We start from the raw sequence: 57,671 nt of genomic DNA on the forward strand, positions 1-57,671 counted from the left end.
CACCGAACCGGAAATCACCCCGACCGCCCTGACCGCATAGCTTGTTGCCGGATCAGCGAGTGGCCGTCGGTTACACCACGCCACCGGACGTGACCGTTCAGACCGCTCATTGAGTACTTAATGATACCTTTCGAATCGGTACTTGACATCATTGATTGACGTCAACGGCACCGTACGCCAGAGGATCAGGATGACCGTAGGCGGCCCGCAGTATGCTAGCGGTAGACGTGTTCTGCCACGGTGCTGGCATCGGCACGCGCCGCGCGTCCGAAGACACCCTGTTCCTTGGACAGCGAACTGAGCATCACCTCAAGCTCACCCACGAAGTTCATGGTGCGATCCTTCCACGGCCCGTCTGACTGGAACCGTGCAAGATCCGTGCCAGAACGAGCGGTCACCCACGGTCAGCAGCAGGGCGATCCGCACGATGCAGCAGGGGTTGTGCAGGCGATCTGCCCTGGTCAGCGACTCAGGAGCGTGGATCTCGCCGGTGATTCCCAAGCTCAAAGCGCGAGTTCGATTCTCGTCACCCGCTCCACAGGAAAAGGCCCAGGCCAGGGAATGAATCCCTAGCCCGGGCCTTTCTGCTGTCCAGACCTTTTCAGGCGTCGCGCATCAGATCCGCACCAGATGACCCGGTGCCCGGCCGCGGTCGCTCCTGTCTTCGCCTCGCTCCGGCGGCGGCCCGCTCCGCGCCGCAGGCGGGAGGGTGAGGGATCGGCCGGCCGTGGCTGGGGCGGCCGGTTCTACGGCTTTACGCACCTCTCCGGACCGGGACCCGACATCGAGCAGGACCAGGGGGCCGATCGGGCTAGAGGCGGGCAGGCAGGAGCCAGCCCGATTCGCGATCAGCGCACGACCCCCTGGCCATGCCCGACCCCAGACCGGACAGGACACCGCCCAAAGCCATTCCACTGGCCGGGCGCACGTCGCCCCGTCGCGCATTTACCGCCATTCGGCCATGCAGTCGTGGCCGTCGCTTTGTGCGCTAAATTCGACAATATCTACCTCCTTGGGAAGTTCGGGAATGTTCATTCCTGGGACCGGTCCATTAGCGGAAACGAAGATGCTCCAATCGTCACGAATCAAGTGCACGTACTCGCTAGTGCTATTCTCGGCATCGCGCCAGGAATTCTGCTTCAGTTGGTTGCTCATCTCTCTCATGACCCGTCCAGTCTCCTTCGGGTCGAGGAATGCGCCTTGCCGAATCCCGCAATGAGTGACCAGGTCGATCGTGCCCTTTACATCTTCAGTGAAGCGAAACCTTTTTGACACTCGGGCGGCGTCCAGCGCTGCTGCCATATCAACTGATGCCGCTCGGTAACGCTTGTCTCGTTCCGCCTTTGCGAGATCAACGCTAGGCGATGCAGCCGGTTTGGCCGAGGCCTGCGAGTGCATGGAATTTCCGACTGTCGGCGCGGTTTGACATCCAGCGGCCGGGATGACTGCTGTGCATACCAGAGCAGCTGCCATAAGGGATGTTCGCATAGTTTAAGCCTCGATCTGCACGCTTGAGGAAGATGGCACGTCGATCAGGTTAAGCCCAGCATTGAGTGCTACCTAAGGCGGGGCCGCCTACGGGCCGTTCGAGGGGAACCAAGAGGAGATGGCGCGCCAGATCTCTGGCACAGCGACCGAGCCAAGGAAAGCGGCGTGGTGAGTGTCTAGCCGCGTGACAACGCTGACACACAAGGGCGGACGAGCACGGGTTGTCGCCGCGGGCAAGAGAGATGCAAGCCCAGGGTGGAGCGCCCATCCAAGTTGCTTCGGGACGAAGAGGCCTCGTGCCCGTTGCGTGCCCGTTCCGGCGGGACGTGGCGGGTACTCACGGGGAACAGCGGCGCCGACCGCGCTTCGGCCCAGGTCAGAGAGTCGCCAGGTCAACCGCGATCCGCATACGCCGTCTTCCAAACTGGTGCGCATGACGTTGCTCGGACCGCCGACTATAGGCTGCGCTGGTAGAGCGCGATCACTCGAGGAACGTCATGGAGCTATCACCGTCGCCCCTTAACCGTCTGGGGAACAGCAGCCTCGGAGTCCTTCCGGCGGTTGCTGGCATTGCCTACGCGGCGCAAGCCGACCGCGGGGTGCTGCGGCTCGCGGCCAGTCTGGCCGTGATCGGGTTCGGCATACTCGCAGTGCGGGGATATCGACTCAGCGTCACGTACGAGTACTCGCAGATGATGATCCGTGGGTACCTGCGCACGCGGGTAATCGACCGAGAGCGCATCTCTGAGATCACGGACTTCCCCGCGGTGAGGTGGACGGCCCGCAACGGACGTAAGCGATGGACCCCTTTGACAGCCCTCATGACGAGCCCTGGCGAATTCTCGGCAACCCGTCTTCACAAGGAACGCGCCATCAGGAGGCTGCGACAGTGGGCACGTCGAGGACGCGGCTAACGAGAGCGTGGTGACCGGGACCGTGCCAGATCCGTGCCAGAACGAGCGGTCAACCGCGGTCAACAGCAGGGCAACACCGCATGATGCGCCAGGCGTTGAGCAAGCCATCTACCCTGGTCGGCGGCTCGGTAGCGCAGATCCGGCCGGTGATTCCCAAGCTCAGAGCGCGAGTTCGATTCTCGTCACCCGCTCCACAGGAAAAGGCCCAGGCCGGGGAATGAATTCCCAGCCCGGGCCTTTCGCTTTTCCGGGCGCTTTTCCCGTGCCGCGTCCCCCACGTGCCCCTCAGGCGGTGGCCCCCTTCCCGGCGGCTCTCTCGCCGCCGACCGCCGTGCCCTCTCCGAGCCGGGTGCGGATCTCCGCATCGGTCCCGTCGGCGATCCGGCGGCCCCGCTCCCGGCGCCGGGCCGCCGACGGCCGGCAGAGGTGGCGCAGGGGTGCTGGACGGGTCGATCCCCGATGGGCAGGCAGGCACTGAGGCTCCGGGCGGACAGGCCGCTCCTGGCCGGCAACCCGTCGACCAGGAGCTTCACCTCGTCCCGGACACCGACCCCGCACCGGCCGGCCGCCCGGTCGGCCGAGTCGGGGACTGCTCGGTGCGCGGCGCGCGCACGGCAGTCGGACGCGGGGACCGGGGACGGGGTACGTCCTGGTCGGGACGGTCGGCTCCGGGGCCTTGGGCAGCCGCTGCGGCGCGAGCCCCGAGGGTCGCGGCCCCGGTGCCGGGCTTCACCGGGCAGGTCCCCGGACCGCCCGACCCGCCGGGAGCGCACCCGGGGCCGGGGCCGTGGCCGCGCGGGCCGAAGCAGCTCCGGGCCGGAGCTGCTTCGGCGGTCCTGTGCCGACTAGACGCGGTCCTGGAAGACGCAGTTCCACACGTACGTGCCCGCGACGCTGCCGTCGGCGCGCACCGCCTCCAGCGTGTAGAAGTACGCGGCCCCCCGCGCGGCCGTGGTGTCCGTGTAGGAGCGGGCCTCCGCCGGCAGCAGTCCGGCGTGCAGCGGCTCGTAGGCGTTCGCAGCCGCGTTCCACCGGCTGACCCGGTAGCCGACGACGGTGCCGCACTCGGCCTCGTTGCTGCACCCCCAGCCGATGTACGGCCCAACCGACTCGGGTCCGCCGACCAAGGTGCCGTAGGCCGTGCCGCCGAGGTCCCAGTCCCGGGTGACCGTCACGGACGGCCGGACGTCCAGCTCGGTGGCCTCGACGACCGTGACCCCCGGACCGGTCGGGGGCAGCGCGTTGTCCCAGCGGTCCCTGGCGACGACCGCGTACAGGTGCGTCCCGCCGTCCGGCAGGTCGCCGCAGAGGACGGCGAGCGGGTCGCTCGTGCCCTCGTAGCAGGAGGTGGAGCTGAGCCACGTGACCGTGCCGTCGGCCTGCCGGACGCCGTTCCACACCACGTAGCGCTCGATGTCGTCCTCGCTCGAGGCCGCCCAGCTCACCAGTATGCCGTCGGCGCGCGGAGTGGCCCTCACGCCGGCGACCGGGCCGGGTGCGACGCGGTCGCCGGTGCGGACGACGAGCGGGGCGGACAGCGCCGACTCGTTGCCGGCCGGGTCCACCGCCGCGACCGCGTACGTCACGTACGTGCCCGCGGGCATGTCCAGGTCGCGGCAGGTGCCGCCGGTGGTGCTCTCGTCGCTCGGCTCGGCGCAGGTCACGCGGGTGAGTGCGGCCGGGTCGAGGGTCCTGCCGGGCGAGCGGTAGACGTGGTAGGACCCCTTGTAGGAGAAGTCCTCCTCGAAGCCGTCGGGCTGACTCCAGTACACCTCGGTGGAGCCGACGCGGACGACGGAGCCGAGGGAGGTCGGGGACTTCGGCGGCGTCCGGTCGACGCCGTCGCCGGTGACGGCGGCGTACGCCGACGGGTTGCCGAGCGCGTCGAGGGCGCGGACCCGGTAGTAGCGGGGGGTGTTCACCGGCGCCTCGGTGCGGTACGACGTCGTGGCCGTCGTGCCCAGCAGCTCGAACGGGCCGCCGGCCGCGGGGGCGGCGTACACCTCGTACGTTGCGGCGTCAGCGGCCCCGTGCCAGGCCAGGGTGGCCCACCAGGCGTCACCGGTGACCGTGAGACCGGTCGGTGCCGCCGGCGGCGTGCGGTCCACGCTGGTGACGGTGGTGTCGGTGCTGCCGTAGGACTCGTTGCCGGCCTTGTCGACGGCGCGGACCTCGTAGAGGTAGCGCCGGCCGGTGGCGGGCGGGGTGTCGGTGGACGAGGTGCCGCTCAGGAGGGCGGTGCCGCTGACGCGGGTCCAGGTGGCGCCGGCGCGGGTCCAGGTGCCGCTGACGTCCAGCCGCCGGTAGAGGCGGTAGCCGGCGAGGTCCATCTCCTTGTTGCGCGACCAGCGGAGGGTGGCGGCGCGGGTGGTGGTGCTGTAGGTGGCGGAGGTGCCGGTGGGGGCGAGGGGCCTGACGTTGTCGACGGTCGCGGAGGTGCGGGGGGTGTAGGAGAACGCGACGTCGGCGGCACCGGTCCACGCGGCGAAGTCGACGCGGAGGGTGTGGATGCCGGACGGAACGGTGACGTAGGCCGTCGTGTGCCGGGTGGTGGGGACGTCGTGCCACAGGTCGATCCTGCGGACGCCGTCGAGGTAGACGCGGATGCCGTCCTGGGCGGCGGCGGACAGCGCGAACGGGCCGCCGGAGCCGAAGTCGCGGCTCATGGTCCAGCGGACGGAGAAGTTGTCCTTCGGCAGGGTGACGCCGGCGGGGTCGCCGGTGCCGTAGTTCTCGTTGATCGCGGTGTCGCAGGTGGTGAGCCCGGGGGTGCCGCTGAAGGTGGTGTTGGCGTAGTACTGGGCCTTCCACGTCGGGGAGGCGCAGGTGACGGCCGCGGAGGCCGGGGCGGCGGTGAGCAGGCCGGCGGCGGCCGCGCCGACGGCAGCGGCGGCCACGAGTCTCAGCCGGGTGTGAGTGAGCACAGGTGAACGGCCCTTTCAGGCCAGCACGGCGGTGCGCCGGGCAAGACGGTCGGAAGGTCGAGCGGAGCCGAGCGGAGCGGAGCCGAGCGGAGCGGGGCGGGGCGGGGCGGAAGAACACCCGGGCAGCACCGAAGATCCGCTGAAGCGCGGACTTTACCGCGCCTTGACCCGCGCTGCCCAGTCCCTTCCGGCCGAGGTGGGCACGGTGATGCCTGCCGGGCGGACCGGGTTCCGGGGCCGGGCCCTCGGCCGTCGCGACGAGGGCCGTCCTGCTCGTCGCGTACGGCTCCGGGTGCGGGAGGACCGCGCGTCCGGCCGCACTTCTGCCGACGGCGACGACGGGCCGCCGTGCGGCCGGTGCTGCGCCGCGGGCGGGCCCGGAGCTGTGAGGGCACCCGGCCGGCGTCCCGCCGCGGTGCCGTTCCTTTCGTACGGACCGGCCCGGGGCGGAGGACCGCAGCCCCTGAGGACGGGAATTCGCCCGCGCTCCGGCATGTGCTTTCCGGAATGGGGGGCGAGAGGCCGGGGAATTCCCGGCCGGCACCGGTCGCACCGGAGGAAAGGGGGCCCGACGGACTCGGAGGACGGCGCCGATGGGCATGCGTTAGCGTGAGTTCCGGCCCGGATGCGCTTTCCAAGGGTCCATGACAAGGAATGGCGGGCGTGTGGACGGTGTGCGGAAGAGCCGCATGCGCCTGCTGCTGCAGGCTGCCGAGGCGTTCGTCGGCGCCGCCGGCGTGGCGGACGTCCGCCGCCGCGTACGCGACCTCGTCCTGAACGACCTGAAGCCCGTCTACGTGGGACTGACCCTCCTGGAGCACCGCGGCAACGGGCACCGTCCGGGGCCGGCGGCCCGCCGGATCCTGGACCCGGAGATCGACGTCCTGATGGAGACGCGCTACCGCACGTACACCGTCATGGACGAGTGGCCCACCGCCCGGGCCCTGAGAGAGCGCCGCATCGTCACCGTGACCAGCCGTGAGGAGCTCGCGGAGTCCTACGGCGAGCAGGCGCTGGACGTCTGGGACACCCTGGGGTTCGCGTCCCTGGCCGCGATTCCGCTGGAAGGGACGCAGGGGGCGATCGGCGCGCTGATCATCGCCTGGGGCGAGGTGCACGAGCTCGACCCCGACGAACGCGCCGTCCTGAAGGCCGTCGCCCAGTACACGGCCCTGGCCACCGAGCGGGCGCTCCGTCTCGACGACCGCACCAGCGTGGCCCACGGCCTGCAGAAGGCCCTGCTGACGTCCGTCCCCGACGTCCCCGGCCTCGACCTGGCCGCGCTCTACCAGCCGGCCGCCGCCTTCGACCTGGTCGGAGGGGACTGGTACGACGCCTACCGGCTGCCGGTGGAAACACCGGACGGGCCGCCGCGGCTCGCCGTCACGGTCGGCGACATCACGGGTCACAACACCAGGGCCGCGGCCATCATGGGACAGGCCCGGAGCATGCTGCGCCAGGCCGACATCGACCACCTCCACCGGGGGCCCGCCCACGCCGTCACCGCGCTGGAACGGGCGTGCAACGTCCTCTCCCTGCCCGCCACGGGCACCCTGGTCCACGCCCACCTGACCCGGGCCGACGAGGGCTGGGAGCTGCGCTGGAGCAACGCCGGCCACCCGCCGCCGCTCCTCGCCGTGCCCGGTCGCGCCGTGGAGGTCCTGCACCCGCACGACCGCCTGCTCCTGCCCGACCTGCCGTGCGGGCAGCGGACCGAGCACCGTACGGCACTCCCGCCCGGTGCGACGCTCCTGCTGTACACCGACGGCCTGGTGGAACGCCGCTCGCGCGCGCTGGACTCCTCCATCGAGGCGACCGGGCGGCTGCTGCAGCGGCACGTGGCGGCCGGTGCGCCTCTGCACGACGTCCTGCGCGACCTGCACCGGCGGATCGCCGCGGACCCCAACGAGGACGACGTCGCCCTGCTGGCCGTCCGGGTCCGGCACGGGGCTGCGCCGTGAGCGTCCCGGAACGCCGGACGGTGGGCGGTGGGCGGACGGCCGACCGCGGTCACCGGCCGGGGAGGGCGGCGACACCCGGGGCGGCGGGCGGCGGGGAGGCGGACGGCCCCTATGCTGCGGGGATGGCCGAACCCATCGAACTGGTGATCTTCGACTGCGACGGGGTGCTGGTCGACAGCGAACGCATCGCCCTGCGGGTCCAGGTCTCCCTGGGGGCGGAACTGGGTTGGCCGCTCACCGAGGACGACGTCGTCAGCCGCTTCATCGGACGCTCCAGCGCCTCCATACGCGAGCAGGTCGCCGCCCGGCTCGGGCAGGAGACGGCCGCGCTCTGGTGGGAGCGGTTCGAGGAACTGCACCGGGAGGCGGTGGACACCGCCCTCTCCCCCGTCGACGGCCTGCCCGAGGCCCTTGACGCGATCACCCTGCCGACCTGCGTCGCCTCGAGCGGCTCCCACGCGAAGATGCGCCACACCCTGGGGCGGACCGGGCTCTACGAACGCTTCGCGGGACGCATCCACAGCGCCACCGAGGTCGCCCGCGGCAAACCGGCGCCGGACCTGTTCCTGCATGCGGCCCGGCGGATGGGCGTGACCCCCTCGGCATGCGCCGTGGTGGAGGACAGCGAGCCCGGCGTGCAGGCCGCCCGTGCGGCCGGGATGCGGGCCTTCGGCTACGCCGGCGGGCTCATCCCCGCCGAGCGGCTCCAGGGTCCGGGCACCGTCGTCTTCCACGACATGCGCGCACTTCCCGCCCTCCTCGCCGGCCGGTGACCCCCGCCGGCCGGCGCACGGACACAGGCCGGCGGGCGCCCCGGGCCGTCCCGACGGCGGCTCCGGGCGAGGACCCGGCCGCGCCGACGGGCGGCCCCGGAACGGCCGGGGACGCGCGCGGACAGGAGTGAGGGCCCCGCGCCGACAAGGCCTGGTTTCACGTGGAACATCGCTGCGGAGAGGTGCGCCTTCGGGCCTGCGCGAACCGCTCCCCGCATCCGAGGCGGCGGCCGGAGGCCGGGCTCCGGGCCGGCGGACGGGCTCCGGACCGGCGGACGGGACCGCGGAGGGTCGGCGGGCCGCCGATCAGCCGTGGCGGCCGCGGCGGCTGCTGCGGGGCCGGCGGCAGCAGGTCCGCCGCGGACGGGCGGACGACGGCGCGGTTACCTGCCCCGGGCACCTGCCCCGGGGCCCGGGGCGTCGGCGGCCGGGACGGCGGTCCGGGCGAGTGGCGCGGCGGCCCTTCACGGCCCGGCCGTGACGGATTGCCCTGCCGACCGAACGGCGGGCACGCGCGCACGCACGTCAGGGCCGGGCGCCCGCCCGTCCCCGGCTGAGGTCCGGGGACGGGCGGGCGGGCGGACGGAGCGGGGTCTCGGCCGGTCAGCCCGCGAGGGGGGAACCAAACCACATGGCGCCCGCGGGGCCGCCGTAGAGGGTGGAACCGGTGCCGGTCAGGCCCTTGGCGGTGGCGGGGAGGCGCCACACCATGCCGGCGCCGCCGTTCTCACCGACGGTCCCGAAGCCGGTGTCGGGACCGTACTGCAGGCCGGAGGCGGAGACGACGAGGTCGGCACGGCCGTCGCGGTTGGTGTCGGTGAGGAGCAGGGAGGTGCCGAAGCCGTCCTCCTTCTCGGAGTGGCCCGGGACACCGGGGCTGTCCTGGGTGAGCATCTGGGCGCCGGTGGCGACCAGGCCGTGGGACGAGCCGCGCAGCAGGGTGACGGAGCCGGTGTCCTGGACCGAGGCGAGCTCCTCGCCCCAGGCGCCGATCGCGAGGTCCGGGTAGTGGTCGCCGTCCACGTCGCCGATGGAGAGGGCGTCGCCCCAGTTGTCGCCGGGCTCGTCGGTGCCCGGCACGCCCGCGGTGTCCTGGGTGATGCGCTGGTTCGCCCGGCCGCCCCCGAGGCCGGCGGCCGAGCCGTAGACCACGGTGACCACGGAGTCGACGGCGCTGTCGCTGCCCAGGGCGACGTCGGCGTAGCCGTCGTGGTTGAGGTCGCCCGCCGCGACGGCGCCGTGCTGCCGCGCCCACGGCCAGGTGCGCTTGAGCACGAAGCCGTCGGCGGTCCCCTTGAGGTACCGGGTGTAGTACTGCGTGTCCGAGTCGGACTCGTAGGGGACCTGCTCGGACATGAGGAGGTCGACACGTCCGTCGCCGTCGAAGTCGGCGACCGCCATGTCCCCGGGGTGGGCGTTCACCGACTGCCGGGTGATCCTCCCCGTGCCGCCGGTGCGGGTGAAGGGGCCGCGGACGACGGTCACACCGCCGTTCTCGTTCACGAGCAGGTCGGTGCGGCCGTCGCGGTCGACGTCGGCGGCGGACAGCTGGCGGGCCTCGGCGCAGACGGGCAGGCCGGTGCCGCCCTGGAGGCCCTTGGGCCCTCCCCACAGCACGGTCAGCGAGCCCCTCTTCGCCAGGTCGGCCGTGAACCGCTCCCCCGGCGCCGCGACCACCAGGTCGCTGTAGCCGTCGCGGTCGAGGTCCGCTGCGACCAGCGCGGCGCCGAACCGGTCGTCGGCCTCGTTGGCGCCCGGCACGCCGGGGCTGTTCTGGTCGATGACGACCCGTCGCGCGGCGTCGATGCCCTGCGCGGACCCGTAGAGCACGGTGACCCGGCCCGCACCGCCGCCGGAGGCGACCGCGACGTCGCGGTGGCCGTCGCCGTCGAAGTCCCCGGAGAGGCCGGATCCGGCGGCCGACGCGGAGGGCGCGACGGCGGCCAGCATGCCGGCGGCCAGGGCCACGGCGACGGATGCGGCCGCCAGGAGACGGGGTTGTCTGCGCATACGGTGTTCTCCCCGGGAGTGGTGTCTGCGGAGTGGTGCCGGGGCGGCGGCACACCCCCGTAGGACTCGTGGGCGGCACGAACAGTTGCACGGGCGCACGCGATCTTCACCAGGGGTGCGCCGGGGGTTTGTCGGCGCTTCACCCCTCCCCGGTGGGGGTGGCCGGTGCGAGCGGCCCGGCGGCGGTGCGGACGGCGGACGGCGGACGGTGCGGACGGTGCGGACGGCGGACGGACGGCCCGGCGTGGGCGGCGGCCTGCCCGGCACGGACCCCTCCGGCGGCGGCCGCCCCGCGGAGGCGGACGTGCTTGCCGGGCGTGCCGGGGCAGGATGGGACGCATGCGGATCGAGCTGGCGACCGAGGCGGGTTCGGCGGCGCGTGCCAACGAGGACTTCGTCCTGGCCGCGCCGGGGGCGTTCGTGGTGCTCGACGGGGTGACCCCCGGCCCGCGGGACCCGGGGTGCACGCACGGGGTGGTCTGGTACGTGCGCAGCCTGGGCGTGCGGCTGCTGGCCGCGGCCACCGGCGTCCCGGACCGTCCGCTGGCCGACTGCCTGGCGGACGCGGTCGCGGGCACGGCGGCGGCCCACGGCGGCGGCTGCGACCTGTCCGCGCCGGGGACGCCGCAGGCCACGGTGGCGGTGGGGCGGCTCGTGGGCGGCCGGTTCGAGTACCTGGTGCTCGCCGACTGCACGGTGGTGCTGGAGACCGGCGGCGGCCCGGTGGCCGTCACCGACGACCGGGTGGAGCGGGCGGCCCGCGGCCTGCGGCTGGCGGCGGCCGCGCTGCCGGAGGGGTCCGCCGAGCGGGCCGCCGCCCGCGAGCGGTACGCGGCCGCCGTGGAGGGGCTGCGCAACCGGCCCGGCGGGTTCTGGACGGCGGCGGCGGACCCGGCGGTGGCGGGCGAGGCGCTGACCGGGTCGGTCCCGGCGTCCGGGCTGCGGGCCGTGGCGGCGATGAGCGACGGCGCGAGCCGGTTCGTGGACCTGCTGGGGCTGGGCGACTGGTCGGACGTGATGCCGCTGCTGGCCTCGCACGGTCCCGCGGAGCTGCTGTCCCGGGTGCGGCGGGCCGAGGCGGGTGACCCGGAGCGGCGGCGCTGGCGGCGGGGCAAGGTCAGCGACGACGCGACGGTCGTGCACGCGGTGCCGGGGGCGTCGCCGGGGTCCCGGCACCGCGGCGCCCTCGCATGACGGTTCGTCAGCGGGGCCCCGTACCGGCCGTCGGAGTCCTGGACTAGGCTGCCGCGCGGATCCCCGGCAGGCCGGGGGACACGGGGAACGGGGAGACGGGCATGAGTGACAGCGTCTGGGAGGACGTCGCCAGGGCCGGCAGGGCGGTCGTGATGGCACCGGTGGAGATCGCCCACCTGGCACTGGAGGAGATGTTCGGCAGCGACGACGAGCTGCGCACGATCGCCGCCGAGCTGCGTGCGCTGGGGCGGGAGGTCGAGGAGCTGCGGCGGCGGATCGACGCGTCCGTCGGCCGGATCTCCTGGCACGGCAGGGCGGCCGACGCCTTCACCGAGCACGCCCGGGGGCGCATCCGCGACCTGGCCGCCGCGGCGGACGGCCTGGAGGCGCTGGGCGCCTCGGTCGGCCGCCTCGCGGACGCGGTCTGACACCGCGGCACACACGCCGTGGCACACCCCGCGGCACACACCCCGCGGCGGGACCTGACCGCAGGCACCTCGCCCGCAGGTGCGCCTCTGCAGCACCGCAGGCACGTTCCGGCACCACCGGCAGCACATCCCAGGGGGACGGGAGCACATGGCCGACGACCGCTTCGGCGTCCAGTTGCACGAACTCGCCGCGCTGCGGCAGGAATGGCACTCCGCGAGTGAGCGGATGGCCGGGCTCTCCGAGCGGCTCGACGCCGTCCGGACCGCCGTCACCCGGGCCGCGGCGGTCGACCTCGCCGCCGGCGCCCTGGGGGGCGTGGCGGGCATCGCCACGGCGTACCGGGTGCTGGAGGACGTCCGGGAGATCGAGAAGCGGGCGGAGGCGCTGGCCCGCACCCAGAAGCAGCTGACGGAGGAGCTGGCCGCCGACGCCGCCAAGCTCAGGGCCGTCGCGGACGAGTACGCCGCCGCGGACCGGCGGATCCACGAGGAGATGCGCAAAAAGCACCGCGGGGAGCACCACGTCCCCGCCCCGCCGAGGACCGGGACCGACCACGCGGGCGGGAGCGGCTCGGGCGGCGGCCACGCCGGGGGAGGCGCGGCCGGCGGCTCCGGGGCGGGTTCCGGCTCCGGGTCGTTCGACGGCCAGGGCGACGGGAAGTGGCGGACCGTCGGCAGCTGGGACGCCTGGTCCCCCGGGCGGCACCACACCACCAGGGGGGCGGGCGTCATCACCGGGCCGGACCTGTCCGGCCTGCCGGACGCGCGCCGGCAGGTCCTGGAGCGCGCCCTGGAGCGGATCAACCACCGCATCGGGTACAGCCAGTCCGCGACCACCAACGGGTACCGCGACGACTGCTCCGGCTTCGTCTCGGCCGCCTGGGGCCTGGAGCCGCCGGGCCTCAACACCTACGGGCTGATGGGCAGCGGCTGCGCGCACCCCATATCCAAGGACGAGCTGCGGCCCGGCGACGCACTGATCGCCGGCGACCACACCGTCCTCTTCGGCGGCTGGGCCGACGCCGCGCACACGAAGTACATCGCCCTGGAGGACAACGGCTCGCAGGGCACGGTCTCGCACGTCATCCCCTATCCGTACTTCTCGGGTGACGCCGCCCACGAGCGGGCCATCGGCCACCCGTACGTGCCCTACCGCCGCAACGGCCTCTAGGACCGGGACCGCCGGCGTCCGGACCCGCGTCCGGACCCCGGCCCCCGGTCTCCCGGACCCCAGCCCCTCGGACCCCAGCCCCTCGGACAGGAGCCCTCCGCCATGCCCCGCCCCCGCCTGCTCGCCGCGGCCGCCCTCGCCGCGGCGCTGGCCGCGCTCACCTCCTGCAAGCCCGGCACCACCGGCACGGACGCCTCCTCGGCCGCCCCGGCGCCCGCCGCGACCGCCCCGGGCGCCGCCTCCACGCCGGAGGCGTCCCGCAGCGCGGGCGCACCGGCCGCCGACCCGGCGGCCTCCGACCCGGCGACGGCCGACCCCGCAGCGGGCGGCTCGTCCTCGGCCCCGGCCGACCTGCCGCTGGACCCCGAGCCCTCCGCCGACTGCGAGGCGCCGAAGCTCCCGGCGGGGCACCGGATGGTGCAGGTCGTCGGCGCACCGGCCGCCGGGGTGCTGCGGGCCCGGACCGCCCGGTTCGCGTGCGACCCCAACGGCGGGGGCTTCGCGGGTGCGGGTCCCGCCGCCTCCTACCGCCTGGCGCCGGGCGCCGCGGTCGACCTCGCCGTCGGCGCCACGGGCCGCCGGCGGGTGACGTTGTCCGCCCTGGAGCGGCACGTCGGCGACTGCCTGCGGCACGTCCGGCCGGCCGCGCCCCTGTCCTGCTCGGGGGACGTCTACGAGCTCGCCCTGTCCCCCGCCGGCGCCGTCACCGCCGTCCGGGAGGTCTGGCACCCCTGATCCGGCCGCCCGGACGTGCGTCCCCGGCAGCCGCGGGGCGCGGCCGCCGGGGACGCACGTCCGGGTGAGGGTGCGCGGAAACCCGTCGGCGGCGGGGCGTGCGGCGCCACACTGGTCGGGTGCAGGTGGAGATGGCGGGGGAACCGCAGCACCCGGGTCGGGAGAGCGAGGACTTCGCGGCGGCCACGCCGGAGGCGCTGGTCCTGCTGGACGGGTCGGGTCCGCCGGCGGGGACGGAGTCCGGCTGCCGGCACGGGACGGCGTGGTACGTGCGGCGGCTGGGGGTGCACCTGCTGGCCCGGCTGACCGACCGGGCGGACCGCACCGCCGCGCAGTGCCTGGCCGACGCGATCGCCGAGACGGCCGCGCTGCACGGCGCCCGCTGCGACCTGGCGCACCCGGACACGCCCGCGGCGACGGTGGTGGCGGTGCGCCGCAGCGGCACGGCACTGGAGTACGCCGTGCTGGGCGACTCGCTGCTGGTCCTCCACCCGCGGGCGGGCGAGCCCCGGGTCGTCGGGGACGACCAGCCGTTCCCGGCGGGCGAGCTGCTGCGGCGGCAGGTGCGGGAGGAGGCGCCGGGGAGCCCGGAGCGGGCGGCGGCGCTCACGCGGTACGCCCTCGCGGTGCGGGCGGCCCGCAACAGCGGCCACGGCCCGTGGATCGCGGCCGCGCTGCCGCGGGCGGCGGAGCACGCCCGGACCGGCACGGTGCCGCTGGCGGGGCTGCGCGGCCTGGCGGCGCTGTCCGACGGGGCGGGCCGCTACGTGGACCTGCTGGGGCTGGGCGGCTGGCCGGAGGCGCTGGCCCTGATGGCGGGCTCCGGGCCGGGCGAGCTGCTGGCGCGGGTGCGGGCCGCGGAGGCGTCCGACCCCCGGTGCGAGCGGTGGCCGCGCGGCAAGGTCCGGGACGACGCGACGGCGGTGTACGCCCGGACGCCGTGAGCCCGTGCCCGCCGGCCGGGGACCCGTGCGGTCCCGGTCCGGACCGTACGGGTCCCCGACGGGCGCGGCCGCAGGGGCGGGACCGCGCAGGGCCCGGCGGACCGGGTCGCGGTCCGCCGGGCCCTGCGGGTCCGGGCGCGGGGCGCGGGGCGCGCCCGGACGTCCCCGGGGGGAGCCGGAGGTGCGGGGGGGTCAGGCGTGCTCGGCCGGGATCTGCCCGAGCCGTCCGGCCCGGAAGTCCTCGAAGGCCTGCTCCAGCTCACGGTGGCTGTTCATGACGAACGGGCCGTACCAGGCGACGGGCTCGCGGATCGGGCGGCCGCCGAGGATCACCACGTCCAGCTCGGGCGAGCGGGACTCCTGCCGCTCGTCGGCCCGGACGGTGATGCTGTCGCCGTCGCCGAAGAGCACGGCCTGGCCCATGCCGAACGGGCGGTCCTCCTCGCCGACGGTGCCGGAGCCGTTGAGGGCGTAGACCAGGGCGTTGAAGTCGCTGCGCCAGGGCAGGGTGATCCGGGCGCCGGGGCTGACGGTGGCGTGGACCATGGTGATGGGGGTGTGGGTGGCGCCGGGGCCCTGGTGGCCGCCGAGCTCTCCCGCGATGAGGCGGAGCACGGCGCCGCCGTCGGGGGAGGTCAGCAGCTTGACCTTGTCGCCGGAGATGTCCTGGTACCGGGGGGCGGTCATCTTGTCGGCGCCGGGGAGGTTGACCCAGAGCTGGAGGCCGTGGAAGAGGCCGCCGGAGACGACGAGGTCCTCGGGCGGGGTCTCGATGTGGAGGAGGCCGGAGCCGGCGGTCATCCACTGGGTGTCGCCGTCGCCGATGAAGCCGCCGCCGCCGCTGGTGTCCTTGTGGATGAACTTCCCGTCGATGATGTAGGTGACGGTCTCGAAGCCGCGGTGGGGGTGCCAGGGGGTGCCCTTGGGCTCGCCGGGCGCGTACTCCACCTCGCCCATCTGGTCCATCATGATGAAGGGGTCCAGGTGGCGGGTGTGGATGCCGGCGAAGGCGCGGCGCACGGGGAAGCCCTCGCCCTCGAAGCCGGTGGGCGCGGTGGCGACCTGGCGGACCCGGCGGGCGCGGGCGGCGGTGGGGTCGGGGAGCTCCACCCTGGGCAGCACGAGCGGGTTCTCGACGGTGACGGCGGGCATGGCTGCCTCCTGGGGTTCCGTGGTCTGGGACCACTGTAGTTCAACGCTCAACTAAAAGCCAGTTGAAGCTTGAACCATTCCCGGAGGGGCCGGGGACCCGGGAAGGACCGGCCGACGGGGGCGGGGGCGGGGGCGTCCGCGCGTCAGCCGTACATGCGGCGCATGGTGAAGTCGACCATCTGCTCGACGGCCTTGGCGTCGAACACCATGCGGTGCTCGCCCTCCATGTCCAGGGCGAAGCCGTAGCCGGTGGGCAGCAGGTCCAGGACCTCGGCACCGGTGACCGCGAAGTACTTGGACTCCTTGCCGGCGTAGCGGCGCAGCTCCTTGAGCGAGCTGAACATCGGGATCACCGGGGTCGGGGTGTTGTGCAGCGCGAGGAAGCCGGGCCGCTCGCCGCGGGGGCAGTACACCTTGGAGGTGATGAAGATCGCCTGGAAGTCCTCGACCGTGAGCCCGCCGCCGGTGAAGGCGCGGACGGCGTCGGCGAGCGAGGGCGGCGACGGCTCGGGGTAGAGCGGCTGCTGGGGGACCTGCTGGTCGCCGTAGCCCGCGTGCGCGGAGCCCGGGTGCGGGGCGCCGGCCTGCTGCGGACCGGCGCCCGGTCCGGGCATGCCGCCCATGCCGGGCTGCGGCCCGGGCTGCTGGTAGGGGCCTCCCGGGTAGCCGGGGCCCGCCCCGGTCGCGGTCTGCTCGTAGCCGTACACGGCACCAGGCTATCGGCCCGGAGGGGCCCGGTGGGGCGGGTGTCCGGCAAAGGACCGCGAGGCCGCGGGGCGTGCGGGCACAGTGGGACGTGACGACCCTCATGCCGCCCGAGGGTTGAAGATGTTACCGCCGGGTAGCATCATGGGAGCTACTGACGGGTAGGGGGGCGCCTCCGCACGGGCGCACGACAAGACCCCCGGCACCGACCTACGCGATGACCGGAGAAGGCCATGGGTCACTACAAGTCCAACCTCCGCGACGTGGAGTTCAACCTCTTCGAGGTGCTCGGCCGCGAGCAGGTGTACGGCAGCGGACCGTTCGCCGACATGGACGTCGAGACCGCCAAGAACATCCTGGACGAGATCGCCCGCCTGGCCGAGAACGACCTGGCCGCCTCCTTCATCGACGCCGACCGCAACCCGCCGGTCTTCGACCCGGAGACCAGCACCGCCCCGGTCCCGGCCACGTTCCGCAAGAGCTACCAGACCTTCATGGACGCCGAGTGGTGGCGCCTGGGCATCCCGGAGGAGATCGGCGGCTCCCCCACCCCGCGCTCCCTGCTCTGGGCCTACGCCGAGCTGGTGCTGGGCTCCAACCCCGCCATCTGGATGTACTCCTCCGGCCCGGCCTTCGCCGGCGTCGTCTTCGAGGAGGGCACCGAGGAGCAGAAGAAGGTCGCCCAGCTCATGGTCGACCGCCAGTGGGGCGCCACCATGGTCCTCACCGAGCCGGACGCCGGCTCCGACGTGGGCGCCGGCCGCACCAAGGCGGTGAAGCAGGAGGACGGCTCCTGGCACATCGAGGGCGTCAAGCGCTTCATCACCTCGGGCGAGCACGACATGTCCGAGAACATCGTCCACCTGGTGCTGGCCCGCCCCGAGGGCGGCAAGCCGGGCACCAAGGGCCTCGGCCTGTACATCGTGCCGAAGTTCGACTTCGACTGGGAGACCGGCGAGCTCGGCGAGCGCAACGGCGTCTACGCCACCAACGTCGAGCACAAGATGGGCCTCAAGGCCTCCAACACCTGCGAGATGACCTTCGGCGCCAAGCACCCGGCCCGGGGCTGGCTGCTCGGCGAGTCCGTCGACGGCATCCGCCAGATGTTCAAGATCATCGAGTTCGCCCGGATGATGGTCGGCACGAAGGCCATCGCCACCCTCTCCACCGGCTACCTCAACGCGCTGGAGTACGCCAAGGAGCGCGTGCAGGGCCCGGACCTGGCCAACTTCATGGACAAGACCGCGCCCCGGGTCACCATCACCCACCACCCGGACGTGCGCCGCTCGCTCATGACCCAGAAGGCCTACGCCGAGGGCATGCGCGCGCTGGTCCTGTTCACCGCCTCCGTCCAGGACGACATCGAGGCCGCCCGCCTGCGCGGCGAGACCGCCGAGGCCGCCGAGCGCCTGAACGACCTGCTCCTGCCGATCGTCAAGGGCTACGGCTCCGAGAAGTCCTACGAGCAGCTCGCCCAGTCGCTGCAGACCTTCGGCGGCTCCGGCTACCTGCAGGAGTACCCGGTCGAGCAGTACATCCGGGACGCCAAGATCGACACCCTCTACGAGGGCACCACCGCCATCCAGGGCCAGGACTTCTTCTTCCGGAAGATCGTCAAGGACGGCGGCCAGGCCCTCACCGCGCTCTCCGAGCAGATCCAGAAGTTCCTCGCCGGCGGCGAGGGCGGCGAGGAGCTGGCCGCCGAGCGCGAGTTCCTGGCCAAGGCGTCCGGCGACCTGGAGGCGATCGTCGGCAAGATGCTCGCCGACCTCTCCTCGGTCGAGCAGGACGTGAAGAACATGTACAAGGTGGGCCTCAACACCACCCGCCTGCTGCTCGCCTCCGGCGACGTCGTCATCGGCTGGCTGCTGCTCCGCCAGGCCGCCGTGGCCCTGGCCAAGCTGCCGAACGCCACCGGCAAGGACGTCGCCTTCTACCAGGGCAAGGTCGCCGCGGCCCGCTTCTTCGCCCGCAACGTCCTCCCCACCCTCACCCCGCAGCGCCTGATCGCCGAGAACATCGACAACGAGATCATGGAGCTCGCGGAGGAGGCCTTCTGATCTGACCGGCGCACCCTCACACCGAGGGGGTCCCCGGGGCACTGCCCCGGGGACCCCCTCGGCGCGTTCCGGGGCGCGTTCCGGGGCGCGTTCCGGGGCGGCGGCCGCGCCCGCCCGGTACGCCCGGAACCGGACGGCACACCCCGGCCCGCCCGGGCGCCGCGGCCCTCCCGGCGTGTCCCGGGGGGCGGGCCGCGGAGGACCGGCGCCTATGCTCGGGGCGGGGCGCAGCGGCAGGAACCGGCCACGGACGGGGATCCGGCGCCCCGGCCAGCGGCTCCGCCGCACCGCCCCGCCCGCCTTCCCTCCGACCCGGGAGCAGCATGCCGACCGCCGACGGCACGGTCCTCTTCGACCGCAGCCACACCGACGACCTGATCGCCTACCTCTCCGCGAGCCCGTCCCCGTACCACGCCGTGGCGTCCGCGGCCGCCCGCCTGGAGAAGGCCGGATTCCGGCAGGTGGCCGAGACGGAGGCGTGGGACGGGCGGCCCGGCGGCCGGTACGTGGTGCGCGGCGGCGCGCTGATCGCCTGGTACGTGCCCGAGGGCGCCGGCCCGGAGACCCCCTTCCGCATCGTCGGCGCCCACACCGACTCCCCCAACCTGCGGGTCAAGCCGCGCCCCGACACCGGCGCCGAGGGCTGGCGGCAGATCGCCGTGGAGATCTACGGCGGCGTCCCGCTCAACACCTGGCTGGATCGCGACCTCGGCCTCTCCGGCCGCCTCGCGCTGCGCGACGGATCGACCGCGCTGGTCCAGCTCGACGAGGCCCTGCTGCGGGTGCCGCAGCTCGCCATCCACCTGGACCGCCAGGTCAACGACGGCATGAAGCTCGACCGGCAGCGCCACCTCACCCCCGTCTGGGGCATCGGCCCCGTCGACGAGGGCGCCCTGGTGGAGTACGTGGCGGGCCGTGCCGGGATCCCCGCCGGTGAGGTCACCGGCTGGGACCTCATGGTCCACGACGTGCAGCCGCCGTCCTACCTGGGCCGCGACCGGGAGCTGCTGGCCGCGCCGCGCCTGGACAACCTGCTCTCCGTGCACGCCGGCACCGCCGCCCTCGCCGCCGTGGCGGCCGCCGGGGGCGGCTCCACCGTCTCCGTGCTCGCCGCCTTCGACCACGAGGAGACCGGCAGCGAGTCCGACACCGGCGCGCAGGGGCCGCTGCTGGGCAACGTCCTGGAGCGGTCGGTGTTCGCCCGGGGCGGTTCGCCGGAGGACCGGGCGCGCTCCCTGGCCGGAACCGTGTGCCTCTCCTCCGACATGGGTCACGCCGTGCACCCCAACTACGGCGAGCGGCACGACCCGGACCACCACCCGCTGCCCAACGGCGGCCCGATCCTCAAGGTCAACGTCAACCAGCGGTACTCCACCGACGCCGTGGGCCGGGCGGTCTTCACCGCCGCCTGCGAGCGGGCCGGGGTGCCGTGGCAGAGCTTCGTCTCGAACAACGCCATGCCGTGCGGCACCACCATCGGCCCCATCACCGCCGCCCGGCTCGGCATCACCACCGTGGACTGCGGCGTCGCGGCGCTCTCCATGCACTCCGCACGCGAACTGTGCGGGGCCGACGACCCGTTCCTGCTGGCTGCGGCGCTGCGGGGCTTCCTGGAGGGGTGACCGGCCACCCGGAGGGGAGTTGAGGCACCGTCCGGTGCGGAATGACGGGGCCGCAGCCGGGTAGCCGCGTCTCGACGGCCCGTTGCGACGGGGAGTCCCGACCCCCTTGGAGGAACCCATCATGGGCCTCGGCGGATGCGTGATCCTGATAGCCCTCGGCGCGATCCTGACCTTCGCGACCGACTGGCACCTCAGCGGGGTGAACCTCGACGTGGTCGGGGTCATCCTCATGGTGGTGGGCCTGCTCGGCCTGGTCACCTTCAGCAGCGTGCTGCGGCGGCCGCGGCGCCGGGTCGGCGTCGGTGTCGGCGCCCCCGCCGAGGAGGTCGTCGAGGAGCGCCGCTACTACGAGGACCCGCGGATCTGACCGCGGCTCCTCCCCCTGGCCGCAGGGCCGCTCCGGGGAGGCGGGGTGACGGCGCATCGGGTGGCGCCGGGCCGCCCGGCCCCCCGAAGGACAGGGCGGCCGCCGCGGTGCGGTTCCGCGGCGGCCGCCGGCGCGCGCGCCCGTGCCGGCACCGGGGTCCGCCCCCGGTGCCGGCACGGGCCGGGCTCAGCCCTCGGCGCCCGGGTCGTCCATGCCCGCCAGCACCAGCGGCAGGCGGACGGCTCCGCCCGGCACCAGCTTCACCGGCACGCCCCAGTCCTGCTGGTGGACGTGGCACGCCGGATACTCGACCGCGGGGTCGTCGTCGCAGGACGCGGCCATCGCCGAGACGTGCAGCACCCCCTCCGACGGGCCGTCGGACGCCAGCACCACCTCCCGGGAGAGCGCGGAGTCCGCGCCCTCGCCCGACACCAGCAGCTCCGGCGGGGTCGCGCTCACCAGCAGCCGCGTCGACGGGCCGTAGCGCTCGTCCAGCTTCTGGCCGGCCGGGGCGGAGAACACCACGTCGATCCGGAACGCGCCGGGCGCCACCTCGGTCGCCGGCCGCTGCGTGCGGTGCGCGGCGCCCTCCACGCGGACCGCCTCCTCGGGCAGCCGCAGCCGGGTCAGCCGGTGCCGGGCGGACTCCACCACCACGATGTCATCCCCGGCCAGCACGGCCCCGGACGGCTCGCGCAGGTCGGTGGCGAGCGTGGTCACCTCGCCGGTGGCGGGGTCGAAGCGGCGCAGCGCGTGGTTGTAGGTGTCGCTCACGGCGACCGAGCCGTCGGGCAGGACGGTCACGCCCAGCGGGTGCTGGAGCAGCGCCTGACCGGCCGCGCCGTCGCGGTGGCCGAAGTCGAACAGCCCGGTGCCGACCGCCGTGTGCACGGTGAGGCCCTCCGCCTCCACCCAGCGGACCGCGGAGGTCTCCGAGTCGGCCACCCACAGGCGGGAGCCGTCGGCGGAGGCGGCGAGCCCGGACGGCTGGGCGAACCACGCCTCGGCCGCCGGCCCGTCGACCAGGCCCTCGTTGGTGGTGCCGGCCGCCACGGCGACGGTGCCGTCCGCCGGGTCGTACGCCCACAGCTGGTGCACGCCGGCCATGGCGATCCACACCCGGCCCGCGAACCAGGCGACGTCCCACGGCGAGGAGAGGTCCACCTCGCGGGCCGGGCCGGCGGCGGGCGAGCCCTGCCACCACTGCCGGCCGGTGCCGGCCAGCGTGGTGACCTCCCCGTCGGCGAGGCGCACGCCGCGCAGCGCGTGGTTGACGGTGTCGGCGACGACCAGGTCGACGCCGAGCGCGGCGGCCGCGTCCGGCGGGAGCAGCGTCAGGCCCTGCGGCTCGCTGAACCGGGCCCGGTCGGCGGGGCCGTCCGCCAGGCCGCGCTCCCCGTCGCCGATGCGGCGCACCACGGTCTCGCCGTCGGCGGCCAGCTCCACCAGGGAGTGGTGGCCGGAGTCGGCGACCAGGTAGCCGCCGCCCTCCAGCCGCACGGCTTTGCCAGGGAACCTCAGGTCCCCGGCCTCCGGCTCCGGCGGCACGTACGGGCCGTCGCCGCGGCGCAGCGTGCCCTTGGCGCCGTGCTCGGCCTCCAGCTCCTCCACCAGCTTCCCGATGGCGTGGGCGTGGCCCTCGCCGGCGTGCTGGGCGACGACGTACCCCTCGGGGTCGATGACGACCAGGGTCGGCCAGGCGCGGACGGCGTACTGCTTCCAGGTGGCCAGCTCCGGGTCGTCCAGCACGGGGTGGTGGACCTCGTAGCGGGCGACGGCGTCGACCACGGCCTGGTGGTCCGCCTCGTGGACGAACTTGGGGGAGTGGACGCCGACGATCACGACGGTGTCGCGGTGGCGCTCCTCCAGTTCGCGGAGCTCGTCCAGGACGTGCAGGCAGTTGATGCAGCAGAACGTCCAAAAATCGGCGATCACGATCTTGCCGCGGAGGTCCGCGAGGGTGAGGTCCTTGCCGCCGGTGTTCAGCCAGCCGCCTGCGCCGACCAGCTCGGGGGCGCGTACACGTGCACGAGAAGCCATGACCCCATACAACAGCATCCGGCCGGAGCGGCATTCCGGCGGGCGCACGTGCTCCCCGCCGTGCCCGGACGCGGTCCGGGACGGACGCGGGGGCAGGCGGGTGCCGTCCTCCCGCGGATCGGTGCCGGCCGGTGCCGGGCGGGTCGGAACGGCGGGGCCGGGGAAGGCGTCCATGCTGGTGGGACCGCCCGCGCGGGCGGGTCCGGCGGTGGACCGAGGCGGAGGAGTGCGGGATGAAGTACCTGGTGCGGGAGCGGATCTTCGGGATCGGCGACGACTTCTGGGTGGAGACCGAGAACGGCGAGAAGGCCTTCCTGGTGGACGGGAAGGCGCTGCGGCTGCGGGAGACCTTCGAGCTGAAGGACCCGTCGGGCCTGGTGGTCGCGGTGATCCGCAAGAAGGTGCTGAGCGTCCGCGACGCCATGAAGGTGGAGGACGCGAACGGGGAGACCACCGCCACGGTGCGGAAGAAGATGTTCACGCCGTTCCACGACAAGTACCGGGTGGAGCTGGCCGACGGCGCCGAGTGGGAGGTGCACGGCGACTTCCTCGACAAGGAGTACGACATCGAGGCGGACGGCGGCCGGGTGGCGCGGATCTCCCGGAAGTGGTTCCGCATCCGGGACACCTACGCCGTCGACGTGGCGGCGGGCTCGGACGCGGCGCTGGTGCTGGCGGTGGCGGTCTGCGTGGACCGGCTGTCGGCGGCGGAGCACGGCGAGGGCGACGACGACTGAACGGCGACGGCTGAGCGGCGACGGCTGAGCGGCGGGCGGCCGCGCGCGTCCGGGGACGTGCGCGGCCCCCGCACCCCCCGGCGCGGGGGGCGGTGCGGGGGCCGCGGGCCCGGTGGGCCGGGCGGTCCCGGCCTGCTCGGCGGTCCCGGCCGGTCGGCGGGCTCAGCCCGCGCGGCGGGCGAGCGCCTCGACGAGGGCCGTGCCGTCGACCGTGCCGAGGCCGCTGGCGAGGTCGTAGCCCCTGGCGGCGGTGTAGCCCTTCACCCCGGCGAAGCTGTTGTTGCCCCTGACCACGTCGACCAGGCCGCTGCGGCGGGCGGAGCTCCGGGCCATGGCGTACAGGTCGTCGTTGATCGGACCGAGGCGGTGGCCGGCCTTCTGGACGGCGAGGGCGACGATCCCGGCGAAGATCGGGGTGGCCCCGCTGGTGCCGCCGGTGATGCTCCAGCCCTTCTGGGCGGGCAGGTACGAGGAGTAGACCCAGGAGCCGCCGTTGACGGCCGCGCTCAGGGCGACGTCCGGGGTGCCGCGGCGGGGGCCGACCGCGGAGGCCACGCCGCGCTGGAAGGCCGGGCGGGCGAAGACGCCGGAGACGCCGCCGCCGCCGGCGCCGTAGCCGTCGTTCCAGACCCTGTCGGACGCCGTGCGCCGGCCGGAGTCGTCGAGGGTGAGCTGGGTGCCGCCGACGGAGGTGACCAGCGGGTCGGTGGAGGGCCAGGAGTTCACCCGGTACGGGTAGAGGGTGGTGCCGTCCAGCTTGTGGTCGGTGGCGCCGGCGTCACCGGAGGCGGAGACCACGGTGACGTGACGGGCGGCGGCCTCCTTGAAGGCGTACCGGAGGTTCAGCAGGGCGGAGTGGTCGCCCTTGGCGAAGCCGGGGAAGGTGTTCTCGGTGGCGCCGAAGCTCTGGGAGATGACGTCGCCGACGCCGCGCCGGATCAGGCTCCTCTCGGCGTCCATCATCTCGGGGAAGCCGGTGACGCCCTCGGTCTCGGCGACGGCGGTCTCCACGAGGACGATCCGGGCGCCGGGGGCGATGGCGTGGGCGTACTGGACGTCGAGGTTGGTCTCGCCGGCCCAGCCGACGTGGTCGGCGTTCTTCGGGTCGAACTTCGGCACCCTGCCCCACTTGACGACCTGGACCCTGGTGCTGGGCAGGCCGAAGGTGCGGGAGAAGACGTCCAGGTCGTGCTGGACGGTGGGGGAGCCGAAGGAGTCGACGATGACGATGGTGCGGCCCCTGCCGGTGATGCCGGAGCGGTAGAGCGGGTCCAGGTGGTAGGCCTTGCGGTACTGCAGCGGCGAGTAGCAGCGCAGGCGGTACTTCTTCAGGCACTCCGTGGTGGAGGTCGGGTCGCCCGCCGTGCGGAGCAGCCGGTGCCCGGCGGAGGCGGGGCGCGCGACGGCGCCTGCCGCGGCCGGGGCGGCAGCGGCGGCCCCGGTGGTGGTGGCGCCGGTTCCGGCGGCGGCGAGGACTGCGGCGGCCGCCGCCGCGAGGGCGGCGACCGTCCGGGTGGTGCGGCGGGCAGGCGGCTGGTGGCCCATGGTGCTCCTTTGGCAGGGACGCGCGGTCGGCGGTCCTTGTCGGCAGGTCTGGGACGATCAGATCCGATCAGCGAGCGTCACCTAATGGTGTTTATGTTCTTTTTAACCACACAACTCGAACAGAGGCGCGCACACAGGGTGAATCGGACGCCGTCCGGGTGAGCAGGCGGACCGGAGGGCCGCGGCACGCCCGGGAGGCCCGCGGACGGACCGCGGCGGCGCGCCGGGCTCGGGACGCGCCGGACCCGGGGAGGCGCCGGGCTCAGCGGTGCACCGGGACCGGGACGCCCAGCAGGCGGTCGCGCAGCACCGGGAAGTCCGCGCGGGCACCGGCGACGGCGGCCGGGTCGAACTCCACCGTGAGGACCTCCTCGCCGCTGCCGGCCTCCGCCAGCACCTCGCCCCACGGGTCGACCACCAGCGAGCGCCCCGCCTGCTCGACCCCGCCGTGGGTGCCCGCGGTGTTGCAGGCCAGCACGTACGCCTGCTCCTCCACGGCGCGGGCGCGGGCCAGCAGCGTCCAGTGCGCGGCCCGGCGCGCCGGCCAGGCGGCGGGGACGACGAGGATCTCGGCGCCCGCGTCCAGCAGGGCCCGGAACAGCTCCGGGAAGCGCAGGTCGTAGCAGGTGGCCAGGCCCAGGGTGCCGTACGGCGTGGGTGCGGCGACCACCTCCCGCCCCGCGCCCATGGCGACCGCCTCGCCGCTGTCGAAGCCGAAGCGGTGGATCTTGCGGTAGGTGTGGCGCAGCTCCCCCGCCGGGTCGAAGAGCAGCGAGGTGTTGTAGATCGGGCCGTCGGGGTCGCGCTCGACGACGGAGCCCGCGTGCAGCCACACCCCGGCGTCGCGGGCGGCGGCGGACATGGCGTCCGCGGTGGGGCCGTCCAGCGGCTCGGCCCCGGCGGACCAGGCGTCGTACGCGAAGCCGCCGAGCGGCCAGAGCTCCGGCAGGACGACCAGGTCGTCCCCCGCCCGCTCCCGCACCAGGGCGGCGGCGCGGGCCCGCCGCTCGTCCGGGGACTCGGCCTCGGAGACGGCGAGCTGGATCAGGGAAGCGCGCACGGTACCACCGTCCACTCCAGAGTCCTACGATCATCACTCGAAAGCGCTGACCCGGTGACAGGGGGAAGCGTAACGTGCCGGTAGTACGCGCGCCCCGGGCGAAGCCGGCGCCGGGCCCGGCGCGCGGACGCAGCGGAGCGATCGAGGGGTCGAGAAGAGACGTGGCCGACAACCAGACCGTCCAGGCGTACACCGACGCGTGGACCCACGCCATCGAGTCGGTCTCCGCACTGGTGGCGCCGCTCCCCGAGGGCCAGTGGAACCGGGCCACCGAGTGCCCCGGCTGGTCGGTGCGGGACGTCGTCTCGCACGTCATCGCCATGGAGTGCGAACTCCTCGGCGACCCCCGGCCCATCCACCCGCTGCCCCGCGACCTGCGCCACGTGACCAGCGAGTTCACCCGCTACTGCGAGGTGCCGGTGGACAAGCGGCGCTGCCACACCGCGCCGGAGATGACGGCGGAGCTGGAGTACACGGTCATCCGGCGCTCCCGGGCGCTGCGCAACGCCAAGCACGGGCCGGACGACGAGGTCCGCCTGCCGCTGGGCCCCTTCAGCCGCCAGGTGCCGTACCGCGAGCTGCTGCGCCACCGGGCGTTCGACGTGTGGGTCCACGAGCAGGACCTGCGCCGGGCGCTGGGGCAGCCCGGCCACCTGGGCTCCCCCGGTGCGCTGGTCGCCCGGGACCTGCTGGTGGAGGGGCTGCCCAAGGTGGTCGCGCGGCGGGCGGGGGCGCCGGCCGGCTCCACCGTGGCGGTGGAGGTGCACGGCGCGGTGGAGTTCGCGTGCGCGGTGCGGGTGGACGCCGGGGGCCGCGGCGTCCTGGAGGAGCAGGTCCCGCCCGCGCCGACGGTCCGGCTGACCACCGACTGGGAGACCTACGCCCGGCTGGCCTGCGGGCGGATCCGGCCCGGGACCGCGCCGGTCAAGGTGGAGGGCGACGAGGAGCTGGGGCGGCGGATCCTGGAGCACTTCTCCGTCACCCCCTGATCCGCACGCCCCGATCCGCACGCCCCGATCCGCACGCCCCGATCCGCACGCCCTGGTCGGCGCACCCTCTGGTCCGCACGCGCCCTGGTCGGCGCGCTCCCTGACGGGGCGCCGGGCGAGGGCCCGTCAGCGCCGCCGCGCCGCCGGGACCCCGGCGGCCACCGGCGGCGCTGCGGCCCGCTCGGCCTCACGGCGCGCCGCCGCCGGCCGCAGCCGGACGACCATGGCCAGGCCCAGCAGCATCGGCGCGTACAGCCAGCAGAACGCCCAGCGGTAGGAGCCGGCGGTGTACGCGCCGCCGGGGCCGGCCGCCGCGTCCAGCAGCACCCCGATGCCCAGCAGGGTGACCGCCGTGGCCACGAAGCCGCCGACGTTGACGATGCCGGAGGCCGTCCCCAGCCGCTCCGGCGGGTTGGCCGGGCGGGCGTATTCGAAGCCGACCAGGGACGCCGCGCCGTTGCTGCCCATGAAGGCGATCAGCACGACGAGCAGCCACATCGGCGGCCGCCCGCCGGGCCAGGCGAGCACGGCGGCCCACAGGGCGCCGGTGCCGAGCACCACGGCGAGCACGATCGGGGTGCGGGCCCCCGGGCGGCGGGAGACGAGCTGCCCGAAGAGCAGGCCGCAGACCATGCTGCTGACGACCAGCAGGGTGAGCAGCCCGGCGGCGGTGGAGCGCGGCAGCCGCTGGCCCTCCACCAGGTACGGCATCCCCCACAGCAGGCCGAAGACGTTGCCGGGGAACTGCGTGGTGAAGTGCACCCACATGCCCAGCCGGGTGCCGGGCTCCCGCCAGGCCGCGCGGATCTGCGGCAGGACCGGCACCCGCGCCCGGGGGGCGCGGCGCGCCAGGGGGTCGGCGGCGGTCCGGGGGCGGCCGCGCAGGCGGCGCGGCTGACCGGGGGCGTCCCGGAGGAGGGTCGCCACCAGGGCCAGGACGACGAGGCCGAGCAGGGCGGTGGAGGTGAAGGTCGCGGTCCAGCCGCGGTTGTGCAGCACCCGGGAGAGGACGGCCGTGGAGACCAGGTTGCCGCTCAGGCCCACCATGCCGGTGATCTGGGCGACCATCGGGTTGCGGCGCGCGGGGAACCAGCGGGCGGCCAGCCGCAGCACGCTGACGAAGGTCATCGCGTCGCCGCAGCCCAGCACCGCCCGGCAGACCAGCGCCGGGGCGAAGGCGGAGCTCCAGGCGAAGCCGAGCTGGCCGGCGGTCAGCAGCACCACGCCGAAGGTGAGGACCCGCCGGGGGCCCAGCCGGTCGACCAGCAGGCCGACGGGTATCTGCATGGCCGCGTAGACCAGCACCTGCAGGATGGAGAAGGCGGACAGCGCGGAGGCGCCCACCCCGAAGCGGTCGGCCGCGTCGAGGCCGGCCACGCCCAGGCTGGTGCGGTGCACGACGGCGAGCGCGTAGACGCAGGCGCCGATCCCCCAGGCCAGCCAGGCGGCGCGGCCGCCGGGCGGGCCCCCGTCCGGCGCGGCCCCCGGGGGCGCGGGCGGGGAGGCGGACCGGGGCGGCGGCAGGGGCGCGGCCGCGGACGGCGCCGGCCGCGCGACCGGGCGGGGAGCCGGGTGGGGGGACGACGGCTGCGGGGCGGGGTCCGCCGATGCGGACGCCTCGGCGGGACCGGGCACGCTCGCGGTCACGGTGGTGGGCTCCTTCGTCGGGGCGGGCACGGGTCCGGGGGCGGCCCCGGGGCGGCGGGTCGGGCCGGGGCTGCCGGGGAGGCGTCAGGGGGCTTCGGGGGAGTCCGGTCCGCGGAGCAGGGTGCCGATCCGTCCGATGTGGACGCCCACCAGCCGCTCGGCCCCGTCGGCGTCGCCCTCGCGCAGGGCGCGGAGGATGCCGGCGTGGTCGGAGATGTTGAGCCGCACCCGCTCCGGCCGGACGTGCATCACCTGCACGCCCATCCGCAGCTGGCGGTCGCGCAGCCGGTCGTAGAGCTGCTCCAGGATGCGGTTCCCGGCGGCGGCGACCACGGCGTGGTGGAAGGCGCGGTCGGCCGCGGCGGCCCCCTCCAGGTCGCCGGCGTCCACGCAGGCCTCCTGTTCGGCGAGGAGCGCGGCGAGGCGGTCCAGCAGCCCCGGGGAGGCGGGCAGCACCCGGCGGACCGCGTGCCGCTCGACGAGGAGGCGGGTCTCCACCACGTCGGCGATCTCCTCCGCCGACACCGGCAGGACGAGCGCGCCCTTCTTGGGGTACAGGCGCAGCAGCCCCTCGGCCTCCAGCCGCAGCAGGGCCTCGCGGACGGGGGTGCGGGAGACGCCGACCGCCTCGGCGATCTCCCCCTCCACCAGCAGGGTGCCGCCGGGGAAGGTGCGGTCGAGGATGGAGCGCTTGACGTGGCGGTAGACGCGGTCGGCCGCGGGCGGGGTCCTGGCAGGCATGATGCATCCATCATAGATGCAACAGCGGACCCGGGGTCAGCCCCGCAGCACCCAGCGCACGGTGCGGGTCATCCGGCGGGCGCGGAACCCCTCGTCGCGGACCATCGCGGTGGTGTCCGTGACGGTCGCGGCGACCGCCGCCGCCCGGCCGCGCGGCAGCCGCAGCGCCGCCGTGTCCAGCCGGGTGCCGTCGCCCGGGGCCGGCCGCACCGGGCGGCCGTCCACCGTCCAGAGGACCCGCAGGCGGCGCCCGCCGGCCAGCGGGACCGGCCGCACGGCCAGGACGGGCCGCCCGGCCACCGCACCGGCTGCGGGGCTCACCCCGTCGAGCAGGTCGACCCGGCGGTAGATCCCCTCGACGACCGCCTCCTGCGACGGCGGGTTGTACAGGCCGCCGAGGGTGCGCATCACCGAGTCCGGGGTCGGCCGGTACAGGCCGTTGGCGCCCGCGTACGCCCCCACCGTGCTGCCGTCCGGTGCCGTGGCGCCCAGCCACCGCCACCACTTGGCGCGGTGGCGGAGCATGGCGTCCGCGCCCTCGGCGGACAGGTTGGGGTAGCCGGCGTCGGCGGGGGCGGCGTCGTACTCGTCGCCCAGGTCGCCGAGGGTGTGGCCCATCTCGTGCTGGATGATGCGGCCCGCGTCCGGGCTGCCGCCCGCCAGCGTGGTCACGCCGCTGCCGCCCGCGCCCCCGTAGCGGGCGGAGTTGGCCACCGCGATCACGAAGCGGGGGCCGTGCCGCGGCCCGGCCAGCCGCTCGGCCGCCTGCTCGTCCACGCAGAGCAGCCGGGCGGTGCCGTCGCACCAGAAGTGCATCCCCAGCGGGGTCGGCAGGCCGCGGCGGGGCGACCGCTGCTCGCGGATGCCGGAGACGGGTGAGGTGATCTCGACCCGCCTTATGTTGAAGAAGTGCTGGTAGGTGCGGAACGGCTCGATCTGCAGGAGCGCCCGCCAGGCCCGGTCGGACTCGGTGCGGAAGAGCGCGGCCTCCGCCGCGGTGAAGCCGTCGCCCAGCAGCACGAGGGTGATCCGGTTGCGGGGGTCGCCGCTGCGCATGACCTCGGCGCCGGCGGCCGGGGCCGGCCCGGCGCGCCCGGGGCCGGCCGGGTCGGGCGGGGGGACCAGCCGGCCCGCGTCCGCAGCGGAGAGCGCGGGCCCGCGGTCCGCACCGGGGGCCCGCACCGGGGCCGACCCGGCACCCAGCACGGGGGACGCCACGCACGCGGCCAGCACCAGGGCGGCGGGGACGCGGCGGCGGCGGGCCGCGCGGCAGAGGACCGCGGTGCGGCTGCGTGCTGCGCTGCGGGGCATGGCCGGGTCCTCGCTGCCGGGTGGTCGACCTGCGAAGACGTACCCGGGGCGGTGCGGGGCGGCCCGCGCGGTCCGGGAAGGTCACCGGATGGGAGCAAGGCGCAGCGGGCGGGACGCCGGGGCCGGGCACCGGACCGGACACGGGTCGGGCACGGCCCGGGGCACCCGGCGGGACACCGCCCGGAATACCGCCCGGGACACCGTCCGGGGCACCCGGCGGGGCCGCGCACGGGCAGGGCCCCCGCCGCGGCTGCGGCGGGGGCCCTGCGGGCGGTGCTGCGGCGGGTCAGCCCCAGCTGATGAGGCGCTTGGGGCGCTCCAGGACCGCGGCGGTGTCGGCCAGGACCCTCGAGCCGAGCTCGCCGTCGACCAGCCGGTGGTCGAAGGAGAGGGCCAGCGTGGTGACCTGGCGCGGGACGACCTTGCCCTTGTGCACCCACGGCATCTCCCGGACCTGCCCGAAGGCGAGGATGGCGGCCTCGCCGGGGTTGAGGATCGGGGTGCCGGTGTCGACGCCGAAGACGCCGACGTTGGTGATGGTGACCGTGCCGCCCTGCATGTCGGCGGGCGCCGTGCGGCCCTCGCGGGCGGTCTCCACCAGCGCCTGGAGGGCGGTGGCGAGCTCCGGGAGGGTCTTGGAGCCGGCGTCCTTGATGTTGGGCACGATCAGGCCGCGCGGGGTGGCGGCGGCGATGCCCAGGTTCACGCTGCCCTTGTAGACGATCTCCTGGTTGGGCTCGTCCCAGGCCGCGTTGACCTCCGGGTGGCGGCGGACCGCCGTGAGCAGCGCCTTGGCGACCAGCAGCAGCGGGGAGACCCGCACGCCCTGGCCCAGTTCGCCGGACTCCTTCAGCTCCCGCACCAGCCGCATCGTGCGGGTCACGTCGACCTGCACGAACTCGGTGACGTGCGGGGCGCTGAACGCCGAGGCCACCATCGCCTGGGCGGTGGCCCGGCGGACGCCCTTGACCGGGACCCGGCGGTCACCGGCCGCACCGGCCTCCGCCGGCGCCTCCGCCGCCACGGCCCCGGCGGGGGCGGCCGCGGGGGCGGCGGGCCCCGTCGGGGCGGACGCGGCCGCCACGGCGGCGTGGACGTCGTCGCGGGTGACGGTGCCGTTCGGGCCGGAGGGGACCACGGCGCGGAGGTCCACGCCCAGGTCCTTGGCCAGCTTGCGCACCGGGGGCTTGGCCAGCGGACGCGGCCCGGCCTGGACCGGCCCGGCCTGGACCGGCGCGGCCTGCACCGGCGCGGCGGGCGCCGGCTGGACCGGCACGGCCGGGGCGACCGGCGCGGCGGGCGCGACCTGGACCGGCGCGGCCTGCACCGGCGCGGCTGCGGCCTTGCGGGGGCGGCGGCGGGCGGCGGCGGTGCGCGGGCCGTAGCCGACCAGCACCTCGCGCCGCTCGGGCTCGGCCTCCGCCGCCGGGGCCTCGGCCGGTCCTGCGGGCGCGGCAGCCGGCGCCGGCGCCTGCGGGGCCGGGGCGGCGCCCTCCGTGGCGACCGCGATGATCGCGGTGCCCACGTCGACGGTCGTGCCCTCCTCGAAGAAGAGCTGCTGCACCACGCCGTCGTAGGGGATGGGCAGCTCGACCGCGGCCTTGGCGGTCTCGACCTCGCAGACGACCTGGCCGTCGGTGACGGTGTCGCCCGGCTGGACGTACCACTTGAGGATCTCGGCCTCGGTGAGCCCCTCGCCCACGTCGGGCATCCGGAACTCACGGACCTGCTGCTGCACGTCGGTGGCGGTCATCGGTTCTCCTCCCCCGTTCAGAAGGCCAGGGAGCGGTCGACGGCGTCGAGCACCCGGTCCAGGTCCGGCAGGAAGGTCTCCTCGACGCGCGACGGCGGGTACGGCGCGAAGTAGCCGCCCACCCGCAGCACCGGGGCCTCCAGCGCGTAGAAGCAGCGCTCGGTGATCCGGGCGGCGAGCTCGGCGCCCATGCCCATGAAGACCGGCGCCTCGTGGACGACCACGGCGCGGCCGGTGCGCTGCACCGAGGCGGTGACGGTGTCGAAGTCGAGCGGGGAGAGCGAGCGCAGGTCCACGACCTCCAGGCTGCGGCCGTCCTCCTCGGCCGCCGCGGCGGCGTCCAGGCAGACCTTGACCATCGGGCCGTAGGCGATGAGCGTCGCGTCGCGGCCCTCGCGGACCACCCGGGCGTCGTGGAGGCGCGAGGGCGCCCCGGCGGCGTTCGGGTCGAGCTCGGCCTTGTCCCAGTAGCGCCGCTTGGGCTCCAGGAAGATCACCGGGTCGTCGCACCGCACGGCCTGCCGCAGCATCCAGTAGGCGTCGACCGGGTTGGAGGGGGTGACGACCTTCAGGCCCGCGGTGTGGGCGAAGTACGCCTCGTGGGACTCGCTGTGGTGCTCGACCGCGCCGATGCCGCCCGCGTACGGGATGCGGACGGTGACCGGCAGCTTGACGTGGCCGAGCGCACGGGCGTGCATCTTGGCCAGCTGCGAGACGATCTGGTCGAAGGCCGGGTAGACGAAGCCGTCGAACTGGATCTCCACCACGGGCCGGTAGCCGCGCAGCGCGAGGCCGATCGCGGTGCCGACGATGCCGGACTCCGCGAGCGGGGTGTCGATCACCCGGTCCTCGCCGAAGTCCTTGTGCAGGCCGTCGGTGACCCGGAAGACGCCGCCGAGCTTGCCGACGTCCTCACCCATGACGAGGGTCTTCGGGTCGGCCTCCAGCTCCTTGCGCAGCGCCTCGTTGAGTGCCTTGACCATCGTGAAGCTGCTCATCAGCGGACCTCCCCGCCCTCGAAGGACGCCGCGTACGCCTCGTACTGCGCCCGCTCCTCGTCGACCAGCGCGTGGCCGTCGGCGTAGACGTGCTCGAAGATGGCGGCGGGGGACGGGTCCGGCATGGTCCGGACGCCCTCGCGCACCCGGCGGGCGAGCTGCTCGCTCTCCGCCTCGACGGAGTCGAGGAACTCCTGGTCGGCCCAGCCCTCGCGGACCAGGTGGGCCCGGAGCCGCTCGATGGGGTCCTTGAGCTTCCAGGCCTCCAGCTCCTCCGACATCCGGTAGCGGCTGGGGTCGTCGGAGGTGGTGTGGGCGCCCATGCGGTAGGTGAAGGCCTCCACCAGGACGGGCCCGTTGCCGCTGCGCGCGTGGTCCAGCGCCCAGCGGGTCACCGCGAGGCACGCGAGGACGTCGTTGCCGTCGACCCGCACGCCGGGGAAGCCGAAGCCGGAGGCGCGGCGGTAGATCGGCACGCGGCTCTGCTTCTCGGTGGGCTCGGAAATGGCCCACTGGTTGTTCTGGCAGAAGAAGACGACCGGCGCGTTGTAGACCGAGGCGAAGGTGAAGGCCTCGTTGACGTCGCCCTGGCTGGAGGCGCCGTCGCCGAAGTACGCGATGACCGCGTCGTCGGCGCCGTCCTTGGTGATGCCCATCGCGTAGCCGGTCGCGTGGAGCGTCTGCGAGCCGATCACGATGGTGTAGAGGTGGAAGTTCTTCTCGTTGGGGTCCCAGCCGCCGTGGTTCACGCCGCGGAACATGCCGAGCAGGTTGAGCGGGTCGACGCCCTTGCACCAGGCGACGCCGTGCTCGCGGTAGGTGGGGAAGGCGTAGTCGCCGGGCCGCATGGCGCGGCCGGAGCCGACCTGTGCGGCCTCCTGGCCGAGGAGGGACGCCCACAGGCCCAGCTCGCCCTGCCGCTGCAGGGCGGTGGCCTCGCCGTCGAAGCGGCGGACCAGCACCAGGTCGCGGTAGATCGCGCGCAGCTCCTCCGGGGTGGTCTCCAGGGAGAAGTCGGGGTGCTCGACCCGCTCGCCCTCGGGGGTCAGCAGCTGGACCAGCTCGGGCTGCGGCGGCGGCGCGACGCTGCCGGCGCGGGAGGGTACCCGCTTCCTGCGGGTGCCGGAGGCCTTCTTGGGCACTCCCGCCGTGCTGTCGACGGTCACGTTCACTCCTCGGTCTGTCCGGCCCCCGGGGTCGCCGGCAGCCGGTCCGACATCCTCCCGTGCGGCCGCCTCCTTCGGCGGGCCTCCCCGCGGGGTCCGCGCGGGGTGTGCGCGGACGTGCGAAGCGGGCGGCGGTCTGCGGTACCGCGGACGACCCGCAGAGAACGTTACCCAGCGGACGCCCTCGGCGCGCCTGCGCTTGGACGTCCTAGTTGTTCCCTCGGTGCGGCGGCCCCGGGAGTCCCCTCCCGCGGCGCCCGCCGGTACACGTGCGCACGGTATCCGGGACAGCCCGGTCGGCGTAAGGGGTACGGGGAGGAAGTTCGGCGGCTCCGGCCGGGCGCGGGGCGCCCCGCCACCCCAAGTTATGTACATGACACAATAGGGGTGCCCGCACCGGCCCGCACCGGCCCGCACCGGCACCGGCCCGCCCCGGCGGCGGGCGGGACCCGCCCGGGAAAGGACCTGACGCTCCATCAGTACGTCAAGCCACACCTGCCGCACGGACCACGGCAGTACCATCGGTTGCGTGATCAACGGTCAGCACGTTGACCGCCCCGTCCGGACCCGCCGCCTCCCCCGCCCCTCCCGGCCCGACCCGGGCCCGGACGCGGAGACGGCGGCCCCGGACGCCGCAGGCGCCGCCGCGACCCTGCTCGCGCACCACGGCGCCGGCGAGCCCCTGGAGGTCTCCCCCGTGGCCGAGGGCCTGCTCAACCGCGGGTACCGGGTCACGGCCACGACCGGCCGCTACTTCCTCAAGTGCTACGTCGACCCCGCCACCGCCACCCCCGGGGCGATCGCCGCCCAGCACCGCGCCACCGCCGCCCTGCACGCCCTCGGCCTGCCCACCGCCCCGCCCCTCGCCGCCCCGGGCGGCCGCACCTTCCACACCGTCGCCGGACGCCGCTACGCCCTCTTCCCCTGGGTCGAGGGCGGCCACCGCGCCGGGCACGAGCTCGACCGGGATCAGTGCGCCGCCCTGGGCTCCCTGCTGGGCGCCGTCCACCTCGCGCTCGCCGGCATCCACCCGCCGGTGCGGCAGCCCGCGGAGCAGCCGACCGCCGACCCGGCCCGCACCGAGGAGCTGATCGAGGAGCTGCTCGCCCGCACCGCGCGCCGCCCCCGCGACGGCATGGACGAACTGGCCCGGCAGCGGCTGCTGGAGCGCCGCGCCCTGCTCGGCGCGTACGCCCACCGCCGCCCGCGGCCCGGGGACGCCCCGCCGACCGGCTGGGTGCACGGCGACTTCCACCCGCTGAACCTCCTCTACCGGGGCGCGGAGCCGGCCGCGATCCTCGACTGGGACCGGCTCGGGCTGCGGCCCCGGGCCGAGGAGGCGGTGCGCGGGGCGACCCTCTTCTTCCACCACCCGCGGACGGGGGCGCTGGACCTGGGCCGGGTCCGGAGGTTCTCCCGCGCCTACCGGGAGACGGGGGCCGCGGACGCCGGGCAGATGGCGGCGGCGGTGCACCGGGTGTGGTGGGAGCGGCTCAACGACTTCTGGATGCTGGAGTGGCGCTACCTGCGCGGCGACCGGCGGACGGACCCGCTCTTCCCGGCGGCCGCGGCGCAGATCGTCCGGTGGTGCGAGGAGTACGAGCAGGTGCTGGACGCGTACACCAACTGACGGCGGGCTCGGGGCGGCGCCCGGCGCCGGTCCGGGGGCCGCCCGCGGCCGGGCGGCCGTCCCCGGGGCAGGGCCCCCGGACCCGGCCGGGACGCGCGCCGGCCCCCGGCCGGCGGGTGCCGGACCGGGGGCCGGGTGGGCGGTACGGAACGGCCGGGTCAGTCGATGACGCCGCCGTTGGTGACACCGCTCAGGGTGTGCCCGGGGAGGGCGGCGGGTTCTGCGTGCCGCCGCCCGCACCGCCGCCCGCGCTGCCGTCGGTCCCGCCCGCGCCGCCGCCGCCCGCGCTCGTGCTCGGCTGCGGGGCGCTCGCGGAGGGCGGCGCGGAGGGCGGCGCGGAGGTCGGCGCGGCCGAGGTGGGCGGCGCGGAGGTCGGCGCGGCCGAGGTGGGCGGCGCGGAGGTCGGCGCCGCCGAGGTCGGCGGGTTCGTGGTGGGGACCCGGGTGGTGGAGGACCCTCCCGTGGTCCCGTTGTACGTCTGCCCGCCCCCGGTCGGGGTGTTCGCGGTCGGCGCGGGCGCCGGCGCGTTCCTCGTCCCCTGGCTGGAGGTGGGGGTGGGCGACGGCGAGCCGGAGGGGGTGCCGGTGCGACCCCCCTGGGTGCCGCCCCCGGAGGTGATGATCGCCGCGACCACGGCCACGGCGGCGGCCGCCGCCAGGACCAGCCACAGCAGGGGGCCGCGGCGGTGCGGCTCGTCGTCGTCGGGACCGGCCTGCCCCGCGCCGCCCGGGCCGTACCCGCCCGACGTCTCGTAGGGCCGGTAGCCGGGGCCCACCGCGGTCGGGGCGGAGGCCATCGGGGCCCCCATCGGCGGGGTGGCGCTGCCGAACCGCCCGGTTGTGCCGAACTGCTCGGTGGGGGCGTACGAGCCGGCCGGCGGTGTGGCGCCCGACGCCGTGCCGGAGCCGGCCGCCGCCAGCCCCGCGGCGGCGGCCGCGGCGGCCGCGGCGCCCGCCGCGTAGCCGGAGCCGCCCCCGCCGTGCATCTCCCGCAGCGCCTGCTGCGCGTGCGCCCGGAACTCGTCGGCGGACTGGAAGCGGTCGTCGGGGCCCTTGGCGAGCGAGCGCAGCACCAGGGCGTCCAGCTGCGGCGGCACCCGGTGGTTGGCCTGCGACGGCGGCCGGGGGGTGTCCTGCACGTGCTGGTAGACCACCGAGAGCGGGGTGTCGCCGGTGAACGGCGGCCGCAGCGTCAGCAGCTCGTAGAGCATGCAGCCGGTGGCGTAGAGGTCGGAGCGGTGGTCCACGGCCTTGCCGAGCGCCTGCTCCGGGGAGAGGTACTGCGGGGTGCCCATCACCATGCCGGTCTGCGTCATGGTGCTGGCGGCGCCGGTGAGGGCGCGGGCGATGCCGAAGTCCATCACCTTGACCGCGCCGGTGGTGGTGATGATGACGTTGGCGGGCTTGATGTCGCGGTGCACGATGCCGTGCCGGTGGCTGTAGGCCAGGGCCTCCAGCACGCCCGCGATGATGATCAGCGCCTGGTCGACCGGCGGCGCCTCCTCGTCCACGAGCAGCTCGCGGACGGTGCGGCCCTCGACCAGCTCCATGACGATGTACGGCATGGACTCGCCGCCGGGCAGCTCCTCCTCGCCGGTGTCGTACACCGCCACCACCGCGTGGTGGTTGAGCGCGGCGACGGAGTGGGCCTCGCGCGTGAAGCGGAGCCGGGCCACGTCGTCCTGGGCCAGCTCGGGGCGGAGCAGCTTGACGGCGACCGTGCGGCCGAGCCGCAGGTCCTCGGCGGCGAAGACCTCCGCCATGCCGCCGCGGCCGAGCCGGCGGGTGAGCCGGTAGCGGCCCTCGCCGACCGTGCCGAAGTCGCCCTCGGTGCCCTGCCCGGGAGTGCCGGGGGCGCCGAAGGCGGTGCGGCCGAAGCCTCCGGAGGAGTGCGCGGCGGCAGGGGTGGCCGGGGTCTCCGACGCGCCGCCCGCGGTGCGGCCGCCGTGGGACGCGGGGGCCTGGTGCGCCGGGGCCGCCTCCGGGGACTGCTCACGGACGGGATCGCCGGTACGGCCGCGGGGGCCGTCGCCGCCTGCCGTGTGCGGGGTCTCTGCCATCACTCCTCGCCGTCCGTCGGCCTGAATGGGATCACGCTCTCGTCTCTGTCTCGGGCCCCCGGGACCGGCGGCGACTCGGGCCCCTCCGCCCCTGGCCGGGCCGGGAGGGCGGATTCCTCCAGTGCACGCTACCGCCTTCGCGGGGCGTACGTGACGGCTGAACCCCTCGTGGGCCGCCTACCCTGGCACCACCCGGCGCGCACCAACGCGCCCGGCGCGAAGTCGGGGCGGGCGCCCCCGGCCGCTCAGGACGCGGCCGCCGCACCGGACCCGCCGTCCGGAGCGCCCCCTGCGGGGAGGCGCATGCCGTAGCTGCCGGGCGTCGAGTAGTCGGTGGGGCTGCTGCTGCCGGCGCTCTTGCTCATGGCGGCGGCCAGGACGAGGCCGACCACCACCGCCAGGACGAGCAGCACGCAGACGATGACGACCGCCGTGCCGCAGCCGCGCCTCCGTGCGGGGAGCGGCGCGAACGGCGCGGGCGGGGCGAACACCCCCGGGGGCGGGGTGGGCACCCCCGGCCGCATCGGACCGGGCATCGGCGTCGCCGCCTGCTGCGGGAAGACCGGCTGCGGCGGAGGGGTGCGGATCGGCTGCGGCATCGGCTGCGGCATCGGCTGCGCGTGGGGCGGCCGGTACTGCGGGGGCGGGGTGTGCGGGGGCGGGGTGCCCGGTCCGACGACGGGGCCGGGGCCGAACGACGGGGCGGGGGACGGCCGGTACGGCTGCTGCACCCGGTCCGGCGCCGGCGTCCGCAGCTCGCCCGTCACCTGGGGGAAGACCGCGGAGGAGAGGGGGCCGCCGGGCCCCTGCCCGTGCACGGCGCTGGGGCCGCCGCCGATGACCAGCGGCTTCACCCCGTCCTGCTCGCCCGAGGCCACCCGCTGCACCTCGTCGCGCATCGCCTCCGCGGTGGGGAAGCGGTGTGCGGGGTCCTTGCGCAGCGCCCGGGCCACCAGGGCGTCCACCGCCGGGGTCACCGCCCGGTTGAGGGAGGACGGCGCCGGCGGCGGCTCCTGCACGTGCTTGTAGGCGATGGAGAACGCGGTGTCGCCGTCGAACGGCAGCCGTCCGGTGAGCAGCTCGAAGAGCAGGCAGCCCACCGAGTAGAGGTCGGCGCGGGCGTCCACGCTCTTCCCGAGCGCCTGCTCCGGGGAGAGGTACTGCGGGGTGCCCACCACCATGCCGGTCTGGGTCATCGAGGTGACCCCGGACTGGAGGGCGCGGGCGATGCCGAAGTCCATCACCTTGACGACGCCCTTGGGCGTCACCATGACGTTGCCCGGCTTGATGTCGCGGTGGACGAGGCCCTGCTCGTGCGAGGCGGCCAGCGCGGCCAGCACGTCCGCGGTGATCCGCAGCGCCCGGTCGGCGGGCATCGCCCCGTGCTCCTCGACCTCCCGGCGCAGCACGCCGCTGAGCGAGGTGCCCTCGACGTACTCCATGACGATGTAGGGGACCGTGGCGCCGTCGGCGTCGGCGTCCTCGCCGCTGTCGTAGACCGCGACGACGTTGGTGTGGCTCAGCCGGGCGACGGCCTGGGCCTCGCGGCGGAACCGCTCGCGGAAGGACGGCTCGCGGCCGAGGTCGGTGTGGAGGGTCTTCACCGCCACCGGGCGGTCGAGCACGGTGTCGTGCCCGAGGTGGACGGAGGCCATGCCGCCCTGGCCCAGCAGCTGCTGCAGGACGTACCTGCCGTGGCCGACCGCCCGCAGGCCGGCGGCCGCACCGCCCGTGGTGCCGTCCTCGCCCATCGCCTCGACATCCCCCTCGGCAGGCCGCGCCGCAGCCGCGTGTGTGTGGACCGTCCGGAGACCGCCGGCCCCGGCAGGGGCCAGGGTATCGGCACGCCCCGACATGCGTACCGGGGCGTGCGATCGTACTGCGCACACCCCGGTACACGGGCCGCGGGGGCGGTCCGGTTCCCGGCCGGCCCGGCCGCGGGGGCGGTCCCGGGGGCGGCCGGGACGGTCCGGGCGCCCCCGGGGGCACGGGCGGTCCGGCGGGGAGGGACCGGCGGCCGGGCCCCCGCCCGCGCGGGCCCTACAGGTACGGGCCGGAGCGCATGCCGCGCGGGGGCTCGCCCGGCTCCTCGCCGAGGCCGCCGTGGCCGGGCGGCAGCGCCCGGCGCATCTGCTCCAGCTGCGCGCGGGCCGCCATCTGCTGGGCGAACAGGGCGGTCTGGATGCCGTGGAACAGCCCCTCCAGCCACCCCACGAGCTGCGCCTGGGCGATCCTCAGCTCGGCCTCGCTGGGGATGGTGTCGTCGGTGAAGGGGAGGGAGAGCCGCTCCAGCTCCTCCACCAGCTCGGGGGCGAGCCCCTGCTCCAGCTCCTTGATGGAGCCGGCGTGGATGTCCTTCAGCCGCACCCGGCTCGCCTCGTCGAGGGGCGCCGCGCGCACCTCCTCCAGCAGCTGCTTGATCATGCTGCCGATCCGCATCACCTTCGCCGGCTGCTCCACCATCTCGGTGACCGGCAGCTCGCGCGGCTCCTCCCCCTCACCGCCGCCGGGGAGCTTCCGCTCCGCGCCCGGGGCACTGCCGACGGCCATGCCGTCCGGGCCGACGATCAGGACCTGAGGGCCGTCTTCCGGCCGTTCGTTCATCGGCGTGTTCATGGGCGCCATTCTTCCTCACGGGGGGCGCGCGGGGGGCGGCCGCCCCGGGAGCGGGCGGTCAGCCGCGGCGCAGGCGCAGGCCGACCAGCGCCACCCCGGCGCCGACCATGCCCAGCCCCATGCCGAGCGGCAGGTAGGTGCCGGCGGCCACCGCGGAGAAGGGCGGCGCTGCGTCGTCGGCGCCCGCGACCGGGACGGTCGGTCCGTCGGCGCCGGGGAGGCCGCCGGGGCCCGGGAGGGCGGACGTCGCCGCGGCGGGGGCCGCGCCGTCGGGGGCCGCGGACCCTGCAGGCACGAAGGGGGCCCCGCCCCGGGCGGGGGCGGCGGACCGGCGGGCGGCCCGCGGGTCGGCGGGCGGCGGCTGCGGCACCCCGCGGTACGCATCCGGGCCTCCGGGGGCGGCGTCGTCGGCCGGGCCGTCCCCGGCGGGCGGGTCCCCGGCGGGCGGCGAGGGCACGGCGGGCGCGGGGACCTGAGGCCCCGCGGACCGGGGCGGCTCCGCCGCCGGCGACTGGAGCGGCACGGTCGCGTCGGCGGCCGGGCCGCCGGTCGCCGCGCCGGCGGAGGGGGCGGGCACGGACGGCGCGTCGGGGGCCGCCGGGGTCCAGGGGGCGGCGGAGGACGACGGGGCGGGAGGGGGCACGGAGCCGCCGTCCGGGAGCGGCGGGGAGTCACCGCGGTCGCGGGGCCGGGGGCAGCCGGTCCCGACGCGGTCCGCACCCGGGTCCGCGGCCTGCGGGCGGGGGCCGGCGAGTCCGGCCGGCAGCAGCCCCGTCCACGGCGTCCGGCCGGACGCGGCCCCGGGGAGCGGCGAGGGCGGGCCGGTGCGGGCCGGGGGCCGGTCGGCGGGACCGCCGCAGCCGGCGGCCGCGGCGGACGGCGACGCCAGGACGGCGGCGAGCCCGGCGCACGCGGCCAGCAGGAGCGGGGAGGGTATCCCGGCCGTGGAACCGCGGCGGGCCGTCCGCGGCTGCACGGTCCGCGGGAGCGGAGGGGTCCGCAGGGACAGAGGGGTTCGCAGGGACAGAGGGGTCCGCTGGGGCGGAGGGGGCGGGAGGGGCGGCCCGGACGCCTCCGGGCCACCGGGGGTCGGCGGGCGCGGGGCGGGGGTACGCGGCTGGAGCGTGGATCCGGTCACGTGCGGTCGTCCTTCCGACGGCCGCCGTCGGCGGGCGGCGGCACCGGACAAGGCCGGCGGCGCCCGGGACCTCGGCGCCGCTGCCGCCCGGCCTGCGCTGCGTGGTCGGGCGGTTCCTCTCCAGAGTCGCACAACCCGACATACCCGTCATATCGAACACGCGTCGCCGCCCGGACCGCCCCGGACCGCCGGCGGCCCCGCCTCGGGGAGGGCGGGGCGTCCCCTCCCTCCCCCGCCGCGGCACGCACCCGCCCCGGCCCCCGCCGCCGGGCGGGGCGGGGAGGACGGGGCGGGGAGGACGGGGCGGAGGAGAGGGGGGACGGGCGCGGCCGGCCCGCGTCAGACCGTCAGCAGGATCTTGCCGATGTGGGCGCTGCTCTCCATCAGCCGGTGCGCCTGCGCCGCCTCGGCCATCGGCAGCGCCCGGTCGACCACCGGCCGGACCCGGCCCGACTCGACCAGGGGCCAGACGTGCTCGCGCACCGCCGCCACGATGGCCGCCTTCTCCTCCAGGGGGCGCGCCCGCAGGCTGGTCGCGGCGATCGCGGCCCGCTTGGACAGCAGCTTGCCCAGGTTCAGCTCGGCCTTGACGCCGCCCTGCATGCCGATCACGACCAGCCGGCCGTTGACCGCCAGCGCGTCCAGGTTGCGGTCCAGGTAGGAGGCGCCCATGACGTCGAGGATCACGTCGGCGCCGCGTCCGGAGGTCGCCTCGGCGAGTTCCGCGACGAAGTCCTGCTCGCGGTAGTTCACCAGGACGTCGGCCCCCAGGGCCCGGCACGCCTCCAGCTTCTCCGCGCTGCCCGCCGTCACGGCGACCCGGGCGCCCACGGCCTTCGCGAGCTGGACCGCCATCGTGCCGATCCCGCTCGACCCGCCGTGCACCAGGAACACCTCCCCCGGCCGCAGGTGCGCCACCTGGAACACGTTGGACCACACGGTGCAGACGACCTCGGGCAGCGCCGCCGCCCCGACCGTGTCCAGGCCCTTCGGCACCGGCAGCAGCTGCCCGGCCGGCACCGCGACCCGCTCGGCGTACCCGCCGCCGCCGAGGAGCGCGCACACCTCGTCGCCCACGGCCCAGCCGGCCGTGCCCGGGCCGAGCGCCGCGATCCGCCCGGAGCACTCCAGACCCGGGTACGGGGAGGCCCCCGCCGGGGGGTCGTAGAAGCCCTGGCGCTGGAGGACGTCGGCCCGGTTGACGGCGCTCGCCGCCACCTCGACCAGCACCTCGCCCTCGCCGGGCACCGGGTCGTCCACCTCCGCCCACACCAGCGCGTCGGGACCACCGGGTTCGGGAATCGTGATCGCTCGCATGTCCACACGCTAGCCTCGCCGCCGCCCGGCGCCGGGGACCGGGACCCCGGCGATCCGCGGGCGGGCCGCGGGTCCGGCGGGACCCCGGGCGGGCCGCGGCCCGCCCGGCCGCCGGCCCATCCGCCCGGCCGCCCCGTCCGCCCGTCCGCCCGTCCGGTCGGTGTCCGCGACACACCGGGCGGTGACGGCCGCCCCGCGGGCCGCCGCGGTCATCCTGGGAGGCGTGACGAGCGGCAGCCGGCCCCCGGGGCCGGGCGGAAGGGCCCTGCGGCGGCCGCGGCGCGACGCGGACGGGCCGCCGGACCCCGGCGGGGACCCCGGCCGGCACGTCGTTCTGCCCACCCGGCGGCCGAGGCCCCCGCTGCAGCAGGTGGGCCTCCGGGTGCTGATGGCGCTGGCCGTGCTGGTGGTCACGATCGTGGTGGTCTACGCCGACCGCGGCGGCTACACGGACAGCTCGGACGGCCGCGTCGACCTGCTCGACGCCGCCTACTACGCGACCGTCACCCTCTCCACCACCGGCTACGGCGACGTCACGCCGGTGAGCGACTCCGCCCGCCTCGTCAACATCCTGGTGGTCACCCCGCTGCGGGTCGTCTTCCTGATCATCCTGGTCGGCACCACGCTGGAGGTGCTGGCGGAGCGCACCCGCCGGCAGTGGCGCATCGGACGCTGGAGGTCCGCCGTGCGGGAGCACACCGTCGTCGTCGGGTACGGCACCAAGGGGCGGCACGCCGTGTCCACCCTGTTCGGCCAGGGCGTGCACCCGGAGTCGATCGTGGTGGTGGACCCGCAGCGGAAGGTGGTCGAGCAGGCCGCGCTGGACGGCCTGGTCGGGGTGGTCGGGGACGCCACCCGCACCGACACCCTGCTCCGCGCGGAACTGCCGCGCGCCGCCCGGGTCGTGGTCGCCCCGGACCGGGACGACACCGCCGTCCTGGTCACCCTCACCGTCCGGCAGCTCAACCGGAAGGCCACCGTGGTGGCCGCCGTCCGGGAGGACGAGAACGCGCCCCTGCTGCGGGGGAGCGGCGCCGACGTGGTGGTCACCGGTTCCGGCTCGACCGGCCGGCTGCTCGGCATATCGGCGCTCAGCCCCCACGCCGGCGCGGTCATGGAGGACGTGCTGACGTACGGCAGCGGCCTCGACGTCGTGGAGCGCCCCGTCACCAGGGCCGAGGCGGGCGGCAGCCCCCGCGCGTGCGCGGACCTGGTCGTCGCCGTCGTCCGCGGCCACCGCGTCCTCGGCTACGGCGACGCGGAGGCCGCGGCCCTCAGGCTCACCGACCGCGTCATCGTGATCCGCTCGGCGGGGACGCCGGCCTGAGGCCCGGCCGGACGCCGCGCGCGGTGGAGCCTGCCCCCGCCGGGACCGCCGAGGGCCCCGGGACCGCCGGGACCGCTGGGACCGCCGGGACCGCCGGGGCCCCGGCTCAGCGGCCCGGCGCCTCCAGCAGTTCCACGGGCTCCCCCGCCGCCAGCCCGCCGGGCGGGACGGCGGCCAGCGCGTCGGCGAGGGCGAACCCGCGGAGCATGGCGGGGCCGTCGAAGGCCAGCGGGTCCGCGCCCCGGGCGGTGAGCCGTACGGGCAGCAGCCGGGTGTCGCGCGGGTGCCCCGCCAGGTCGGCGGCGGCGGGGGCCCGGCGCGGCGCGGCGGCCGGGTGCCCGCCCAGGGCGCGCAGCAGCGGTACCGCGAGGGTGGCGGCACCGGCGACGGCGGCCAGCGGGTTGCCCGGCAGGCCGACGAGGGTCCGGGGGGCACCGCCGGGGGCGGCGGGCGGCAGTGCGGCGAGCAGCATGGGGTGCCCGGGCCGCACCGCGACCGAGTCCACCAGCAGCCGGCCGCCGGCCTCGTCCAGCGCGGCGTGCAGGAAGTCCACCGGACCGGCCGCGGTGCCGCCGGTGGTGACCACGACGTCGGCGGGCGAGCGGCGGAGGGCGTCGCGCAGCAGCCCCCGGTCGTCCCGGACCATGCGGCGGCCGACCACCCCGGCCCCGCACGCCTCCAGCCACGGGACGAGCAGCGGGCCGAGGGCGTCGCGGACCAGCCCGTCGCGGGGCGGGCCCGACTCCAGCAGCTCGTCGCCGAGGAGCAGCAGTTCGACCGTCGGGCGGCGGTGGACCGCCAGCCGGTCGCAGCCCGCCGCGGCGGCCAGGCCGAGGACGGCCGGGGTCACGGCGGTGCCGGCGGGGAGGAGCGGCTCGCCGCGGCGGCACTCCTGGCCGCGGGGGCGCACGTCGCGGCCGGGCTCGGCGGGGCGGGGAGCCCGGTCGTGGAGGACGCCGGTGTCCTCCCCCGGGTCCGCGGCGGCGGCGCCGCCGTCGCGGCCGGGGGTGCCGCGCCGCTCGACCGTGCCGTGCTCGCGGCGCAGGACGGCCGTGGCGCCGGGCGGCAGGGGGGCGCCGGTGGCGATCCGGACGGCGGTGCCGTCCGCGAGCGGGCCGGCCGGCTGCTGCCCCGCCAGGACGCGCCCGCGCAGCACCCAGGGGCCGGGGCCGGCGACGGCCCAGCCGTCCATGGCGGAGGTGTCGAACGGCGGCAGGTCGGTGCGGGCCACCAGGGGCTCGGCGAGCGCGCGGCCCAGGGCGTCGGCCAGGTCGGCCTCGGCGGCGGGCAGCGGGCGGACGGCCGCCGCGCGGGCGGTGGCGCGGGCCCGCTGCCAGGGCATGCCGGGGTCGGGCCGCCGGTACGGCCCGGGGGGAGGTGCGTCCTGCGAGCCGGGCGCGTCCGGAGGCGCGTCCCAGTCGTAGGGGGCGTCGGCCCGCCGGGACGGGCCGGGGTCCCGGGGGGAGCCGGGCCCGCCGGGGGAGCCGGTCCGGCCGCCGCCGGGCGGGGCGCCGTCCACGGAGGAGGCCCTGCTCATCCGGGCCCGTTGCCGTCGCGCTGCCCCGCGGCCCTGCGCTCGGCCAGCGCGACGGCCTTGCGGCAGGCCTCGGCGACGGCCTCGCTGCCACCGCCCGCGCTGGCGGCGGCGTAGCCGACCAGGAACGCGGTCAGCGGCGCGGCGGGGCGGGCCACGCCGTGGGCGACAACCCTGGTCATGTCGAGCAGCCCGGCGACGTCGACGTCCAGGTCGACACCCAGTTCGGTCTTGGCTTCGGCGATCCAGTCATCCAGCACGCCGCCCATGTTCCCGGATTCCGTGCCGGGCGGCATGCACCGGGCCCCTCGGCCGTGTTGCCGCGGGACCGCCCCGGCCCGCGGGGCCGCCCCGGCCACCGGACCGGCACCGGCTCATCCGGCCCGCCTCCGGGCGGCGGCCACCTGGTCCCAGGTGTCGCAGTCCCAGGCCGCGCCGGCCGCGTCCGGCAGCCGCACCGTGCGCAGGCCGCCGACCAGCCGCCGCAGCGGCAGGCCGTCCGCGCGGCCGCCGCTGCCGGCCACCAGGGCGTCCAGGGCGGCGCGGAGGGCGTCGGTGCGGTAGGCGGCGGCCAGCGGCTGGTCGCGTCCGCCGGCGTCGACCAGGACGGCCGCGTCGGCGGGCGGTCCGGCGGCGTCCGGCGCGGCAGCGGGATCGTCCGGGGACGGGAGGAGGACCTCGGCGGCCAGCCGCTCCACCGTCGGCCGGTCCAGGAACGGCAGGTCCGCCGCCAGCAGCAGCACCACCGGCGCGGAGACGTGGGGGAGGCCGGCGGCCACCGCGGCGACCGGGCCGCCGCCGGGCGGGTCCTCCCGGGTCCACCGGACCGGCCGGCCGGCCGCCTCCCGGACCGGTCCGACCACCACGGTGCGCCGCGCCCCGGCGCAGGCCGCGAGCACCCGCTCCAGCAGGGTGGCGCCGCCCACCCGCAGGCCGGGCTTGTCGGCGCCGTCCAGCCTCCGGGCCGCGCCGCCGGCCAGCACCACCGCGTCGTACCCGCCGCTCACCCTGGCCCGTTCCATGGCCCGAGTATGGCCCGGGCACCGCCCGCGGCGGCCCCGGAGGGGGGCGTGCCGGACGAAAGAACATGCGCTTGCAATTATTTCGCGCGCTACGTACGGTCGGAGACGGCCCCCTGTCCGCCGCGATCCAGCGAGGAGCACCCATGAGCGCTCTCTTCGAGCCCCTCACCCTGCGCAGCCTCACCATCCCGAACCGGGTGTGGATGGCGCCGATGTGCCAGTACTCCGCCGCACCGGAGGGACCCGACACCGGCGCCCCGGGCGACTGGCACTTCCAGCACCTCGCCTCCCGCGCCGTCGGCGGCGCCGGGCTGATCCTCACCGAGGCCACCGCCGTCCTGCCCGAGGGCCGCATCAGCACCCACGACCTCGGCCTGTGGAACGACCGGCAGCAGCAGGCCTTCGCCCGCATCACCGCGTTCCTGGAGCAGCAGGGCACCGTCCCCGGCATCCAGCTCGCCCACGCCGGGCGCAAGGCCGGCGACGGGCAGCCCTGGGGGGGAGTCCGCGGCGCCCTCGCCCCGGAGGACGGCGGCTGGCAGGCCGTCGCCCCCAGCGCCGTGGCCTTCGGCGACCGGCCCGTGCCCGACGAGCTGGACGCCGACGGGATCCGGCGCGTCGTGCGGGCCTTCGCCGACGCCGCCCGCCGCGCGCTCGACGCCGGGTTCAAGGTCGCCGAGGTGCACGGCGCCCACGGCTACCTGGTCCACTCGTTCCTCTCGCCCTTCTCCAACCACCGCACCGACTCCTACGGCGGCACCGTCCAGAACCGCATGCGGTTCGCCCTGGAGGTCGTCGAGGCCGTCCGCGCCGTCTGGCCCGACGAGCTGCCGCTCTTCTTCCGCACCTCGGCCACCGACTGGCTGTCCGGCGACACCGCCGACGAGCGGGAGGGCTGGACCGGCGAGGACACCGTGCTGCTCGCGAAGGAGCTGCAGGCCCGCGGCGTCGACCTCCTCGACGTGTCCACCGGCGGCATCGCGCCCGACGCCCCCATCCCGGTCGGCCCCGGCTACCAGGTGCCGTTCGCCGAGACGGTCCGTGGCCGGACCGGCCTGCCCACCGGCGCCGTCGGCATGATCACCGAGCCGGAGCAGGCCGAGGAGATCGTCGCCTCCGGCCGGGCCGACGCCGTGCTGCTCGCCCGCGAGCTGCTGCGCAACCCGGTCTGGCCCCAGCAGGCCGCCCGGCGGCTGGGTGCCGCCGTGCCCCGGCCCGAGCAGTACGCCCGCGCCTTCTGACGCCCGCGCGTCCCGCCTCCGCACCGGCCCGGTCCCCTGGTGCCGTGGTCCCGTGGTGCCGTGGTGCCGTGGTCCCGGGGTCGTCGGCCCCGGGGCTGCCGGACCGGCCGCGACCGGTCAGGCCGCCAGCCGCAGGTGCTGACCAGGCCGGATCACGTCGGGGTCGCCGCCCAGGACGTCGTGGTTGAGGTCGTAGAGGGCGTGCCAGCCGCCGTGGACGTGGGCCTGCTGGGCGATCGAGGAGAGCGTGTCGCCCGCGTGCACCGTCCAGTAGGAGCTCCCCGGCGCGGGCACCTGCACGGGCAGCAGCGCCTGCACCGTCCACGGCTGCAGCGTCTGCACGGAGTCGGCCTGCGAGACCGGCCGCGCCGGCCGGACGGGGGCGGAGGCGAGGTGCAGCGGCGTCCGGGACGCCGTCCGGGACGCGCGGCCGCACACCGGCCACGGCGTCAGGCCGCGGGAGCCGACGATCCGCTCGCCGACCGCGATCTGCTCCTCGCGGGTCGCCAGGTCGGCGCGCGGCGCGTAACGGCGGCCGCCGTACTGCTCCCAGGTGCCCTGCGTCATCTGCAGCCCGCCGTAGTAGCCGTTGCCGGTGTTGATGTCCCAGCGGCCGCCGCTCTCGCAGCCGGCGATCCGCTGCCAGTCGGCGCCGTCGCCGGGTGCGGCCTGCGGCACGCGTGCCCCGGCCTGCGCCCCGGCGACCGCGGCGGCCGCCTGACCGGCCAGGCCCATGGCGGTGAACACCGCCAGCAGGACCGCCAGGACGGCGACGGCGGCACGCATCGGTGAGAACGACGGCATCGGACGACTCCTTCGGTTCCGCGCTGCGGACGACGCCGTGGATCGACGCCTGTCCTCCTCCAGGGAGCACGCCTACGAGCCGAAAGTCCGACATAAGACGCCCCTTCAGGCGCTGTCCGGAGCAGCAGATTCCCTCCCAGGGGTGACCTGGCGTCAGTCGGACTCCACGACAATCACCTCACCGCCGGTGCCCCCGGCGCCGGCGGACCCCCCGGCACGGCCGCCGGTCCGCCCACCGGCTGCGCGCCCCCGACCTGTACGCCCTTGACCTGCGTGTACGTCACCTGCGGACACGTCACCTGCTGCTCCGCCGCTGCGGTTCCGGGCGGGCGACGCGGCGCCGGGCAGCCGCGAGAACGCCAGCAGCCGCCGCCCCTCCCGCTCCAGCGCGTCGCGGTCGGCCGCGGAGAGCGGCTCGAAGAGCTCCACCCGCAGCGACGGCCCGGCGTCCCGCTCCCGCAGGAGGCGCCACACCCCGCGCACCGAGCCGTCGGCGAGCACCGAGCCCCTCACCAGGCCGTTCCTGGTCATCACCCGCATCCGGTAGGCCTCCGGCAGCACCCGGCCGCGGTCCGCGTGCGCCAGCAGGAGGTTGTCGAACTCCGCCAGCAGCCGCACCGGCACCGGCGTGTCCGGATCGGGGCGCGGCGCCTCCGGCAGGTCGAACAGCTCGGCGCCGCCCTCGTCGCGGAAGAGCAGCAGCCGGGGCCGCAGCCGATCCAGCACCTCCCGGAGCCCCGTCAGCCCCGACCACTTCTGCACGTCCGCCACTGTCGCCGGCCCGAAGGCCGCCAGGTACCGGAGCACCAGCGCGTCCACCGCGGGGACCGGGGGTGCCGGGGGAGCGGCGGCCGCGGAGCGGCCGAGCCACGCCTCCGCCGTGGTGTGGGCGGCCGGCCCGCTCGCCCCCCACAGCCCGCGCGGCGGCACCTGCACCAGCGGCAGCAGGCAGCGCACCGTCATCGCCAGCGCGCACGGGTCGCGGCCCGGCCACCGCTCCGCGAGCAGCGCGCCCAGGGACTCGAAGGTCAGCGGCCGCTCCTCCACGAGCGCCCGGCCCGCCGCGGCCAGCTCCGCGGGGTCCGCACCGGCCAGCTCCCGGCCCCACCGGCTGCGCGCCGTCCGCTCCGACCGAGCCTGCAGCAGCGGCCGCAGGGCCAGGCAGTCCGCGGCGGAGACCAGGTGGATGGTCCCCCGCATCAGGGCGATGCGGACCACCGCGCGCTCCTCGAGCAGCCGCGACAGCTCGTCGGGGCGGAAGTCCGCCACGCGGCTCCACAGGCCCGTGTACGGCGGCTTCGGGTCCTGCGCCTGGAGCCCGACCAGGTGCTCCACGACCTCCAGGGCGGGCAGCGGGCGCCGCTCCACGAGGAGCTGGCGGTCCAGCAGGGCCCGGCCCAGCGAACGCCGTCCGAGGACGGGGGAGTGGCGCGTCCCGCCGCGCGTGTCGGTCATGGCGGCACGCTAGCGGCGGACGGGGACAGGTGCGGTCCTGTTCACCGGGTCCGGGGCCCGCCCACCGCACCTCGCCCCGGTGGCCGGTCCGGGACCGGGCCGCGCCGGGGCCGGCCGCAGGCCCGGCCGTAAACCGGTTGACCCGACGGCAGATCGACGCTGCACTGTCGCGGGACACCACGGGTCGTGGTGCCGGCACCCCGGGAGGCAGCGGCAGCCATGGAGATCCGTCCCACGACCGACCAGGACCTCGACGTCTTCGTCGACACCCTCCATGCCGCGTTCGGGCACTTCCCGGACACCCCGGCCGAGGGAGGCGGAGGGGTCTGGTGGGCGGCGCTCGAAATGGACCGCAACCTGCTCGCCGTGGCGGCGGACGGGCGGCCCGTCGGCACCGCCGGTGCGTACTCCTTCGAGCTCACCCTGCCCGGTGAGGTCGTCGTCCCGGCCGCCGGGGTGAGCTTCGTCGGCGTCCTGCCCTCGCACCGGCGCCGGGGCGTGCTCGGCGCGATGATGCGGCACCAGCTCACCGGACTGCGGGCCCGGGGGGAGTTCCTCTCCGTGCTGCTGGCCTCCGAGGCCCTGATCTACCGCCGGTTCGGCTACGGACCGGCGACCTACACGCAGCGGCTGACGGTGCCGCGCCACCGGGCCGCCCTCGCCCTCCCCCGGGCGCGCGGGACGGTGGACGGCCCGGGGACCGGCTCGGGGACCGGCTCCGACAGCGGCACGGACACCGGCTCGGTCGAGCTGCTGCGGCGTGCCGAGTGCGGCGGGATCCTGGAGGAGGTCTACGACCGGTACCGCCGCGCCCAGCCCGGCGCGCTGTCCCGGCCGCACCGCTGGTGGGCCCTGGGCGCGGGGCAGCCCCCGGTCTCCCCGGCGCCGCGCTACGTCGCCGTCCACCGGGACGCCGAGGGCGTCCCGGACGGGTACGCGAGCTACTCGCTCGGCGAGTCCGACACCCTGACGGTCGACGAGACCGTCGCCGCCGACGACGCCGTCTTCACGGCCCTGGCCCGGTTCGTGCTGGGGCACGACCTGGTCTCCCAGGTCGTGTTCAGGCACGTCCCGCCCGGGCACCCGCTGCGCTGGCAGCTTGCGGACTTCCGGGCCGGCCAGGTGGCCAACGACACCGACTGGCTCTGGGTGCGGCTGCTGGACGTCCCGCGTGCGCTGACCGCGCGCGGCTGGTCCGCGGACGGCGAGCTCGTCCTCGACGTCGACGACCCGTTCCTCGGGGAGCGCGGCCGCCACCTGCTGACCGTCCGGGACGGCAGGGCCGAGTGCGCCCCGACGGACCGGGAGCCCGACCTGTCCCTGGACGTGAGCGACCTGGGCTCGGTCTACCTCGGCGGCACCGCCCCGAGCACGCTCGTGCGTGCCGGACACGTCCGGGCCCACCGCCCGGGCGCGGCCGCCCTCGCCGACGCCCTCTTCCGCGCCGAGCGCCCCCCGCACTGCCTGCACTGGTTCTGACCGCGCGCCCGCCGGCCACGACCGGGCCCCGCCGACCGGGTGGCCGGACGGTAGGGGGCGCCGGCGACAGCCCTGGGGCGCCCCGCCGGCCGGACCCGGGTCCGTACAGGCCCGGCCTCAGCCGTTGGCCATGTCGACGAAGCGCGAGTAGTGGCCCTGGAAGGCGACCGTGATGGTGGCGGTGGGGCCGTTGCGGTGCTTGGCCACGATCAGGTCGGCCTCGCCGGCCCGGGGGGACTCCTTCTCGTAGGCGTCCTCGCGGTGCAGCAGGATCACCATGTCGGCGTCCTGCTCGATCGAGCCGGACTCGCGGAGGTCGGAGACCATCGGCTTCTTGTCGGTGCGCTGCTCGGGGCCTCGGTTGAGCTGGGAGAGGGCGATGACCGGGATCTCCAGCTCCTTGGCGAGGAGCTTGAGGTTCCGGGACATCTCCGAGACCTCCTGCTGGCGGCTCTCGGCCCGGCGGGAGCCGCCGGCCTGCATCAGCTGGAGGTAGTCGATGACCACCAGGCGCAGGTCGTTGCGCTGCTTGAGGCGGCGGCACTTGGCCCGGATCTCCATCATCGACAGGTTGGGGGAGTCGTCGATGTAGAGCGGGGCGGCGCTGACGTCCGGCATTCGGCGGGCGAGGCGCGTCCAGTCGTCGTCGGTCATGTTGCCGGACCGCATGTGGTGCAGCGCGACCCGGGCCTCCGCCGAGAGCAGGCGCATGGCGATCTCGTTGCGGCCCATCTCCAGCGAGAAGATGACGCTGGGCATGCCGTTCTTGATGGAGCAGGCGCGGGCGAAGTCCAGGGCGAGGGTGGACTTGCCCATCGCGGGCCTCGCGGCGATGACGATCATCTGGCCGGGGTGGAGGCCGTTGGTGAGGGAGTCCAGGTCGGTGAAGCCGGTGGGGACGCCCGACATCTGGCCGCTGCGGGAGCCGATCGCCTCGATCTCGTCGAGGGCGCCCTCCATGATGTCGGCGAGGGGCGCGTAGTCCTCGCTGGTGCGCTGCTCGGTGACGGCGTAGATCTCGGCCTGGGCGGCGTTGACGATCTCGTCGACGTCGCCCTCGGCGGCGTAGCCCATGCCCGCGATGCGGGTGCCGGCCTCGACCAGGCGGCGCAGCACGGCGCGCTCGTGGACGATCTCCGCGTAGTACTCGGCGTTGGCCGCGGTGGGGACGGAGTTGACCAGGGTGTGCAGGTAGGCGGGGCCGCCGACCCGGGTGATCTCGCCGCGCTTGGTGAGCTCGCCGGCGACGGTGATGGGGTCGGCGGGCTCGCCGCGGGCGTAGAGGTCGAGGATGGCGCCGTGGATCAGCTCGTGGGCGGGCCGGTAGTAGTCGGCGGGCTTGAGGACCTCGACGACGTCGGCGATGGCGTCCTTGGAGAGCAGCATGCCGCCGAGGACGGACTGCTCGGCGGCGAGGTCCTGCGGGGGGACGCGCTCGAAGGAGTCGCCGCCGCGTCCGCCGCCCTCGCGGTCGCGGTCCCTGTCCCGGCCGCCGCGCCAGTCGCCGTCGCGTCCGCCGTCGCGGCGGTTGCGGGCGACGGGCAGGCGGTCGCCGGGGCCGTCGGGCCAGTCGTCGTCGGGCGGGGTGTCGTGGTCGTCGAACTGGGGGCCGGTCACGCGTCCTCCCCGTGGGGCCTGCGGGGCCTGCCGGGCGCACGGGGGGATGCCGGGGCGGGTACCGCAGCCGTGGGGTCCATGCGGTTGCCTCCCTGCCCGTGCGCGGGTCGCGCCATCTCTTTCTACGGCACCCCACTGACATCACGGACGCCCGGAAGGCGGGTGCGACAGGCCGGGCGAGCGACCACGCTAGGGCTGCGGGGGCGTCTCGGCCAATCGGTTATCCACAGGCCTTGTGGACAGCAGTCCCGCATCTGTGGAGAAGGCTGCGAAACCTGTGCACAGCCTGGGGGAAACCCCTGTGGATAACCACATGATCTCGTCGGCGTCAACGCGCTGACCTGCTATGACACCATCCACCGCCTGTGCAGGGAAAATTCTCTGCGGCAGGGATGAAGATCGCCACAAAGGGTGTGTGCACCGCTACCGCACGAGGTTGCGAGTAATGCTTGCGCGATACTTTAGGCTCTTACCTGTGGATGACTACCGCCGCAGCGCACGCCGCCACGACCGGGAGATCCTCGCCCTGGCCGTCCCCGCCTTCGGAGCACTGGTCGCCGAACCCCTCTTCCTGATGGCCGACTCCGCGATCGTGGGCCACCTCGGCACCACCCAGCTCGCCGGCCTCGGCGTCGCCGCCACCCTCCTGGCCACGCTCACCGGCGTCTTCGTCTTCCTCGCCTACGCCACCACGGCCGCGGTCGCCCGCCGGATCGGCGCGGGCGACCGCAGGGCCGCCATCCAGCAGGGCGTCGACGGCGTCTGGCTGGCCCTGCTGCTCTCCGCCGTGCTGGTGGCGGTGACCGTCCCGCTGGCGCCCTGGCTGGTCGGACTCTTCGGCGCCTCCGGCTCGGCGGCCCCGTACGCCGTCACCTACCTGCGGATCAGCGCCCTGGGCATCCCGGCCATGCTGACCGTGCTGGCCGCCACCGGGGTGCTCCGGGGACTGCAGGACACCCGCACCCCGCTGGCCGTCGCCGTCGCCGGCTTCTCGGCGAACGCCCTGCTCAACCTCGGCCTCGTGTACGGGGCCGGGCTCGGCGTGGCGGGGTCGGCGTGGGGGACCGTGGTCGCGCAGAACGGCATGGCGGCCGCCTACCTGGCGGTGGTGCTGCGCGGCGCCCGCCGCCACCGGGCCTCCCTGAGGCCGGACCCGGCGGGCATCCGGGCCTGCGCGCGGGCCGGCGGTCCGCTGCTGGTCCGGACGCTGAGCCTGCGGGCCGTCCTGGTGATCGCGACGGCGGTCGCGGCCCGGCTGGGCGACGTCCAGGTGGCCGCGCACCAGGTGGCGATGACGCTCTGGGGGCTGCTGGCGTTCGCCCTCGACGCGATCGCCATCGCGGGCCAGGCCGTGATAGGCCGGTACCTCGGGGCGGGCGACGTCGCGGGCACCCGGGCGGCCACCCGCCGGATGGTGCAGTGGGGGATCGGCGCGGGCGTGGTCCTGGGCCTGCTGGTGGCGGCGGGCAGGCCGCTGTACGTGCCGCTCTTCACCCCGGACGCGGCCGTGCAGGCCCGGCTGGCGGAGGTGTTGCTGGTCGTGGCTCTGGTCCAGCCGGTGTCGGGGGTGGTCTTCGTGCTCGACGGCGTGCTGATGGGGGCGGGGGACGGCGCCTACCTGGCCTGGGCGATGCCGGCCACACTCGCGGTGTTCGCGCCGGCCGCCCTGCTGGTCCCGGCGACGGGCGGCGGGCTGGTGGGGCTGTGGTGGGCGATGGCGCTCTTCATGCTGGCGCGGCTGGTGGTGCTGGGGTGGCGGGCGCGTGGCGGGTCGTGGCTGGTGACGGGCGCGGTGCGGGCGTAGGCCGCACGGTCCGGGAGGGACGCGGCCCGGAAGGCGTGCGGCCCGGGAGGGGTGCGGCGAGGGGCGGTACGTACAGGTGCACCGGGCCGGGGGGCCGGGGGCCCCGGGTGGCCGGGGGGCCCGGACGAGGGCTCACGGCGCGGGGCGTGGGGCGGGCCCGGAAAGGCCGAGGGCCGGGACTCCGTGCGGAGTCCCGGCCCTCGGTGGTGCGGTCCTGCGTGGTGCACCGGTGCCCTGACCGGGCCGGTGCGTCAGGCGGAGACGACCGCCACGTCGAGCTTGGCCTCGACGTCGGTGTGCAGCTTGACGCTGACGCGGTGCGAGCCCACGGTCTTGATCGGCGAGGCGATCGTGACGGTGCGCTTGTCGACGGCCGGGCCGCCGGCGGCCTTGACGGCCTCCACGACGTCGGCCTGGGTCACCGAGCCGAACAGGCGGCCGGAGTCGCCCGAACGGACGGCCAGCTTGACCTGCAGGCCCTCGAGCTGGCCCTTGATCTCGTTGGCGTGCTCCAGCGACTGGATGGCGCGGACCTTGCGGGCGCGACGGATGGCGTCGACGTCCTTCTGGCCGCCCTTGGTCCAGCGCAGGGCGAAGCCGCGCGGGACCAGGTAGTTGCGGGCGTAGCCGTCCTTGACCTCAACGATGTCGCCGGCGACACCGAGGCCGGGAACCTCGTTGGTGAGGATGATCTTCATGCTTCGGTCACCCTCTCTCAGCGAGCAGTCGAGGTGTAGGGCAGCAGCGCCATCTCACGGCTGTTCTTGACAGCGGTGGCGACGTCGCGCTGGTGCTGGGTGCAGTTGCCGGTGACGCGGCGGGCACGGATCTTGCCGCGGTCGGAGATGAACTTCCGCAGCAGGTTCGTGTCCTTGTAGTCCACGTAGTTGATCTTGTCCTTGCAGAACACGCAAACCTTCTTCTTGGGCTTGCGCGCAGGCGGCTTCGCCATCATGTACTCCATCGGTGTTCACGATCCGGGCGGCCGCAGCCGCCCGGGTCGCACGAAATCTCGTCCGCTTGGCGCAGGATCTCCGAAGAGGAGCTCCTCAGAACGGGGGCTCTTCCGAGTAGCCGCCGCCACCGGCCGGGGCACCCCAGCCGCCGCCACCGCCGCCCTGGCCGCCGGCCGCCGGGGCGCTGGACGCCCAGGGGTCGTCGGACGGGCCGCCGGAGGCCTGGCCGCCGCCGGAGCTGCCGCCCCAGCCGCCGCCCTGCTGGCCGCCACCGCCGCCGAAGCCGCCGCCCTGGCCGCCGCCGGACCGGTTGGCCCGGGTGACCTTGGCGGTGGCCGAGCGCAGGCTCGGGCCGACCTCGTCGACCTCGACCTCGAAGACGGTCCGCTTCTCGCCCTCGCGGGTCTCGTACGACCGCTGCCGCAGACGGCCCTGCACGATCACGCGCATGCCGCGCTGCAGCGACTCGGCCACGTTCTCCGCCGGCTGACGCCAGACGTTGCACGTGAGGAAGAGGCTCTCGCCGTCCTTCCACTCGTTGGTCTGGCGGTCGAAGGTGCGGGGGGTGGACGCGATGCGGAACTTCGCGACCGCCGCACCCGACGGGGTGAAGCGCAGCTCGGGGTCGTCGACGAGGTTGCCGACGAGGGTGATGACGGTCTCGCCTGCCATGGTGGTGGTTGACCTCTCGGGAGGAGACGTTCCGTTCCAAGCACTCCCCCGGCCGCCGGCGTGCCGACGGTGGGGAGTCCTGCGTTCTCGCCGCGTGTTCCACGTGGAACACGCGACGCGGGCTACCCGGCGCCCCGGAGGGCGGTCGGGAGGCTCAGTGGGTGTCCGGGCGCAGGACCTTGGTCCGGAGAACCTGCTCGCTCAGGTTGAGCTGCCGGTCGAGCTCCTTGACGACCGCAGGCTCAGCCTTGAGGTCGATGACCGAGTAGATGCCCTCGGACTGCTTGTTGATCTCGTACGACAGGCGACGACGACCCCAGGTGTCGACCTTCTCCACGTTGCCGCCGCCGGTGCGGACGACGTTGAGGAAGTTCTCGATCAGGGGGGAGACAGCACGCTCCTCGACCGAGGGGTCGAGGATGAGCATGAGCTCGTAGTGACGCATGTGGAACCCACCTCCTTTGGACTCAGCGGCCACGGTCTCTCCGTGGCAGGAGGGTTGTAGCGTCGGCGCCGGTGGCAAGGACGGATTCACCGTAGCGGTGACCACTGACAGTGGGGGTCC

General features: G+C 75.7%; 44 protein-coding genes and 1 pseudogene. 17 read left to right on the forward strand and 28 right to left on the reverse strand.

All coding sequences use genetic code 11. The features are described 5' to 3' along the window. Positions 1-945 precede the first annotated feature (945 nt). Both ACFY07_RS09390 and ACFY07_RS09395 read right to left on the reverse strand, forming a co-directional pair. Positions 946-1,398, reverse strand: coding sequence for a hypothetical protein (locus ACFY07_RS09390; protein WP_390868125.1), 453 nt, complete (start codon positions 1,396-1,398; stop codon positions 946-948). Positions 1,399-3,247: 1,849 nt separating this feature from the next. After that, the gene (locus ACFY07_RS09395) at positions 3,248-5,326 is read right to left on the reverse strand and encodes a fibronectin type III domain-containing protein (protein ID WP_390868126.1); all 2,079 of its coding nucleotides are present in this window, start codon (positions 5,324-5,326) and stop codon (positions 3,248-3,250) included. 665 nt (positions 5,327-5,991) lie between these two features. On the opposite strand from ACFY07_RS09395, the gene ACFY07_RS09400 reads away from it, so the two are divergent. Together ACFY07_RS09400 and ACFY07_RS09405 are read left to right on the forward strand one after the other, a co-directional pair. Beyond that, positions 5,992-7,287, forward strand: a complete 1,296-nt coding sequence (locus tag ACFY07_RS09400) for a PP2C family protein-serine/threonine phosphatase (RefSeq protein WP_390868127.1) — start codon at positions 5,992-5,994, stop codon at positions 7,285-7,287. A gap of 122 nt (positions 7,288-7,409) precedes the next feature. Further along, a complete protein-coding gene (locus ACFY07_RS09405; protein ID WP_390868128.1) occupies positions 7,410-8,060 on the forward strand; it encodes an HAD family hydrolase in 651 nt (216 codons plus the stop codon). A gap of 603 nt (positions 8,061-8,663) precedes the next feature. On the opposite strand, the gene ACFY07_RS09410 is transcribed toward ACFY07_RS09405, so the two are convergent. Then, positions 8,664-10,070, reverse strand: a complete 1,407-nt coding sequence (locus ACFY07_RS09410; protein WP_390868129.1) for an FG-GAP repeat domain-containing protein — start codon at positions 10,068-10,070, stop codon at positions 8,664-8,666. Positions 10,071-10,409: 339 nt separating this feature from the next. On the opposite strand from ACFY07_RS09410, the gene ACFY07_RS09415 reads away from it, so the two are divergent. The 5 genes from ACFY07_RS09415 to ACFY07_RS09435 all read left to right on the forward strand — a co-directional run bounded on the left by ACFY07_RS09415 (position 10,410) and on the right by ACFY07_RS09435 (position 14,542). Then, entirely contained in the window at positions 10,410-11,264 is an 855-nt protein-coding gene (locus tag ACFY07_RS09415) for an integrase (RefSeq protein ID WP_390868130.1), read from the forward strand. Positions 11,265-11,365: 101 nt separating this feature from the next. Further along, entirely contained in the window at positions 11,366-11,692 is a 327-nt protein-coding gene (locus ACFY07_RS09420; RefSeq protein WP_230649097.1) for a hypothetical protein, read from the forward strand. 148 nt (positions 11,693-11,840) lie between these two features. Continuing rightward, the gene (locus tag ACFY07_RS09425; protein ID WP_390868131.1) at positions 11,841-12,863 is read left to right on the forward strand and encodes a hypothetical protein; all 1,023 of its coding nucleotides are present in this window, start codon (positions 11,841-11,843) and stop codon (positions 12,861-12,863) included. Between the two features lie 102 nt (positions 12,864-12,965). Beyond that, positions 12,966-13,598: a hypothetical protein gene (locus tag ACFY07_RS09430; RefSeq protein ID WP_390868132.1), complete on the forward strand. Its 633-nt coding sequence runs from the start codon at positions 12,966-12,968 to the stop codon at positions 13,596-13,598. Positions 13,599-13,717: 119 nt separating this feature from the next. Then, on the forward strand, positions 13,718-14,542 hold the full coding sequence (locus tag ACFY07_RS09435; protein WP_390868133.1) for a protein phosphatase 2C domain-containing protein: 825 nt from the start codon (positions 13,718-13,720) through the stop codon (positions 14,540-14,542). A 192-nt stretch (positions 14,543-14,734) separates the two neighbouring features. Here ACFY07_RS09435 and ACFY07_RS09440 read toward each other — a convergent pair whose 3' ends face one another. Continuing rightward, the gene (locus ACFY07_RS09440; RefSeq protein ID WP_390868134.1) at positions 14,735-15,694 is read right to left on the reverse strand and encodes a pirin family protein; all 960 of its coding nucleotides are present in this window, start codon (positions 15,692-15,694) and stop codon (positions 14,735-14,737) included. A 143-nt stretch (positions 15,695-15,837) separates the two neighbouring features. Continuing rightward, a complete protein-coding gene (locus tag ACFY07_RS09445) occupies positions 15,838-16,401 on the reverse strand; it encodes an SseB family protein (RefSeq protein WP_230649100.1) in 564 nt (187 codons plus the stop codon). Positions 16,402-16,632: 231 nt separating this feature from the next. Between ACFY07_RS09445 and ACFY07_RS09450 the strand changes: the two genes are divergently transcribed. The 3 genes from ACFY07_RS09450 to ACFY07_RS09460 all read left to right on the forward strand — a co-directional run bounded on the left by ACFY07_RS09450 (position 16,633) and on the right by ACFY07_RS09460 (position 20,448). Then, complete coding sequence (locus ACFY07_RS09450; protein ID WP_230649101.1) at positions 16,633-18,459, forward strand: acyl-CoA dehydrogenase; 1,827 nt, start codon at positions 16,633-16,635, stop codon at positions 18,457-18,459. A gap of 323 nt (positions 18,460-18,782) precedes the next feature. Next, complete coding sequence (locus ACFY07_RS09455) at positions 18,783-20,081, forward strand: M18 family aminopeptidase (protein WP_390868135.1); 1,299 nt, start codon at positions 18,783-18,785, stop codon at positions 20,079-20,081. Positions 20,082-20,202: 121 nt separating this feature from the next. Next, positions 20,203-20,448 carry a DUF6458 family protein gene (locus tag ACFY07_RS09460; protein WP_230649446.1) on the forward strand — a complete coding sequence of 82 codons (246 nt, stop codon included), beginning with the start codon at positions 20,203-20,205 and terminating at the stop codon, positions 20,446-20,448. 186 nt (positions 20,449-20,634) lie between these two features. On the opposite strand, the gene ACFY07_RS09465 is transcribed toward ACFY07_RS09460, so the two are convergent. After that, positions 20,635-22,488 (reverse strand): NHL domain-containing thioredoxin family protein, encoded by a 1,854-nt coding sequence (locus tag ACFY07_RS09465; RefSeq protein WP_390868136.1) that lies wholly within the window; start codon positions 22,486-22,488, stop codon positions 20,635-20,637. Between the two features lie 233 nt (positions 22,489-22,721). Here ACFY07_RS09465 and ACFY07_RS09470 point away from each other — a divergent pair, with 233 nt between their 5' ends. Next, positions 22,722-23,225 carry an LURP-one-related/scramblase family protein gene (locus ACFY07_RS09470; protein WP_390868137.1) on the forward strand — a complete coding sequence of 168 codons (504 nt, stop codon included), beginning with the start codon at positions 22,722-22,724 and terminating at the stop codon, positions 23,223-23,225. Between the two features lie 162 nt (positions 23,226-23,387). Here ACFY07_RS09470 and ACFY07_RS09475 read toward each other — a convergent pair whose 3' ends face one another. After that, on the reverse strand, positions 23,388-24,770 hold the full coding sequence (locus ACFY07_RS09475; protein ID WP_390868138.1) for a S8 family serine peptidase: 1,383 nt from the start codon (positions 24,768-24,770) through the stop codon (positions 23,388-23,390). Positions 24,771-25,032: 262 nt separating this feature from the next. Continuing rightward, complete coding sequence (locus ACFY07_RS09480) at positions 25,033-25,830, reverse strand: carbon-nitrogen family hydrolase (RefSeq protein ID WP_390868139.1); 798 nt, start codon at positions 25,828-25,830, stop codon at positions 25,033-25,035. 161 nt (positions 25,831-25,991) lie between these two features. On the opposite strand from ACFY07_RS09480, the gene ACFY07_RS09485 reads away from it, so the two are divergent. Next, positions 25,992-26,819, forward strand: coding sequence for a maleylpyruvate isomerase family mycothiol-dependent enzyme (locus tag ACFY07_RS09485; RefSeq protein ID WP_390868140.1), 828 nt, complete (start codon positions 25,992-25,994; stop codon positions 26,817-26,819). Positions 26,820-26,945: 126 nt separating this feature from the next. Here the strand turns inward: ACFY07_RS09485 and ACFY07_RS09490 are convergent, their stop codons facing one another. The 6 genes from ACFY07_RS09490 to pdhA all read right to left on the reverse strand — a co-directional run bounded on the left by ACFY07_RS09490 (position 26,946) and on the right by pdhA (position 34,717). Then, on the reverse strand, positions 26,946-28,343 hold the full coding sequence (locus ACFY07_RS09490; RefSeq protein WP_390868297.1) for a nitrate/nitrite transporter: 1,398 nt from the start codon (positions 28,341-28,343) through the stop codon (positions 26,946-26,948). Positions 28,344-28,550: 207 nt separating this feature from the next. Next, positions 28,551-29,207: a GntR family transcriptional regulator gene (locus tag ACFY07_RS09495; protein ID WP_390868141.1), complete on the reverse strand. Its 657-nt coding sequence runs from the start codon at positions 29,205-29,207 to the stop codon at positions 28,551-28,553. 36 nt (positions 29,208-29,243) lie between these two features. Then, positions 29,244-30,518, reverse strand: coding sequence for a M64 family metallopeptidase (locus ACFY07_RS09500; RefSeq protein ID WP_390868142.1), 1,275 nt, complete (start codon positions 30,516-30,518; stop codon positions 29,244-29,246). Positions 30,519-30,804: 286 nt separating this feature from the next. After that, positions 30,805-32,271, reverse strand: coding sequence for a dihydrolipoamide acetyltransferase family protein (locus tag ACFY07_RS09505; protein WP_390868143.1), 1,467 nt, complete (start codon positions 32,269-32,271; stop codon positions 30,805-30,807). Positions 32,272-32,288: 17 nt separating this feature from the next. After that, positions 32,289-33,269 carry an alpha-ketoacid dehydrogenase subunit beta gene (locus tag ACFY07_RS09510; protein WP_390868144.1) on the reverse strand — a complete coding sequence of 327 codons (981 nt, stop codon included), beginning with the start codon at positions 33,267-33,269 and terminating at the stop codon, positions 32,289-32,291. Then, positions 33,269-34,717, reverse strand: a complete 1,449-nt coding sequence (gene pdhA, locus ACFY07_RS09515; protein ID WP_390868298.1) for a pyruvate dehydrogenase (acetyl-transferring) E1 component subunit alpha — start codon at positions 34,715-34,717, stop codon at positions 33,269-33,271. The genes ACFY07_RS09510 and pdhA overlap by 1 nt, the downstream gene beginning before the upstream one ends. 247 nt (positions 34,718-34,964) lie before the next feature. Between pdhA and ACFY07_RS09520 the strand changes: the two genes are divergently transcribed. Beyond that, entirely contained in the window at positions 34,965-36,065 is a 1,101-nt protein-coding gene (locus tag ACFY07_RS09520; protein ID WP_390868145.1) for a phosphotransferase, read from the forward strand. A gap of 190 nt (positions 36,066-36,255) precedes the next feature. On the opposite strand, the gene ACFY07_RS09525 is transcribed toward ACFY07_RS09520, so the two are convergent. From ACFY07_RS09525 to ACFY07_RS09545, 5 genes are all read right to left on the reverse strand, one after another. Continuing rightward, the gene (locus ACFY07_RS09525) at positions 36,256-38,124 is read right to left on the reverse strand and encodes a protein kinase (protein ID WP_390868146.1); all 1,869 of its coding nucleotides are present in this window, start codon (positions 38,122-38,124) and stop codon (positions 36,256-36,258) included. 245 nt (positions 38,125-38,369) lie between these two features. Further along, a complete protein-coding gene (locus tag ACFY07_RS09530; RefSeq protein ID WP_390868147.1) occupies positions 38,370-39,875 on the reverse strand; it encodes a protein kinase in 1,506 nt (501 codons plus the stop codon). 289 nt (positions 39,876-40,164) lie between these two features. After that, positions 40,165-40,740 (reverse strand): bacterial proteasome activator family protein, encoded by a 576-nt coding sequence (locus ACFY07_RS09535; RefSeq protein WP_230649113.1) that lies wholly within the window; start codon positions 40,738-40,740, stop codon positions 40,165-40,167. A 58-nt stretch (positions 40,741-40,798) separates the two neighbouring features. Beyond that, positions 40,799-41,035 (reverse strand): hypothetical protein, encoded by a 237-nt coding sequence (locus ACFY07_RS09540; protein ID WP_390868148.1) that lies wholly within the window; start codon positions 41,033-41,035, stop codon positions 40,799-40,801. Between the two features lie 1,182 nt (positions 41,036-42,217). Then, on the reverse strand, positions 42,218-43,195 hold the full coding sequence (locus ACFY07_RS09545) for an NAD(P)H-quinone oxidoreductase (RefSeq protein ID WP_390868149.1): 978 nt from the start codon (positions 43,193-43,195) through the stop codon (positions 42,218-42,220). A gap of 265 nt (positions 43,196-43,460) precedes the next feature. Between ACFY07_RS09545 and ACFY07_RS09550 the strand changes: the two genes are divergently transcribed. After that, positions 43,461-44,522, forward strand: a complete 1,062-nt coding sequence (locus tag ACFY07_RS09550) for a potassium channel family protein (RefSeq protein WP_390868299.1) — start codon at positions 43,461-43,463, stop codon at positions 44,520-44,522. 106 nt (positions 44,523-44,628) lie between these two features. On the opposite strand, the gene ACFY07_RS09555 is transcribed toward ACFY07_RS09550, so the two are convergent. Then, on the reverse strand, positions 44,629-45,864 hold the full coding sequence (locus ACFY07_RS09555; protein WP_390868300.1) for a molybdopterin molybdotransferase MoeA: 1,236 nt from the start codon (positions 45,862-45,864) through the stop codon (positions 44,629-44,631). Positions 45,865-46,055: 191 nt separating this feature from the next. After that, a pseudogene (locus tag ACFY07_RS09560) lies at positions 46,056-47,078 on the reverse strand (NTP transferase domain-containing protein). A gap of 143 nt (positions 47,079-47,221) precedes the next feature. Between ACFY07_RS09560 and ACFY07_RS09565 the strand changes: the two are divergent. Further along, positions 47,222-48,319: an NADH:flavin oxidoreductase/NADH oxidase gene (locus ACFY07_RS09565; RefSeq protein WP_230649117.1), complete on the forward strand. Its 1,098-nt coding sequence runs from the start codon at positions 47,222-47,224 to the stop codon at positions 48,317-48,319. 117 nt (positions 48,320-48,436) lie between these two features. On the opposite strand, the gene ACFY07_RS09570 is transcribed toward ACFY07_RS09565, so the two are convergent. Further along, entirely contained in the window at positions 48,437-49,123 is a 687-nt protein-coding gene (locus tag ACFY07_RS09570) for a transglycosylase family protein (RefSeq protein WP_390868150.1), read from the reverse strand. Positions 49,124-49,276: 153 nt separating this feature from the next. Further along, positions 49,277-50,578, reverse strand: coding sequence for a winged helix DNA-binding domain-containing protein (locus tag ACFY07_RS09575; protein WP_390868151.1), 1,302 nt, complete (start codon positions 50,576-50,578; stop codon positions 49,277-49,279). Positions 50,579-50,797: 219 nt separating this feature from the next. Here ACFY07_RS09575 and ACFY07_RS09580 point away from each other — a divergent pair, with 219 nt between their 5' ends. Continuing rightward, positions 50,798-52,057 carry a GNAT family N-acetyltransferase gene (locus tag ACFY07_RS09580; RefSeq protein ID WP_390868152.1) on the forward strand — a complete coding sequence of 420 codons (1,260 nt, stop codon included), beginning with the start codon at positions 50,798-50,800 and terminating at the stop codon, positions 52,055-52,057. A 117-nt stretch (positions 52,058-52,174) separates the two neighbouring features. On the opposite strand, the gene dnaB is transcribed toward ACFY07_RS09580, so the two are convergent. After that, positions 52,175-53,674 carry a replicative DNA helicase gene (dnaB, locus tag ACFY07_RS09585; RefSeq protein ID WP_390868153.1) on the reverse strand — a complete coding sequence of 500 codons (1,500 nt, stop codon included), beginning with the start codon at positions 53,672-53,674 and terminating at the stop codon, positions 52,175-52,177. A 445-nt stretch (positions 53,675-54,119) separates the two neighbouring features. Between dnaB and ACFY07_RS09590 the strand changes: the two genes are divergently transcribed. Continuing rightward, positions 54,120-55,478 (forward strand): MATE family efflux transporter, encoded by a 1,359-nt coding sequence (locus ACFY07_RS09590; protein ID WP_390868154.1) that lies wholly within the window; start codon positions 54,120-54,122, stop codon positions 55,476-55,478. 251 nt (positions 55,479-55,729) lie between these two features. Here the strand turns inward: ACFY07_RS09590 and rplI are convergent, their stop codons facing one another. From rplI to rpsF, 4 genes are all read right to left on the reverse strand, one after another. Continuing rightward, positions 55,730-56,176 carry a 50S ribosomal protein L9 gene (rplI, locus tag ACFY07_RS09595; protein WP_230649121.1) on the reverse strand — a complete coding sequence of 149 codons (447 nt, stop codon included), beginning with the start codon at positions 56,174-56,176 and terminating at the stop codon, positions 55,730-55,732. Between the two features lie 17 nt (positions 56,177-56,193). Continuing rightward, positions 56,194-56,430 (reverse strand): 30S ribosomal protein S18, encoded by a 237-nt coding sequence (gene rpsR / locus ACFY07_RS09600; protein WP_055590023.1) that lies wholly within the window; start codon positions 56,428-56,430, stop codon positions 56,194-56,196. A gap of 97 nt (positions 56,431-56,527) precedes the next feature. Then, positions 56,528-57,106, reverse strand: coding sequence for a single-stranded DNA-binding protein (locus ACFY07_RS09605; RefSeq protein ID WP_390868155.1), 579 nt, complete (start codon positions 57,104-57,106; stop codon positions 56,528-56,530). A gap of 154 nt (positions 57,107-57,260) precedes the next feature. Continuing rightward, complete coding sequence (gene rpsF, locus ACFY07_RS09610) at positions 57,261-57,551, reverse strand: 30S ribosomal protein S6 (protein WP_230649123.1); 291 nt, start codon at positions 57,549-57,551, stop codon at positions 57,261-57,263. Positions 57,552-57,671 lie beyond the last annotated feature (120 nt).

This window comes from Streptomyces sp. NPDC001380 (assembly GCF_042895785.1).
GTDB lineage: Bacteria > Actinomycetota > Actinomycetes > Streptomycetales > Streptomycetaceae > Peterkaempfera.

Excerpts from the sequence above, each read along its gene's own strand:
- ACFY07_RS09390 (WP_390868125.1), bottom strand. The coding sequence starts at position 1,398 with ATGCACTCGCAGGCCTCGGCCAAACCGGCTGCATCGCCTAGCGTTGAT.
- ACFY07_RS09405 (WP_390868128.1), top strand. The coding sequence starts at position 7,410 with ATGGCCGAACCCATCGAACTGGTGATCTTCGACTGCGACGGGGTGCTG.
- ACFY07_RS09410 (WP_390868129.1), bottom strand. The coding sequence starts at position 10,070 with ATGCGCAGACAACCCCGTCTCCTGGCGGCCGCATCCGTCGCCGTGGCC.
- ACFY07_RS09415 (WP_390868130.1), top strand. The coding sequence starts at position 10,410 with ATGCGGATCGAGCTGGCGACCGAGGCGGGTTCGGCGGCGCGTGCCAAC.
- ACFY07_RS09420 (WP_230649097.1), top strand. The coding sequence starts at position 11,366 with ATGAGTGACAGCGTCTGGGAGGACGTCGCCAGGGCCGGCAGGGCGGTC.
- ACFY07_RS09425 (WP_390868131.1), top strand. The coding sequence starts at position 11,841 with ATGGCCGACGACCGCTTCGGCGTCCAGTTGCACGAACTCGCCGCGCTG.
- ACFY07_RS09430 (WP_390868132.1), top strand. The coding sequence starts at position 12,966 with ATGCCCCGCCCCCGCCTGCTCGCCGCGGCCGCCCTCGCCGCGGCGCTG.
- ACFY07_RS09440 (WP_390868134.1), bottom strand. The coding sequence starts at position 15,694 with ATGCCCGCCGTCACCGTCGAGAACCCGCTCGTGCTGCCCAGGGTGGAG.
- ACFY07_RS09450 (WP_230649101.1), top strand. The coding sequence starts at position 16,633 with ATGGGTCACTACAAGTCCAACCTCCGCGACGTGGAGTTCAACCTCTTC.
- ACFY07_RS09455 (WP_390868135.1), top strand. The coding sequence starts at position 18,783 with ATGCCGACCGCCGACGGCACGGTCCTCTTCGACCGCAGCCACACCGAC.
- ACFY07_RS09460 (WP_230649446.1), top strand. The coding sequence starts at position 20,203 with ATGGGCCTCGGCGGATGCGTGATCCTGATAGCCCTCGGCGCGATCCTG.
- ACFY07_RS09465 (WP_390868136.1), bottom strand. The coding sequence starts at position 22,488 with ATGGCTTCTCGTGCACGTGTACGCGCCCCCGAGCTGGTCGGCGCAGGC.
- ACFY07_RS09470 (WP_390868137.1), top strand. The coding sequence starts at position 22,722 with ATGAAGTACCTGGTGCGGGAGCGGATCTTCGGGATCGGCGACGACTTC.
- ACFY07_RS09475 (WP_390868138.1), bottom strand. The coding sequence starts at position 24,770 with ATGGGCCACCAGCCGCCTGCCCGCCGCACCACCCGGACGGTCGCCGCC.
- ACFY07_RS09495 (WP_390868141.1), bottom strand. The coding sequence starts at position 29,207 with ATGCCTGCCAGGACCCCGCCCGCGGCCGACCGCGTCTACCGCCACGTC.
- ACFY07_RS09500 (WP_390868142.1), bottom strand. The coding sequence starts at position 30,518 with ATGCCCCGCAGCGCAGCACGCAGCCGCACCGCGGTCCTCTGCCGCGCG.
- ACFY07_RS09505 (WP_390868143.1), bottom strand. The coding sequence starts at position 32,271 with ATGACCGCCACCGACGTGCAGCAGCAGGTCCGTGAGTTCCGGATGCCC.
- ACFY07_RS09510 (WP_390868144.1), bottom strand. The coding sequence starts at position 33,269 with ATGAGCAGCTTCACGATGGTCAAGGCACTCAACGAGGCGCTGCGCAAG.
- ACFY07_RS09525 (WP_390868146.1), bottom strand. The coding sequence starts at position 38,124 with ATGGCAGAGACCCCGCACACGGCAGGCGGCGACGGCCCCCGCGGCCGT.
- ACFY07_RS09530 (WP_390868147.1), bottom strand. The coding sequence starts at position 39,875 with ATGGGCGAGGACGGCACCACGGGCGGTGCGGCCGCCGGCCTGCGGGCG.
- ACFY07_RS09535 (WP_230649113.1), bottom strand. The coding sequence starts at position 40,740 with ATGAACACGCCGATGAACGAACGGCCGGAAGACGGCCCTCAGGTCCTG.
- ACFY07_RS09545 (WP_390868149.1), bottom strand. The coding sequence starts at position 43,195 with ATGCGAGCGATCACGATTCCCGAACCCGGTGGTCCCGACGCGCTGGTG.
- ACFY07_RS09555 (WP_390868300.1), bottom strand. The coding sequence starts at position 45,864 with ATGCCCTGGCAGCGGGCCCGCGCCACCGCCCGCGCGGCGGCCGTCCGC.
- ACFY07_RS09565 (WP_230649117.1), top strand. The coding sequence starts at position 47,222 with ATGAGCGCTCTCTTCGAGCCCCTCACCCTGCGCAGCCTCACCATCCCG.
- ACFY07_RS09570 (WP_390868150.1), bottom strand. The coding sequence starts at position 49,123 with ATGCCGTCGTTCTCACCGATGCGTGCCGCCGTCGCCGTCCTGGCGGTC.
- ACFY07_RS09575 (WP_390868151.1), bottom strand. The coding sequence starts at position 50,578 with ATGACCGACACGCGCGGCGGGACGCGCCACTCCCCCGTCCTCGGACGG.
- ACFY07_RS09580 (WP_390868152.1), top strand. The coding sequence starts at position 50,798 with ATGGAGATCCGTCCCACGACCGACCAGGACCTCGACGTCTTCGTCGAC.
- ACFY07_RS09590 (WP_390868154.1), top strand. The coding sequence starts at position 54,120 with ATGCTTGCGCGATACTTTAGGCTCTTACCTGTGGATGACTACCGCCGC.
- rplI (WP_230649121.1), bottom strand. The coding sequence starts at position 56,176 with ATGAAGATCATCCTCACCAACGAGGTTCCCGGCCTCGGTGTCGCCGGC.
- rpsR (WP_055590023.1), bottom strand. The coding sequence starts at position 56,430 with ATGGCGAAGCCGCCTGCGCGCAAGCCCAAGAAGAAGGTTTGCGTGTTC.
- ACFY07_RS09605 (WP_390868155.1), bottom strand. The coding sequence starts at position 57,106 with ATGGCAGGCGAGACCGTCATCACCCTCGTCGGCAACCTCGTCGACGAC.
- rpsF (WP_230649123.1), bottom strand. The coding sequence starts at position 57,551 with ATGCGTCACTACGAGCTCATGCTCATCCTCGACCCCTCGGTCGAGGAG.